This is a genomic window from Streptomyces sp. NPDC058469 (genome assembly GCF_042721125.1).
Lineage (GTDB): Bacteria > Actinomycetota > Actinomycetes > Streptomycetales > Streptomycetaceae > Streptomyces.
This window is the reverse complement of sequence record NZ_JBHXME010000081.1, coordinates 1-45739: the sequence shown is the minus strand read 5'-3', so window position 1 is coordinate 45739 and position 45739 is coordinate 1. Positions and strand designations below refer to the sequence as shown.

Genomic DNA, 45739 nt, shown 5'->3' with positions numbered 1-45739 from the left:
GATCTATCTGAAGATCGGGTCGACGACCAACCTGACCGCCCAGGCCGCCGCCGCCAACTGGACGTTCCGGCTGCCGTTCGCACCGGTCGGCACCGGCAGTTCTGCCGGTGCCCACCACCCTGTCGTGCTACCCCCGTAGACTGCCGGAGCGGTGACCGCCGTCCGCCTTGTTGCCGCGCGCCGTGGACGTGTCCTGGCCCGGCCCGACAAGGATCGAGGTGGCGGTGCGATGAGTACGGCCACCGACGGTGAACTGTTCGCGCATCCCGCGCTGTTCTACCGGGGCGAGGAGCAGTACACGGCCGGTACGGTGCCGTTCGTGAGGGCAGGTCTTGCCGCCGGAGAGGCTGTCGCGGTCGCCGTTCCCGGCCCCCGTCTCGAACTGATCAGGACCGGACTCGGATCGAGCGCCGCCGGTGTGCGGTTCCTGGACATGACCGAGGTCGGCCGCAACCCGGGGCGGATCATCCCGGGCGTGCTGCGGGCCTTCGCCGACGCCCACGCCGACAGTGGTCGGGTGCGGATCGTCGGGGAGCCGATCTGGCCCGGCCGTACCGCCGTCGAGTATCCGGCGTGCGTCCAGCACGAGGCGCTGATCAACTCCGCGTTCGGGGATCGCGAGGTGACGATCCTGTGCCCGTACGACGCGGACCGGCTGGAGCCTCAAGTGCTCGCCGATGCCCACGTCACCCATCCGGTCGTCATCGACGGAATCGACGCAGACGCCCAACTGCCCAGCCCCACCTACGATCCGCAGCGCGCGATCGCCCGCTACAACGAGCCGCTCCCCCACCCGCCGGGCGCCGCGTCCATCTCGTTCGACGCGGGAGAACTTCCCAAGTCCCGCTACTTCGCGGTCCAGGAGGCCGAGCGACTGGGCCTGGCGGGCCTACGACTGCAGGATCTGACGCTGGCCGTCGCGGAGTTGACCACCAACAGCGTGCTGCACGGGGGCGGTTCGGGGACGCTGCGGATCTGGGCCGAGGACGAGCGGATCGTCTGCGAGGTGCGGGACCACGGCCGGTTGACGGATCCGCTGGCCGGCCGACGACCGCCGTCACGCGACCAACCCGGCGGACGCGGCCTCCTGTTGGTGCACTACGTCGCCGATCTCGTCCGCGTCCATACGGCTCCGGACGGCACAACCATCCGTTTCTACCTGGCCCGTTGACGCCTCAGGGGCGGGTGGCCGGAGGTGTCCAGGCCGCTTCGGCGTCCTGTGCGGTGGGGTGGGTCGGGAAGACCTGGTCGAGCCCGACCATGTGGAAGATCCGGCGGATGTGGCCCGGGACCGCTGCCAGGGCGATGCCCGCCCGGGCGGCGAGGGCGTGGTTGCGGGCCGCGAGCAGGGCGGTGATACCGCTGGAGTCGCAGAACGTGAGGCCGGCCAGGTCGACGACGAGCTGCTGGCCGTCCTGGAGCGCCAGCCCGGGCAGGAGTTCACGCACCTGGGAGTAGCTGTCGTAGTCGAGTTCTCCGGTGAGTTCGACGACGGGCCCCGCGGGCGTGGTCCGGGTGCGGATGGCGAGTTGGGTCACGGCTGCTCTTCGCTGGTGGGTCGGGGCACGTTGATGGCGAGGACCGCGGTGTCGTCGTCGACGCCGGTACCGAAGGTGTCGAGCAGGTCGCGGATCGCGGCGACGGCGACGGAGGCGGTGGTGGGCGCCAGGGCGCGGGCGAAGTCGAGGAGGGCCTCGTCCCCGTAGCGGTCGCCGTCCCTGGTGTGGGCCGGGCGGGCTTCGGTGAGACCGTCCGTGTGGAGCAGCAGGGTGTCCCCCGCCGCCAAGTGGACGGTGGCGGTGGCGATATGGGCGTCGGGCAGGACACCGATGAGCTGTCCGCCGGGGGTGTGCAGATGGTCGGCGCTGCCGTCGGCGCGCAGGAGCAGGGCCGGCGGGTGGCCGCCGCTGGCCAGGGTGATGCGGAAGCCGCCGCGGTCGCCCTCGGGGGTGAGCAGGCCGAAGACGACGGTGCAGAACCGCGGGTCGTGGCCGTTGTACTCGTGGTTGAGGACGGTGTTGAGGTTGCTCAGGACGGCGGCCGGATCGGGGTCGTAGACGGCGGCGGCACGCAGCGTGTAGCGGGCCAGCGAGGTGACGGCCGCCGCCGCGGCACCCTTGCCGCACACGTCCCCGAGGAACAGCCCCCAGGTCCCGGCGGAGAGCGGGAAGAGGTCGTAGAAGTCGCCGCCGACCATGTCGGTGGAGGCCACGTGGTAGTGCGCGGCCACGTCAAGTCCCGGCACGTTCACCAGAGTTGGGGGCAGCAGGGTCTGCTGGAGGGTGGCGTTGAGTCGCTTGAGTTCCTCGCGTTCGTGTTCCGCCCGCTGTCGGGCGCGCAGCAGTTCCGTCTCGTAGGCGCGGCGGTCGCGGGCGTCGAGGACGGTGGTGCGGATGAGCAGCGGCTGGCCGTCGCCGCCGGTCTTGACGGTGGAGGTCACCAGCACGGGCAGCCGGCTGCCGTCGGTGGCCTTGAGTTCGAGGGCGATCCCGCTGACCTCGCCCTGCATGCGCAGCAGCGGGCCGAAGTGGGTCTCGTGGTAGAGACGGCCGCCTACGGTCAGCAGGTCGGAGAAGGTCCTACGGCCCACCAGTTCGCCGCGGTCGTAGCCGAGCCAGTCGAGCAGCGTCGTGTTGATCTTCGCGATGGTGCCGTCCAGCAGCGTGGAGAGGTAGCCGCACGGCGCGTGTTCGTACAGGTCCTCGGCGCTGTCCTCCAGCAGTGCGGAGAACGTCGCGTGGTCGTCACCGGGCTGTTGGCCGGGGGGCTTCTCGGGGCGTCTCTCGGACGGCCGATGATCGCCGCTCTCGTTGTCGCCGCTCGCGCACATCAGCGCAGGGCCTCGACGAAGTCGGTGATCGCAGCGGCCGTTTCCTCCGGTGCTGCGAGCTGGGGGCAGTGCCCGGTCGCGTTCAGGGTGACCAGCCGACTGCCCGGAATACGGTCCCGTACGAAGGCTCCGACCTCCGGGGGCGCGATCGCGTCGACGGAACACTGGGCGACCAGCGTGGGCACGGTGACCTCGGCGAGGTCGTCGCGGTGGTCGGAGAGGAACGTGACGCGGGCGAAGACCCGGGCGATGTCGGGATCGGTGCGGCAGAAGCTGTTGGTCAACTCCTCCCCCAGTTCCGGGCGTTCGGGATTCCCCATGATCACCGGTGCCATGGCGCCCGACCAGCCCAGGTAGTTCGCGTCCAGCGACTCCAGCAGCTCGTCGATGTCCTCGGCGCTGAACCCGCCGCGATAGCCGGCGGCCGGATCGTCGATGAAGCACGGCGAGGGGGCGAGAAGCAGCAGACCGGCGAACGCCTCCGGCTCGCGTGCCGTGGCGAGGACGCCCATCATCGCGCTCACGGAGTGCCCCACGAACGTCACCGGGCCGAGGGCCAGCTCACGGCAGATCTCCAGCACGTCCTCGGTGTAGCCGTCCAGCGTGGAGTAGCGCTCCCGGCTCCAGGCCGACAGATCGGAGCGTCCGGCGCCCACATGGTCGAAGAGGACCACGGTGAAGTCGCGTTCCAGGAGCGGTACCACCAGCCGCCACATGTGCTGGTCGCACCCGAAGCCGTGCGCCAGCATCACGACCGGCCCTCCGGCCCGGCCCGAGACCGTCACATGGTTCCTGCTCCGCATATCCATGCGGCACATCCTCACAGACCGCTTCCTTGTCCGCCCGCCGTTCCCACCCCGCACCGGCGCCTCAGGGCTGCTTCGGCTTGCCCAGGGACCAGCCGGACACGTCCGTGAGCCGGCCGCGCCACAGGGGCATGACGGCGGTCTCGCCTCCTCCGGCGACTCCGGTGGCGTCGCGCAGATGGATCCACTGCGGCAGCCGTTGCGGGCCGGGTCCCCCCTGCTTGTCCACGACCGCCTCGTCCACCTGCTGCGGGAACCGCTCCAGCAGGTGGGCGCCGTGGCCGTCCATCCCGTGCAGGCTGCGTGCCCAGTCGGTGGTCCATGCCTCGTGGGAGATCAGGTCGCCGTAGAGGAAGGCGCCTCCGACGGTGAGGGTGATGGGCAGGGCGGCCTCCGCGTCCTGGCCGATCAGCCGTACCAGCATCTGCAGTTGGAGGTCGGGCACTGGCTCCGTCACGATCGGTGCGGAGGGTTGGTGCAGGGGATCGTGGTCAGTGCTCGTGGTGCTCATGCGGGGTGATCCTTTCGGTGCCGCGCGAGGGGAGGCCTGTCGGGCGGAGGGATCACTTGGGCAGGAGGCCGGTGCGTAGCTTGGCGAGGGTGCGGTTGAGCAGGCGGGAGATGTGCATCTGCGAGAGGTTCAGTTCGCGGCCGATCTCCGCCTGGGTCAGCTCCTGGCCGAAGCGCATCTCGATGATGGTCCGCTCCCGCTCGTCGAGCTGTTGCAGCAGGGGCGCGAGCGTGTGGAGGTCCTCGAACAGCTCCAGCGCCGGGTCGGCGTCGCCCATCGTGTCCGCGTACTTCGGCGCGCTGTCGGACTCGTCGTCGCCGCTCGGGGTGTCGATGGAACCGGCGACATAGCCGTTCGCGGCGACCAGGCCCTCGATGATCTCGTCCTCGGACAGCTCCAGATGGGCGGCGAGTTCCTTCACCGTGGGGGTACGGCCCAACTCGGTGCCGAGGGTTTCCTTGCTCTTCGCGAGGTCGACACGGAGTTCCTGCAGGCGTCGCGGGACGTGCACGGCCCAGGTGGTGTCTCGGAAGAACCGCTTGATCTCGCCGAGTATGTAGGGGATCGCGAAGGAGGTGAACTCGACCTCGCGCGACAGGTCGAAGCGGTCGATGGCCTTGATCAGACCGATCGTGCCGACCTGGATGACGTCCTCCATGTCACCGCTGCCCCGGTTGCGGAACCGGCGCGCAGCGAAGGACACCAGCGACAGGTTCATCTCGATCAGCGTGTTCCGCGCGTACTGGTACTCCTGGGTGCCCTCCTCCAACTCCTGCAGCCGGTCGAGGAAGAGCCTGGACAGCACACGTGCGTCCTTGGGAGCGACCTTGGCCCCGTCCTCGATCCACGGAAGGTCGTCCACGACCTCCGGTGCTCCCGCGCGTGCGGGAGCAGTTGCTTCGAGGGCGTTCACGGAGAAAGCCACGATGCCGCCTTAGCTGGGGAACAGGACTCACGTCGCGTGCCCCCTTCCGGCACATGCATGTCTGCCGGACCCCACAATTCCGCAGCCGGCCCGAAAGACTCCCCCTGCCGGGCTCCGCCGACACGGGGATCCCGCACGGTTTCACACCACTTCGCGGGTTCTTCACGCTACTTCGGGCGTTCTACGACGATGCCGTCCACGGGGTCACAGCCGCCGCCCGCCGGATGGCCGGGTGCCGGGGTTGCCGGGGCTCACAGGCGGCGCCAGCGTGCCGAGGCGAAGGAGAAACCGCCGAACAGGACCAGCCCGACGGCGACGGCGACCAGCAGCCACGGCCCCGCCGGAGTGTGCGCGAAGGTGCGCAGGGTGGAGTCCATGCCCTTGGCCTGGTGAGGATCGAAGCGGACGGCGGCCACCAGCGCGAACACACCCACCCCGGCGAACAGGACACCGCGCGCCGCGCCGCCGCCCACGCCCAGGCCGGTGACGACCTGCCGTACCCGGCGGCTCATCTTCCCGGTCTCCAGCTTCCGCAGGAAACGCCGCATCACCGCGCGCACCGCGAGCACCACGCCGACCCCGATCAGGACGCAGCCGGCGAGACCCACCAGCACCTGACCGCCCGGCAGCTTCAACGCCGAGGCGGTCCAGTCCTGCGACTTGGCGTCGCTGCCGGACGATCCACCGCTCCCGGCGGCGAAGGACGCCGTACCCCAGCAGACGAAGCCGTAGAACACCGCCCGGCCTCCGTCCAGCAACCGTGAACCGACCTTGCGCGTCGGCCCCTTGGACAGCAGCGCCTGGGAGCCCCGCCAGATCGCCATGCAGCCGAAACCGACGACGAGCAGCCACAGCATCACCTTCCCGAAGGGCTGAGCCGCGACCTGCTGCAACGCCCCCTGCCGGTCCGCCTCCCGGCCCCCGCCGCCGAACGCGATCTGCAGGGCGAGAGCGCCGACGAGGACGTACACGACGCCTCGTGCGACAAACCCGGCGCGCCCTGTGACGGCCAGCGCCCGCTTCCCCTCGGCCTCTCCCGGTGCACGGCTCCGGGCGTTCGAACTCGCCCTGCGGAGGCCCCACTTGTGCGTGTACGACGAGGTCATGATGCCTTTCCTGGAACCACTGGACGAGCCGAGACGCGGACGCGCGGTACGCGTCCCGTACTGTCGCGTGCCCCGGGCGGAGGCTTCGATGTGCGTCGCGAGGACGGCATCGTCCGATCACCCGGCGGCGGCCCCCTCGGAGCTGTTACTTTCCTTTGCGAGATCCACTGGATCTGCACCCCCACCCACACACCCCGCGGCGAGGCGTCCATGCCCAACTCCCCTTCCGTAGACGGCACAAGCGGACGCCACCGCAAGAGCAGAACGATGAGTCCGACGCTCCGCCGCGCCGCCGTCATAGCGGTGACCGCCCCCGTCGCCGGGACGATCCTGTTCGGCAGCTCCGCCTTCGCCGCCGAGAAGACCCTCTCCAACACCGCCGCCACGCTCGACACCGCCGAGCAGAAGATCGCGGACGACCTCAACACCCGCGTCCAGGACGTCCGTCTGGGCAGCACGTTCAGCGGCGTCGTCATCGACGCCGAGTCCCACAAGGCCGTATGGGGCCACGACGCGACCACCGCGCTGATGCCCGCGTCCCACACCAAACTCGCCACGTCGACGGCCGCGTTGACGATCCTCGGCCCCGATCACCGCTTCACCACGAAGGTCGTCTACGACAACGGCACCCTCACCCTGGTGGGAGGCGGGGACCGCACCCTGACCACCGCCGACCTCACCACGATGGCCACAACTGCCGTAGCGGGCCTGAAGAACGCGGGCCTGACCACGGTGAAGGTGACGGTGGACGACAGCCTCTTCCCCGCGCCCACCCTCGCGACCGGCTGGAACGACGGCTACTACCCCGACTCCATTGCCCCCGTACGGGCGTTGGTGGTCGACGGCCGCCACGTCACGGACACGTCCCTGGACGCCGGACAGATCTTCGCGCGGCTCCTCGCCCAGCAAGGTGTCACCGTCACCGGGAGCGTCACACACGGAACCGCCGGCACCGCGGCCGTCCCCGTGGGACAGCACGAGTCCGGCACGCTGTCGACCATCGTGGAGCACATGCTCAAGGTGAGTGACAACGATATCGCCGAGTCCCTGCTCCGGACGACCGCGCTGGCCGCCGGGCGCCCGGCCACCTTCGAGGACGGCACGGCCGTAGTACGCCAAGTCCTCACCCAGTACGGCATATCGCTGGACAACTTCGAGATCCACGACGGCAGCGGCCTGTCCCGCTCCAACCGCATCCCGGCCCAGACCATCGCCGACATCCTCGACCTGGCCGACGACCCCGCCAACAGCCAGACCCTGAAGTACATCGTCGACGGCCTGCCCATCGCGGGCGAGGCCGGCTCGACGCTGGGCCCCGAGTGGGGCCGCTTCGACACCGCGGACTCCCAGTGCGCCGTCGGAAAGGTCAACGCAAAGACGGGCACGCTCACGGGCGCGATCGCACTGAGCGGGCTGACCAAGGCCGAGGACGGGCGCTGGAAGGTCTTCTCCTTCATCGAGAACAACTCCACGGCCGCCCCGGACGCCACCAAGGATGCCCTTGACGGGCTTGCGGCTACGGTCAACGGGTGCTGGGCGTAGGGAGCGGGACGCGGTGCGCGGCGGATCCCACGCTGGGTGGCTCCGCCGCGCACCGGTGAACTGGCCGCGCTGGAAGAACTCGGCGTCTCCGGAACGGAGTTGACCGGTCTGTTCCTTATGCCGAGTTCAGCGGCACGGCCGTGGCTTGCCAGGTGAGACTGTCACCCGAGGCTCCCGGCCGAGAAGGACGATCTCCACGGTCCGCCTCCCCTTCCGGTCCGGGCCCGTGACGCTCGGATGCGGATTCCTTATGTGGAAGCGGTGGGGGTGACCGCCGAAGATCTCCAGTATCCGGCCAGGGAGCGACCGTCAGAGGCAAACGCGACCGATGCGGTCCCGCTGCCAGAACCATCCGATTGACGTAGCGGTAAATCGATTCGCCGGGTGAATGCCGCGGCATACGACCAACCACGCAGGTCAGTACGGCAATCTCGGTACGGCAATCCTGGAGCGGCTGGCCGACCCGATCGGTGGAGACAAGCAGCCCCTTCCAGGACCGTTCCCTCCACTGACCAAGGAGTTCCTTTGCGTTTTCGTCGTACGGTGATCAGCGCCCTCGGTTCCGCCGCCCTCGTGCTCACCTCTCTCGGCACGGTGGCCGCCGCGAGTCCCGCGGCGGCCAGCCCCTGCGGCTTCTACGAGACCGGGTCCGACGCCTTCTACCGCCACTGCACGACCGACGGTTCGCGGGTCGTGATCAAGGTCGAGGTCGCCCGGGCGCGCGACTACGAGCGGTGCGTCGGACACGGCACGACCTGGCTGGGCTCCGCCCGTAAGATCCAGGGCGCCCACTACGCCGGGCGCACCTGCTGACACCGATCGTCGTACTGCCCGGTGACGTCACCGCGGCGCGTCACAGCGTCGCGGTCGTCCCCTCGCCGGAGCCGCTGCCCGCGAGCCACTGGTCCCAGCCGAGGTTGAAGTCGGCGTAGCCGTTGTCGGCCGGGGCCTTGCCGCGGGGTGAGCCGGTGATGGTGATGGGGTCGCCCTGCTTGACCTGGCCGTAGAACCACTTGGCGTCCGACAGGGACAGGTGGACGCAGCCGTGCGAGCCACGCGCGCTGCCGCTGCCCGGGTTCGGGTCACCGGTCGAGTAGTGCACGTAGGTGCCGGACTGGGTGAGGTGGATGTCCCAGGGCAGTGTCAGGTCGTAGTAGTTGGAGCTGCCCTTGTCGCAGCTGATGCCGACGCTGCAGGAGGTCATGTGGACCTTCTTCTGCTTGTCGATGACGGCCATCGTGCCGTCCCACGTCGGGTACTCGGCGCTGCCCGCGTTGATCGACAGGGTGCGCACCGTCGAGCCGTTCTTGGTCACCTTCATGGTGTGGTTGGTGACGGAGACGTCCGCGCGTACGTCGTCGCCGACCTTGAAGGTGTGCGTGTAACTGTGCACGCCGTAGCGCCCGTTGCCGTTGCTGACGCCCGTCATGTCGGCGTCGATCTTCACCGTCGTACCGGAGGGCCAGTACGTCTTCGGGCGCCAGTCGACGCGCTTGTCGCCCATCCAGTGCCAGGCACCGACGACCGACTGCGAGGCGCTGACCTTCATGTGCTTCTCGACGGTGGCCCGCGCCTTGGACGCCACCGGGTTCGTGAAGATCACCGAGATCGGCATGGCCACGCCGACCGTGGTTCCCGTCTGCGGGGTGATCGTGTCCAGCAGCATCGGCGGGCCCGCGGGCTTCGTCGGCGACGGAGAGGCAGTCGCACTCGCCTTGCCCGACGCCTTCGCGTCGTCCCCGCTCGCCTTGGTGCTGCCGCCCCCACCGCAGGCACTCGCGCCCACCAGCATCGCACCCGTGACGAGTGCGATCCCTATGCTGCCCTTGCGCCGTCCCACGACTTGCCCCACTCTCTAGCTCCTCGACCTCGACCCTGACGGGCCCGACTCATTGTCAGACAGCGACAGAGGGGGCCTCAGTTGCGTGCGTCGCGTAAAACGTGTCTCAAGATTCGGTACGCACCGAGTGATCGATGACGACCGGTGCGAGTGCCCGGCGTCCCCGGCAGCCGCACCCCGCCCGATCGCGATCTCTGCCGCCGCCCTGGCGCCTACCACGAAAAGGCCGAGGTATGCCGAAAGCCGGGAACCCTGCCCTGCTCACTCTTCATTCCTTCTTCAGGAGACGGACTTCTTCAGGAGAGGGGGCACGGACGCGGTGGTCGCCGATCGGCTCAGGGCGCGCACAGACGCACCCGCCCGTTCGCGGCACCGATGGCGCCTGCCCGGGCTGTCACTGAGGGAACCGCTCCGGAGCGAAGTCCGCGAGCAACTCGTCCCTCTCTCCGCCGAGGATCTCGGCAGCAAGCAGCCGGCCGATCACCGGCCCGAGCGTGATGCCGCTGTGGGAAACCGCCTCGTAGTAGCCCGGTACGGACGGCACCGCTCCCACCGAGGGGAATCCGTCGGCCGGGATCGGCCGGTGAGCCACCCGGGCCTGTGCGATACGGGAGTCGGCAAGCTCCGGAACGACCTGCCGCGCCGACTCGTGGAGCAACCGTGCGAGTTCCGCCGCCTCTTCACCGGTGTCGATGGTGTCGATGAGTGCGTCGAGCTCGCGACTGTGGAGAACCATCGAAGCGTCTCCGTCAGGACGCATCTCGATGTGCGGCGCGTGCATGGCCCGGTGGATCGGGACCGGAGCACAGTCGATCCGGGTGACGACGCCGGGTTCCCGGCGCATCGGCAAGTCCCGTGCGACGAGGCCGGCGACGTGAGAGGCGCCCGGGCCCGCCGCGTTCACAACGATGTCTACGTCGAGACGGCTGCCGTCGGACAGAACGACGGTCCGGACGCTCCCGTCGGCACCGGTCCCGATGTCACGGACCTCGGCGCCGGACCGTAACTCTCCGCCTGCCGCGACGACTTGGCCGACCAGGCGGTCGACGAGATGGCGTCCGTGCACCCAGGCCTCGTCGGGATAGAGCACGACGGGAACCTCCTCGGGTATCGCGAGAGCGGGTTCGAGGCGGCGGCGCACCTCGGCCCCCGTGGACATCTCGACCCGGTATCCCCAACTGCCCAGCAGCTCAGCCGTTTCCAGGAACTTCGCCTCCGCCGCCGGATCGTCCGCCCAGCGCAGGTGACCGCTGGGATACCACCACGAGTCCGGCCCGATGGTCCCGGCAAGCTCACGGTGCGCCGCCATGCCCGCGACGTTCAGGTCGAAGTAGGACCTGCGCACGGTCTTGTTGCTGGCGTTGACCCACGAAAAGGTCCAGTTGGTGACGCCTTCACCCGGCCGGCCGGCGTCGATGAAGACCACGTCGGCACCGCGCCGGGCCAGGTTCCAGCCCACGCAGGCTCCGAGGATGCCCACTCCGACGACAGCGACACGGCCGGGCCGCTTCACGGACCCGATGCTCACGAACGCCCCCTTCCCAGATCACGGACGAACTCAACTCCCGTTCCCAGCATGCGAGATGCGGAACGGTGAGCACTATGGGCGGGCCGGAAAAGGCTCCGCAGTCGACGGCCGAAGCGGTGGAAACGGCAGAAGCACAGCCGCGTACATGCCGGTGCGGTGCGAGAACCCGGCCGAGTCTTCACCCTGCACCTCGCGTCCGAACGCCGTTCCCGCACATCCCGAGATCGTCTTCAGTGTCCTGACCTTGTCATCGGAGTGTCGACGGTCGCCGTGGGAGCGGTCCCTGGCGCGCTGTGAGGACCGGCAGGCGGTGTGTGCCCGGGTGAGCGTCAGGAGCTCGACGGCCGTTCGCGCCGGCTGAGATACCTTTCGCCTCGTGGATCCGCTCATATTCGATTACGAGAACCTGCACCTGAGGGTGGACCGAGGGGTGTTCGAACTGTTCCCGCTGGACGGCATCGAGGGCGATGAGCCGTTGTTCCGCGCGTACTTCACCGAAGTGGCCGCACTCACCGACCGGCGGGTGGTCTGACATGGAACCCCTGGTCTTCGAGGACGGCGACGTGCACATGCGGGTCGATCACGGCATCTTCGAGGTGTTCTGGCGCAACCACATCATCGGGTCCTACCGGGTCCCACTGAGCTGGCTCAAGGTCCGCGCCGAGACCCGCAAGGCCGACCTGACCCGGCTGCACTTCGGCAGCGTCAAAGAACTCGACGAACCGCTCTACGCGAGCACGGCAAGCTCCAGACGCATGTGGGCCACCGTCGACATCCCGACCACCGACGAGCCCCGCTACCGCGCCTTCCTCACCAGGCTCGCCGACCTGTCCGACCGCCCGGTCGCTTCCTAGGCCCCCACCCAGCGGCGGCGACGGTGCGCGTGGTGTCTCCTGTGGCGAGTAGGTCCAGCACCGCCGCGCCGGAAACCTGCCCCCTCCCAACCACCGCTCGCTATACAGCCTTCCGCCCCCCGCTGAACCTCAGCAACGACCGCCGAAGTTCGTGCTTCCGTCGCGTGACCGCCGCCGACCGCAGACCATCACCTTCCTCCCCCAACTCCCGTTCCAGGGCGCGCGTTTCGTCCACGCGCCCCAGTGGCAGGAGTACGTCCGCCAGGCGCAGCCGCGTCAGCGCGGCGCCCCGGCGATCATCTGAAGCACGGGCGGCCAGCGCGTACTCGAAAGCGCGCACCGCCTCCCCGGCCTCACACAGCGCCATCAGCGCCTCGCCCCGCTGGAACTCGAAGTCGGCGCGCGCATAGGACTCGAACGGGTGCCGCCCCGCCTCCTCCAGACCTACTCCGCCCTCGGCCTCGGAGAGTGCGCGCACCGCGTCCCCGCGCTCGCCTCGGCTCGCGGCCGTCACGGCCAACTGGGCCTGGGCGAAGGCCCGTACCGCACGAGGGGTGTCCTGCGCGATTCCGACGGCGGCGCGGGCCGTCTCGTCGGCGATCCGCAGATGCCCCAGGCCGTACGCCTGCACGCTCAGGGTCCGCAGGGCGACCACGGTCAACTCACGGTTCCCCGCGGTCACTGCCAACTCCCGTGCCGCCAGGTAGCAGCGCTGCGCCTCACCGTTGCGCAGATCGTCCGCGTACATACGGCCCAGGACGAGAGCGAGTTGTGATGCCTCGGCGTATCGCACCCGCCGTAACTCACCCCGCACGCCCCGCAGTTGACCGGCCAGCGCCTCGGCCAAATAGGTACGCAACGTGCCGCGGGCGAAGCCGCCGCCCTGTGCCTGAAGGATCCGGGTGAAGAACAACGACGCCGAGTTCCTCGCGTACGGCGCCCGCACCGCCTCGACCACCGTGCCCGTGCCCGTGCCCGAGGCCCGGCCCGTCGGCCGAGTTCGCGCGGGCCGGTAGGGAACCGGGCCGCGCGAACTGGTGGAGCAGACCGACAAGGCCATTGGCGTCCGGAGGGGCCAACTGCACGGGGACAACAGGGCCTTGGGCCGCGAAACCACGGCGGCATAGCGTTCGCCGGTGCCGGCGGCGCGAAGCCAGTCACGAGCGACACGGGCGGCGAACAGCCAGCCGGAGCAGGCCGCCGCCACGTCGAAGGCGACCGCCCGGTCCGCGCCCACCAAGGCCTGGACCCGGCACGCGGTCGACGGTCCCAGTTCGTCGGGGGTGGAGGTGGCGAGGACGAGGAGACCGAGCGCGGATGCCGGGAGACCGGCCGCGGTGAGCGCCTTCCGCACGGCTTCGGCGGCGAGATCGGAGGCGGCCTGATCGGGCTCCGCGACGTGTCGACGCAGTACGCCGGTGCGCTGGACGGTCCAGTCGGGGTCGACGCCGGCCGCCTCGGCGACCTCGTCGTTGGTCAGGATGCGCTCGGGTAAGCACGTGCCGGTGGCGAGGACGCCGATGCTCGGCGCTGGGGACACCGTGTACCTCCAAATGGCAGGCGGGGAGAGCGAGTTCGCCGGTATCCGTACACACGGTCGGCTTCCGCCAGATTGCCCGCCCGGCACGAAGTCCAGCAGGGCGCGAAGGGAGACGTCGAAGCACTCACCGAATTCGGTTTACACCCCTCGCGATTCCGAACACTCCAATTCACGCTGATCTACGCCGATTCACCACGGGATGCCGGACAGGACACGGGAATGTTGAACGTGTTGAATCCGGCTTGCGTGAACTCCGGAAACCTCTGGCGTCGATGACGGTGCCGAATTCTCCGCCGCGTGTGGGCTGTTGCCCATCAGCGAGTGTCTGTCACCGGAGTTACCGGGGCGGTGTGCGCGGACTCTCGATCTACGGCCGCGGCATTCAACGAATTCAGGCATGATCCCCGGAATGCGGAAATTCCTCGGACACCCGGCATCTACAACACCCACTGGCCCACGCTGAACAGCTCATGCCGGAGGACGCACCTCGCCCGTCAGGCAGCGGCGGTGGTCCGTCCAGCAGGTGCCGGCTGTGCGCTGCGCGGTTTCTCGCGGGGCGCGGCCAGGGCGACGCTGTTGGCGGAGAGCATGGCCGCGCCCATTGTCTGGACGACGCAGCAGCACACCAGCACGGTCAGATTCGGGGCGAGTCCGCACGCGGCGGCCAACAGTGACCAGTGCAGCCGTGAGGACCAGCAGATACGCCAGCGACATCCACTGCACGGCGGCGAGCGACGCGTCGGACTCCCGCTTCAGGCTGGGGTAGACGATCGTGACGATGCTCGCGTCGAGTTGTCCCATGAACGCGCCGAGGCACACCGTCGCCACCGCCAGTTGCCAGGAGTACGCCGACTCCCGTACTCAGCGCGGCCGTTGGGACTCGGCCAGCAGCCGGCACGCCCGATGGCCCACCCGCTCGTTGGCGGACCTCACTGGGCGTCCGGTTCCTTGACGCGGCCGACGCGCGTCAGCGGTGAGGCGACCTCCTCCAGCGGGGTGCGTTCGGCCTTCACGCCGATGAACGCCTCCATCACCCCGGCCGCGATCATGATGGCGGCGGCGAAGAGGTAGCCGTAGAGCAGGCGGGTGGGGTCGGGGTGGGCCTCGTCGCCGATGAGGGCGGCGAAGACGGTCGGGCCCGCGGCGCCGACGAGTTGGCCGATGGCGAAGAAGAGGGAGATGGCGCGGGCGCGCACCTCGACCGGAAAGATCTCACTCACCGTCAGATAGGCCGAACTCGCCGCCGCCGAGGCGATGAAGAAGACGATGACCCACAGCACGGTCTGAGTGGTGGCGTTCAGCACGCCGGCGTCGAAGAGGAAGCCGCTGACCGCGAGCAGGGCCCCGGAGACGAGATACGTGCCGCTGATCATCTGTTTGCGGCCGATGGTGTCGAAGAAGCGGCCCAGGAGGAGCGGGCCGAGCAGGTTGCCTACGGCGAAGGCGAACAGGTACTTCGGAGTCTGGTGGTCGGGGACGTCGTAGAAGTGGGTGAGGACGAGGGCGTAGGTGAAGAAGATCGCGTTGTAGAGGAAGGACTGGCTGATCATCAGGGTGGCGCCGAGCAGGGAGCGGGAGGGGTAGTCGCGGAAGAGGGTGCGGGCCACGGTGGTCAGGGGTGTTCTGTCCTGCGCCCGGAGTTCGATCGCGCGGGCCGGGTCGACGGGGGTCAACGCCCTTGCTCCGCTCTCCATTTCGACGACCGCCTCCTCCGCTTCCTGTTCCCTGCCGTGCAGCAGCAGCCATCGCGGGGACTCGGGGATACGGCGGCGCAGCGGCCACACGGCGAGGGCGATCAGGGGGCCAATGAGGAAGCCGATGCGCCAGCCCACGTCAGAGGCGAGGAGGTCGGGGTCGAGCAGGACGTAGGTGCCGAGGGTGCCGATGATCGAACCGAGCCAGTACGTGCCGTTGATCGCGAGGTCGGTGCGGCCTCGGTAGGGGGCCGGGATCATCTCGTCGATGGCGGAGTTGATGGCCGCGTACTCGCCGCCGATGCCGCACCCCGCCGCGAACCGCAGCACCAGCAGGATCCAGAAGTCCCAGGCCAGCGCGGTCAGTCCGCTCGCGGCCAGATACAGGCCGAGCGTGACCAGGAACAGCTTGCGCCGCCCCAGCCGGTCGGACAGATCACCGAAGACCAGCGAGCCGACCACCTGCCCGACGAGATAGACGGTTGCGGTGAGGCCCACCTCGTAGGAGTCGAGGTGGAGGGTGTCGGCGCGCTGGAGGACGGGTCCGACCGCGCTCGCGACGGTGATCTCCAGGCCGTCCAGCACCCAGGCGATGCCCAGCGCGATCACCATGCGGGTGTGGAAGGGCGACCAGTACAGCCGGTCGATCCGGGCGGGTACCAGGGTGCGGACGGTCCGTCCGGTGCCGTTCACTTCGTCTCTCCCTTGGTCTCTTTGTTGGTCTCTTCCTTGGTCTCTTCCTTGGTCTCTTCCTTGGTGGTGAGCAGGTGTTCCAGACGGTCGAACCGTTCGTGCAGGGCGTGGGCGGTCTCGTCGTACGCCTCGTGGACGTCGTGTTCCGCGCTCCGGAGGAGGTGGTGGCGGGTCTGTTCCCTGCCGACGAACCAGGTGGCCGCCGCTGCGGTGACCAGGCCGTACGTGGTGATCCCGACGACCATGACGACCGAGCCGACGACCCGGCCCCACAACGTCACCGGGTAGAAGTCGCCGTATCCGACGGTCGTGGCCGTCTCGATGGACCACCACAACGCCCTTGGATACGTCGTCAGGTTGGCGCGCCGCGCTCCGTCCTCGGCGGCCACGACCGCGTACGAACCGACGGGCATCACCACGACGAGGACGGCCGTCGCGGCGCCCGCGGTCTTCAGGTGCAGCGAGCGGCCCTCCCGGGCGAGCAGCAGGTTCATCGCCTTGGTCAGGAATCCGGGCAGCATGTCCGGATCGTGTGCGACGGGCCGCAGGTCGGCCACGTCCGGCACGCTCCGCGAGGACGCCGATCACCCGTACGGAGGCGGTCCGGACCCGGTCACCCGTCCGGGTCGGGCTGATGTCGCGGACCGCCGCCGACCACCACGCTGTACGGCAGGATCGTCACCATCACGGACGGCAGTTCGTCCAGCGCGCGGGCGATCCGCTCGGCGGTGCCGCCGTGCAGCAGTCGGCCGAGCACGGTGGTGTAGGTGCGGCGGGCGATGAGCAGGGTCAGCGAGGTGTGGCCGTCGGCGGTCTCGCGGGCGGCGAGTTCGGTCAGGGCCCGTTCGAGTCGGCGGTCCGGACAGTCGACCATCTCCAACGGGACATCCGTGGTCCCTACGGCCTCCCACCGCGCCACCAGCCGCCGGGCGCGCACCGCGTCGACCGCGATGTGCACGGCCCGCACCTCGTCGGGCCTCAACTCGTGGGCGTAGCGCAGGGCGTGGAAGACGGCCGGGTCGACGGCGTCGACGAGGACGCACACGACGTGCCGGCGCCGGCGGGGCCGGTCGCTCTGGCCTGCGGGCGGCAGTGCCTCCACCTCGGCGGCCTCCGCGCGGTATTCACGGTTGATGCGGATCAGGGCCCACACCCCGAGCGGGAAGACCACCACGACCAGCCACGCGCCCTCGGTGAACTTGGTGACCGCGAAGATCAGCACCACGAGCGCCGAGACGACGGCCGCCGTCGCGTTCACCGCGATCTTCCAGCCACGGCCGGGCTCACGACGGCGTGCGTGGTGGACGGTCAGCCCGGCGCCCGCCATGGTGAACGCGGTGAACACCCCGATGGCGTACAGCGCGACGAGCCGGTCCACGTTGGCGTCCGTCACCAGCAGCAGTGCGAGGGCGACCACGGCTAGCGTGATGATGCCGTTGGAGAAGGACAGTCGGTGCCCGCGCCGGGTCAACTGCCGTGGCAGGAACCGGTCTTCGGCGACGAAACTGGCCAGGTAGGGGAAGCCCGTGAAGGGCGTGTTCGCCCCGGTGTAGAGGATCAGCGCGGTGGCGAGCTGCACGAACACCAGCCCCGCCGTGCCGACCACACCGCTGCCGAAGACGAGTCGGGCCTCCTGAGCGATCACGGTCGGCGTGCCGTCGGTGTACGGGACGGCGTGGGTGAGGTGGGCGAGACCGGACACACCGAGCACGAGAACGCCCAGGACACAGCTCATGGTGATGAGCGTGCGGCGGGCGTTGCGGCCCTGCGGCTCGCGGAAGACGGAGATGCCGTTGGAGATCGCCTCCAGGCCGGTGAGCGAGGAGCCGCCGTTCGCGAACGCGCGCAGCACCATGAACAGCGACGCCCCGTACAGCCACCCGTCCCCCGCCGTGCCGAGCGGCACGACACCTCGCGCGTGGACGTCGGCGTGCGGCAGATCTCCGAAGCCCCACCGGGCCAGGCCCACGGCGAGCATCAGCCCGACCGCGGCCATGAACAGGTACGCGGGCACCGCGAACACCCGCCCCGCCTCCCGCAGGCCGCGCAGATTCCCGTACACCAGAATCAGCACCACCCCTACGCTGACGGGGAGTTGGAGGTGGTCGATGCCGGTCCAGCCGTTGCCGACGAGGTGGGCGAGCGAGATGAGTGCGTTCGTACCCGCCGAGACCTGGACGGCGACCGTCACGACGTAGTCGACGAGCAGCGCGACGGCGGCGACCTGGGCGACGTCGGGGCCGAAGTTCTCCCGGGCGACGACGTAGGAGCCGCCGGCCCGCGTGTAGATCGTGACGACATCGCTGTAACAGAGCGTCAGCAGCACCAGGATCAGCAGGATCGCGCCCGTCACCGGCATGAGCAGCGTGAAGGCGGCGACCCCGACCACTGGTACCAGGACCCGCAGCATCTCCTCACTGCCGTACGCCGACGAACTGACGCAGTCCGAGGCGAGGACCCCGAGCGCCGTCCGGTTGTCCAGCTTCTCCTGCCGAATGCGCCCGGTGACCAGCGGCGGCCCGAGCAGTCGGCGCTTGAGCCGGTAGGAGAGCGGCTCGGGAAGGAAGCCGGGTGACGGCGGCTGCGACACCTGGGATCGGTCGGGCGCGTCCGGTGCGGGTACGGCGGGGTCGGTCATGGGGCCCATCACACCCGGACTCGCGTCAGCCCCCGTCGAGGATCACCCGTCAGGCCCCTGAACTGCACCCGGCCGGGCGGACGGTGGCGCTTCTGACGGGCGGGGACATCCGTGCGGCCGTTCTGGCGGGTGCCGCGAGGGTCAGCGTGACCAGCGGTTCGGCCACGCCCCGGTAGGCGTCGGGCCAGGGCAGGCCCGGGACGCCGTAGAGCGGCTGGGTCTGGGGCTCCGGGAACAGGGCGCGTTCGTACACCCAGACGCTGTCGTATCCGATGCCCTCGGCGGCACGTGCCACGTCGGGCACATCCTTTCCGAGGTCGTACTGCCGATTCTGCGGGAGACCGATTCCGAGCCGGGTGGTCATGCCGGTGCGCTCCTCTGTGGTTGGTTACGCAATCAAGTCGGCGTTGTCTTGGTGGAGTTGGGGCGGGCGAGAGTCGGCCGGATCTGCCTGAACGGATCCATCAGCCTCAGTCGCGGAGCGGGGGCGGCGGCAGCATTCGGCCCGCCAGTCCTACGGCCGTGTCCAGCCCGTTCGGTGAACTCCTCGGCGAGGTCCTCGAACCGGTGCGGCGCCCGCAGTGTCCGCGCCCGCCGAGGTTGCCCACGCGGTCGAACTCGTCCTCCAGGTGTGCCAGTTGACGGTCCGTCAGCGATCGGACAGCATGCGGAGTATGTCGGCGTACTCACCGCGGCCCTCGGCGAATCGCACTGGTTCGACCGCCTTGACGAGGATCTCGTCCGGTTGTTCGCTCGCGCCGAGGATGCTCATGACCTCGTCGAGAAAGGCGTCGAGGGGCATGGCGGTCTCCGAGTCCTCCTGTCCCATCAAGGCGGTGCGCACCGCCGGGGGCACCAGTTCCAGGACGTCGATGCGGGTGTCCGCCAGCTGGACGCGCAGGCTCTCGGTGAAATGCCAGCCCGGAGGACACCGTCATGATCGTCACCCGAGGCCGGGTGGCGAGGTGTTCGGTCAGGGCGCCCACGAGGCGGATGGGGCCGAGGAGGTTGGTCGCCACCGTCGCTTCCGCCGTAGCGAGGAAATCACCGCTGCGAAGGTCCTCCGGCAGCGTGATGCCGGCCATCGCCACCAGGACGTTGAGGTCGGGAAAGCGTTGCAGCAGTTGCGCGGTGACGTCCTGGACGGCGACCGGGTCGGTGACGTCGAGGACGACGGACTCGACGCCGGGGTTCGCCGAGACGATCTGTGTCAGCTTGTCCTCGGGCGCCCGGAAACGATGACCCGGTTGCCTGCCGCGTGCAGCCGCAGCGCGAGGCCGAGGCCGATGCCAGAGGTCGCTCCGGCGACGAAGAAGGTGTCGCCTGTGGCATTCAAGGGGTTCTCCGGCCGTGGTTCGTGATGACGCGACGAGGGACAGCTGATGGGGAGCGGATGACGGTCTTCTGCCTGCCGGGCAGCCGGGCGGCAGGATCACCGTGGGCGAGCGGACGTCGCGCACTCGGACGGGTCGCGCCATGTCAGGCCCGCGCCTCCCCCAGGCAAGCCGTACGGCCCGGTTCGCGTCGGCGGCCGAGCCCCGGTGGGTGACGCGCGGCCGGCAGCGCCCGCGCATCACCCACCTGAGAGCGACTCACTACTTGTTGACGGCCGAGGCCCAGTCGAAGTTCACGCCCATGTCGGAGTACATCTTCGAGTACCCGACGAAGCAGTTGAACGCCGTGACCTTGCCGTTCTCCAGGTACCAGAAGTCGGCGGTCGGCGCGTCGACCTTGTGGCCGTTCCCCTTGACGAAGCCGCCCGTCGGCGCCTGGAGTTGCCCGTCGAACGTGCCCTGGATCGACAGCTCGATGCTGATGGTGTCGCCGTTCACGGTGATGCGCTTGAGGTCACGGTGAACGTCGGAGAAGAGGCCCTTCATGTAGGGCAACACGTTGCCGAGCGCCTTACCCCGGTAGGCCTGGCCGGCGACCATGTCGTTGAAGACGCCGTCCTTGGTGAAGCTGTTGACGAACGTCGGGACGTCGATGTGGCTGCCCTCGGCCACGTAGTAATCGCGCAGGACGACCGCGAGGTTGGCCTTCTCGTGCTTGGTCAGGTGGCGGTCGGTGAGCGGCAGCTTCGCCAGTTGGCGTGCGGTCAGGGTCGGTGCGGCCGTGTTGTTGTGGCCCGCTGCCTTGTGGTGAGCGGCGCTTGCCGCCTGTGACGGCACAGCGGCGATGGAAAGACCACCCAGGATCGCGATCGCGGTCGCGGCGGTGATCGACTTCCGGCTGAGCAGCTTCATGTCGTTTTCCTCCAGGTTCGCCCTCAGGATCCGAGAGCCGTCACAACGGCCTCGGCCCCTCGCGCACTCTTAGTAAATCAAATGCTCGCTTGACTTTATGAACGGCAGCGCAAGCTGTCAAGCCACTGTTTGAATTGTGTGGTTGCGCGGTCATGAAGGCATGCGGCTACCCGGCCGGGCTTGGCGCCGACCCGGCCCCCGGCCCGGCCGGTGCGGTGTTCGGCGACGCGGATCAGAGCCGGGGCGACCGGCAGGCGCAGCAGCGCGCGGGCGGCCACCGCTTTCCCGTGCACCTTGACACCGGCGTCACGCTCGGCAGAGCGCTCACATCGGGACCCGATCCACTCACCTCGAGACCGGATCCACTCGCACGCGGCCTCGATCCGCAAGGCGATTGCTTGACAATGTACTCAAACAACTGCTTGAGTACATGCTATGACCAGGGTGGAAAAGACGGACTTGCGCCGAGAGGCCGGTCAGCGCACGCGGGGCAGTCTGCAGGCAGCCGCCCTGGAGTTGCTCGCGCAACGAGGCCAGGACGGCTTGACGCTCCGCGAGATCACAGAGCGCGCCGGAGCCAACGTCGCTGCGGTGAGTTACCACTTCGGATCACTGAAGGCACTGTGCGAGTCGGCGATCGAGCACGCGTTGGAGCGGTATCTGGACGCGCAGATACAGGCCATTGACTCCCTTGGCTCCGCTCCAACGCTCCAGGAGGTGGCGGCAGCCTTCGCCGGGCCGATGATGCGCGCACTTGCGGCCGGTGGACAGGACCTGGCCGTGATGCGGACCGTGGCGCGCGTCGGCATCGATCCGCCCGAGGGGTGGGAGCGGCTGACGGGCAAGTTCGTCCAGAGTCGCCGGGATGTCCTCCGGGTGCTGACGCCGCACATTCCCGAAGTCGACGAGCAGGAACTGATCTTCCGTACGCGATGCGCGGCCGGCCTGCTGAACTGGCTCGCCCTGGCGCCCATAGGCGCCGAGTTGGCCACCATGTCCGCCGAGCAGATCGAGCGGCAGCTGGTCCCTGTGGTGGCTGGGGCGTTTCGCGGGGACGCGGCCGGCCGCTGACCAGGCCTGAGCTTGCTCCCTCCGGACGTGCTGCGCCCGACCCGGATGGTTCTCATGGGTGAGCGCGACGTCCGTTCGGAGCGGATCCTCCGGTCTGCGAACTCCAGGGCGTGGTCCTCGTCGGCCGTGCCCGCACGGACACCGGCCCGTTGGTGACAACGCCCCTCGGACACCCGCGAAGACGTAGGGGAAGTAGTCGAGCAGCGGCCCCGGTTCGAGCCCCGAGGAGAAGTCCTGGTTCACGATCATCTTGATGATGCGGGAAGGTGGCCCGATACGTGACGTCCTCGACGTGGTCGCCATTCCCGGGGGTGCCTGTCAACTGCCCAACGACGCGCGCGGCACGCTGCATCGGCGCCGCCCCACCGGCCGGGCACGGGGCCCGCACCGCTACGTCATCGTCGTGCACGCCCTTGACGTCGAGCAGATCGGCGTACCCGCCGAGGCCACCCCGGCCTACCTCGGCTTCATCATGGACAACCACATTCTCGGCCGCGCGGTCCTGACCGTCACCACCGAGATCCCCGCCTGACGGTGCCCGCAACGGCGACCATGGAGCGGCGCCGGGATCGTCAGTAAGGCGTACAGCCGAGCGAAGGGGCGCTGCCCGTCCGCGTCCGTCCGACGGGGCGCCCCTTCGTGTGTCGGCTCACCTGGCCGGCTCGGCCTCCTCGACGACGCCCACCATCGGCTCCGTGCCCTGTCGGCCGCGGAGGGTCAGGCCGGGCAGGGCGACGAGGAAGGCGACTGCGGCGAGGGCGGCCGCGCCCAGCAGGCCCGTGCGTGCCGCGGCGGCGAAGTCGCGGTGGGTGGCGAGGAGTTGGCCGAAGTACAGGGAACTCGCCAGTGCCGTGCCCAGCGAGGTGCCGATCTTCATGCCGGTCTGGTACACACCAGCGGCGCTGCTGCCCTCTCCGCGCGGCACCAGTTGGAGCGCGAGGGTCTGGTTGGAGGCGATGACGCAGCCGGCGCCGCAGCCCGCGACCAGCAGCGGCAGAGCCATCACGACGAACATGTTGTCGCCGACGGAGGACCGGCCCACCATCAGGGCGGTGGCCGCCAGTCCCATGGCGGTGAGTGCGGAGCCGACGATGACCAGCGGACGTCCGACGCGGTGGACGACGCGGCCGCTGATGACACCGCAGACGGCCGAGCCGACGGTGAACAGCACCGTGCACAGGGACGCCTTCAGCGGGGAGTAGTGCATGCCCTGCTGCAGGAACTGGGAGAGGACGATGAAGATGCCGGTGAACCCGCCGTAGAGCGCGGCGGCCACCAACGCGCCGACCCAGTAGGTCCGTTCGCGGAACAGGTTCAGGTCGACGAGCGGCTGCCTCTCGCTCCGGGCGACACTCCGTTCCCACAGGACGAACACCGCCAGCAGGACGAGACCGCACCACGCGAGCCACCAGCGGCGGTCCGCCCAGTCGCCGCTCTGCAGCAGGGGCAGCATCACGGCGGTGACGGCGACGCCGAGCACGAGCATGCCGACCAGGTCGAGGCTGCCGGGCCGTTCGGTCCTGCGTCCCTCGGGCAGCAGACGAGCGGCCAGGACCAGGGCGACAAGGTCCAGCGGAATGAACAGGAAGAAGATCCAGCGCCAGCCGTCGGCCGTGCCGAAGCCCTGCAGGATCACACCGCCGAGGAGCGGGCCGACGGCCGTGGAGAGGCTGACCGTGGCGCCGTAGTAGCCGAAGGCGTGGCCTCGTTCACGCGGCGGATACATCTGGTGCAGCAGCCCCACGACCTGGGGCGCGACCAGTCCGGCCGCCACCCCTCGGGCGAGTCGTGAGGCCACCAGCCAGGTCGCGTCGGGCGCCGCTCCGCACAGCACACCTGTCACGGTGAACAGCGCCATCCCGATGACGAAGACCTTCCTGCGGCCGAACTCGTCGCCCAGCCTGCCGCTGGGGATGAGCACCAGTCCGAAGGTCAGGGTGTATCCGGCGATCGACCAGGTCGCCTCGGAGGACGACAGGTTCAGGTGGTGCTCCATGGACGGCAGGGCCGTCGTCACGATGCTCACGTCGAGGAGGGTCAGAAAGGCTGCGGCGATGCAGACGGCGAGGGCCTGGGTGCGGCGCCCGGGCGGGAGTTCGGTGGTGTCGGAGAACCCGGGGCGTCCCTTGCCGCCGGGTGTGTCGCGTGGTGCGGGGAGGTCTTCCGGCGTCTTTGCCATGGTCTACCTCTGTGTCCCATCGGCTGTCTGTACGAGGAGTTCGATGCCGTGGGGGCGCTGCGGCGCCCCGCCGGGGAATGCGGCTCGTGCGGTGGAGCCACATCCGTTTCCGGTACGGGCCGGGACCGTCCTGAGCCTCCGGTCCCGGCCCTGGCGCGGGGGCGGTCAGCCCGCGTCGGCGACGAGCCCTGCCTTCTCCACGCCGAAGACCGCGACGGCCTCGTCGTTGTCGGGCCGGTCGCCGCTGACGCCGACGGCGCCGAGCAGTTCGCCGTCCTCGTCCCGGATCAGAACACCTCCCTTGGAGGAGGCGATACGGCCCTCGGAGATGCTCGCGAGGGCGGCGAAGAACGCGGGGTCCCGCGTGGCGTGCCGGGCTCCGGCGGCGCCGCCCTGGCCGGTACCGAGGCAGCCCCATGCCTTGGCGTGGGCGATCTGGGGGCGCAGGATGCCGGCCTTCTCCTCGCGTTTGACGACCAGCGGGTGGCCGCCGGGGTCGAGGACGGTGACGGTCAGCGGGCGAAGGCCCAGTTCGTGTGCGTGGCTCAGCGCTGCGTCCACGATCTCGGACGCCTGGGTCAGGCTCAGTGCGGTCATGGCTGACTCTCCTGTTCTTCTTTGGGGACGGGTCGGTCGGATGGGGACGGGGGAATCGTGGCGGCCGCCTCCGTGTCGCTGACGCGGGTGGCCGCGTACAGGCCGAGCAGGTTGAGTGCGGCCAGGGCGAGGAAGGCGGCGCGGTAGCCGGACATGCCGGGCGCGGTGTGCGCGCCCGCCGTGCCGGCCGTCACCAGGACGGTGGTGGCCACCGCGACGCCGACGGCTCCGCCGAGCCTGCGGCCGACGTTGAACAGCGTCGAGGCCCGGCCGGAGGACGAGGAGGACACCGTGGCGAAGGACGCGGACTGGGTGCCCACGAAGACCTGGCCGACGGCGAGTCCCAGGCAGAACAGCAGCGGTACGACCAGCCACAGGGCGGTTTCCGGCCGTAGCAGCAGGCCCATCGCGGCGACGGCCGCGCTGGTTCCGCCCGCGCCGAGCACGAGGTGCCGGCGCGGGCGCAGCCGCCGGTACAGGACGCGGCTCGCGAGCTGCGATCCGGTGACCACGCCGAGCGCCTCGGGGAAGGTGGTGAGGCCCGCGGCCATCGGTGTCATGCCCCGCGCGTCCTGCAGATAGAGGGTGAGGGTGAACAGAGTGCCCAGGAAGGTCACCGACTCCACCGTCATCACGGTCGTACCGGACGCGAACAGCCGGTCCTTCAGCAGCCGTACGTCGATCATCGGGGACCGCTTGCGCAGTTCGACGACGACCATCACGGTGGCCAGGACGGCTCCGCACGCCAGGGCGACGGTCACGGAGGGCGTGCCCCAGCCGTGCCCGGGGCCTTCCGAGACGCCGTACATCACCAGTCCGAAGCCGGACGCGGCGAGCAGGAATCCCGTCAGGTCGAAGCGCTCGGTGGGCCGCGCGGGCTGGTTGCGCAGGCACAGTGCGCCGAACGCCACGGCGAAGGCGCCGATCGGCACGTTGACGTAGAAGATCGCCCGCCAGGAGACCTGGGTGACCAGGATGCCGCCGAGCACCGGGCCCAGGGTGGGGGCGAGGCCGTTGGCGATACTGAGGACGGCCGACGCCCGCACCCGTTCGTGCGGGGCGAAGGTGCGCAGCAGCATCGCCATGCCCACCGAGGCGAGCATGCCGCCGCCCGCGCCCTGCACCACACGGAAGGCGACGAGTTGGCCGAGGCTCTGCGCCGTGCCGCACAGCGCCGAACCGAGCGTGAAGACGGCGACGGCGGTGAGCAGGGTGCGCTTGCCGCCGAAACGGTCGCCGAGCCAGCCGGACGCCGGCACGGAGACCGAGAGGCTCACCAGGTAGGCGATCGACACGGTGTCGACGGCCGTGGAGGGGACGTCGAAGGCCTGCCCGATGGTGGGCAGGGCGACATTGACGATGGTCATGTCGAGGGTGCTCAGGAACAGCCCGGCCACATAGACGACACACACGGCCGTCTTCTGACTGACGGCGATGCGCGGGCCGCGCCGCCCGCCCGCCATCTCCTCGGCGGGCGCCGCGGCCGGGTCGGCGCTCATCCGACCGGGGCGGTCGGCCGGCTCGCCGGGCGCACGGCGGTCAGCCGCAGCAGGTCGTCGAGCACGCCGGTGGCGTTCTCGTCGAGACCGGGGGCCGGTTCGAAGCGGCCGTCTGCGGTGAACGACAGCCGGACGAAGGGAATCTGCACGGCGGCGGCCGCCGGCACCATACCCAGGGCGATCACGACCGGAAGCAGGGCCTGTACGGCTCTGGCGCCCGCGGCGACTCCGCCGTACCCGACGAAGGCGACGGGTTTGCCCCGCCACTCCCTGGCCAGGTAGTCGAGGGCGTTCTTGGTGGCCGCGTTGTAGCTGTGGTTGTACTCGGGTACCACGAACACGAAGGCGTCGGCGGCGCTCACGGTCTCGCTCCAGCGCCGGGTGTGCGCGTGTTCGTAGGAGCCACGCTGCGGAGGACGGGGTTCGTCCAGGAGCGGCAGTCCTACGTCGGCGAGGTCGACGAGTCCGGCGTCGAAGCCGGCGTGTTCCAGGGCCAGTTCGTGGAACCAGCCGGCGATGGCCGGGCCGCGGCGGCCGGGGCGGGTGCTGCCCACGACGATGTGCAGACGGGGTTGGGACATGGTGACCTCCGGTCGCTCAGTCGCCCGGGACGACTGTGTTCTCGATGACTCCGAGCCCCTCGATCTCGCTGCGGACGACGTCGCCGGGCCGCACGGGACCGTGCCCTGCCGGGGAGCCGGTGGAGAGCACGTCTCCGGGCGCGAGGGTCAACGCGGCGGTGAGCCACGCCAGTTGCTCGGGAATGGGGTGGAACATCTCGGCGGTGCCGCCGTCCTGGCGTATCTCGCCGTTGACCCACTGCCGGATCCGCAGCGCGTGCGGGTCGGGGATCTCGTCCGCGGTGACGAACCAGGGGCCGCAGATCCCGTAGGTGTCGAAGCCCTTGCCGCGGTCCATGCGGTTGTTGTCCCGCTCCGAGACGTCCCGGGAGCCGACGTCGCAGAAGCTGACGTAACCGGCCACCGCGCGCAGGGCGTTGTCGTGGGTGAGACGGCCCGAGCGGGGACCGATGACGACGGCCAACTCCGTTTCCGGGGCGACCTGTTCGCTGATCGCCGGGTACCGCAGGTCGTCGTGCGGACCGACCAGGGCACCGGGGGCCTTGAGGCAGCCTTGAAGGCCGCGGCGGGCAGGTGGCTCCTGACCGGGGGCGGGCGGACTGCGCGGATAGGTGCGCAGCATGCACCAGACGGTGTGCGGCTTGCCGACGGGCGGCCCTAGCCGCGTGGGCTCGTCGGACCACAGACAGTCCTGGTCCAGTACGCCGGTGTCGACGTTGTCCGCGGTCCACTCGAACAGGCGGTGCAGGGAGGCGAGTTGGGGGTCGGTCTGGAGGAGGGTGGGCAGATCGCCGGGGAGTGTGTGGCGGGCGCGGGCCAGGGCGTCGTCCCGGTGGACGCCGTCGGTCTCCAGCCGTCGCACGAACGCGGCCCGGATGTCGATGAGGTGGTGCGGAACGACCTCGGCGAAACAGAGACGATCGCCGAAGGGAGTCCGCCGCGAGGCGATTTTCACTGGTGAGGGGAGCTTTCCGTGGGGACGGGCGAGTCGGGTACGGCGGCGCCGGGCGGGGCGGCCCGAGTTGCGGACCGGGCCGCCACCCGACGCCGGAGGACTCAGTCGTTGTCGGCGTCCTTGGGGTTCTCGAAGCGGATGCCGCCGTCGGTGACGATGGTGACGAACTTGTCGTCGTCCGGTTCGTCGGAGAGCTGGATCGGCGGCAGGCCGACGGTGAACAGCACGAGTTCGTCGGTCGCGGTGTAGCGGGCCTTCTCCCCGGGGTCGGCCTCGACCGCGCCGAGCTCGCCGATCCCGGTCCCCTCCACCGTGCCGGTGCCGGAGAGCACCACGGTCAACCGCTTGGCGTTCTCGCTCTCCGAGATCCACTCGGCGCCGGCCTCGATCTTGAGGAACTCGATCCAGAACTGCCGCTCGGTGTAGGTGCCGATATGCCGGCGCTTCACACCCGGCCAGCCCGCCACCGCCAGCCAGTTGAAGTGCTCGGGGTTGCTGACGACCACGCCGTTGTAGCGCGGCTTGGGGAACTTCTGCTCCCGCAGGGGGCGGCGCTCGGCCTGGGCCGCCTTGTTGTCCGGGCCTCGGCCGCGGCCGGCGGCCATGCCGAGAGCGGAGGCGCCGGGGAACTGCAGCACGAGCTGGAGCTGCCTGGGGTCGGTGAGCTTGTCGTCCTGCGGGCCGTAGGTCTGCCCCTCGGGGAAGTAGCCGACCTCGCCCTCGCGCAGGATGCCCTGCTCGCCCAGGTTCATGTCGCCCACCAGCGGCAGCCGGATCTGCTCGAAGGTGTGGCAGTGCCGGGGCATCAGGAAGTCGGCCTCCTGACGGCCCAGGATGTAGCGGTAGTTCTCCAGGGGCTTGGCCCGGTCCCCCATGAGCAGGTAGTTGAACGAGACCGTCCCCCTGGGGTGGTCCATCTTGTACGCGTTCTCATCGAACGGCGCGATCTTCATCGCTGTCCTCCGTGATCGGGTGCTTGACGCCCATTCACGAAACCTTCCTAGTAGGTTGATGTCAAGGTAGGCGGCGAGCTTTCATGGAAAATGAAGAGAACAGGCAGGCCCCTGACCCGAGGCAGGCCAGATCTTGAATCAACCTACTAGGTAGGTTACTGTTGCCTTGAATGGACCATCCTGGTCCGGCCCCCGGCCCGGGACACCCTTGGGAGCGACATGTCCGTGCCTCACACCCCGGCGAAGATCTTCCGCGGCCGCGTGGCCGACCAGATCGTCGAGGACCTTCGCGCGCAGATCCTCGGCGGCAGCCTGCCCGACGGCTCACGCCTGCCCTCCGAACGGGAACTGGCCGCCTACTACGACGTCAGCGGCCCCACCGTCCGCGAGGCCGTCCGCGTGCTGACCGCCATGGGTCTGGTCAACACCCGCAACGGCAGCCGGGCGACGGTCACCGCGCAGGGCGACACCCTGCTCGCCGTGTCCATCGCGTCGGTCGTGCAGGTCGAGAAGGTCGGCGCCCGGGAGGTGTTCGGCCTGCTCGGCGTGCTCAACGCCTACGCGGCGGAGCTGGCCGCCGAGCACGCCTCCGACGAGGAGGTCGCCCGGCTGCGCGAGGCCGCCGAAGCCGTTCCCGCCGCCGAGGGTGTCGAGCGATCGGCCGCCGCCCTTGAGCACTTCTTCGGCACCCTCTCCGACCTCTCGCACAACCCGTTGCTCGCCGGGCTGTGCCGGTTCATCACCTCCATGCAGCTCGGGCTCGCAGTGAAACTGTCCGGCGGCGAGAGCGGCGACTGGGGCAAGGTCGCCGGCGCCCTCCACACCGAGCGGATGCGGATCGTGGCCGCGATCGCCTCGCGCGACCCCCGGCACGCGGCCTCCGTGGTCCGCGACTACCACCGCCAGGTGGTCGAACGCATCGCCCTGACCCGCAAGGACGACGGGAACGGCACGTCCACCGCCTCGGACGCCGGCCTCACCGAGGCCCTCACGGCATGGCTGCGGTCGAACGTGACCCTGGGCGGCCAGGCCCCGAACCGGGCCGCCCGGTCGTGACCGCGCCGACGCCCACGCCCCGCACCGTCCGCGACGCCACCTTCGACGTACTGCGGCAGCACAGGCTGACCACGGTCTTCGCCAACCCGGGCTCCACCGAGGTCTCCCTGCTCGCCGACCTGCCCGAGGACCTGCGCTTCGTCCTCGCCCTGCACGAGGGCTCGGTGGTGGGTGCCGCCACCGGCTGGGCGCTCGCCCGCGAGCAGCCCGCCCTGGTCCTGCTGCACACCACCGCGGGACTCGGCAACGCGGTCGGAGCACTGGCCACCGCGCGGGTCAACCGGGCGCCCCTGGTGGTGCTGGTGGGCCAGCAGGACCGGCGCCATCTCGCCCAACAGCCGTTCCTCGCCGGGCGGTTGGAGGGGCTGGCCGGGGACTATCCGGTACGGGTGGAGTCACCGGTGCGCGCCCAGGACGTGCCCGGCGCGATCGGCCGGGCCGTGCACGCCGCCCGTCAGGAGCGCGGCCCGGCGCTGGTCCTCGTGCCCATGGACGACTGGGCCGAGCCGGCCGAGGACCTGCCGCTCGCCGCACCGGCGGCCGTCCGCAGGCCGACGGCCTCCGACCCCCGGGCGGTCGCCGAGGTCGCCCGTCTGCTCGCCCGCTCCACGTCCCCGGTCCTCGTGGTGGGGGCGGGCGCCGACAGCGAGGACACCTGGGCCGCGCTCGGCGGGCTGGCCGAACGGCTCGACTGCCCCGTATGGCAGGAGCCCTTCGGGGCACGTGCCGGATTCCCGCAGGACCACCGGCTGTTCGCCGGTCACCTGCCCGCCGACCGGCCCCGGCTGCGCGCCACGCTCGACGGGCACGACCTGGTGCTGTGTGTGGGCGCCCCGTTCCTGCGCCAATACCCCTACACACCAGGGAAGTTGACCGACGCCCGGGTGATCGTGATCACGGACGACCCGGCCGAGGCCCAGCACTCCGCCGCCGAACTCGCCGTCGTCACACCCCTGCCGGACTTCTGCGGCCGCCTCGCCCGACGCACCCCGGCCAGGACGGAGGCCGCCGCGTCCGAGCCGCTACGCCGGGTCACGCACCCCGAACCCCCCGCCGCGGGCGCGCCGTTGACGCCCGCCCACGTCCTGGCTGCCCTCTCAGTGCGCCTGCCCGCCGACACGGTGCTCGTGGAGGAGACTCCCTCCTCCCGTCCCGACCTGCACGCCCTGCTGCCGGCCCGCGCGCCGCTCGGCTTCCTCAGCGCCGCCATGGGCGGCCTCGGCTTCGCCCTGCCGGCCGCGGTCGGGGTCCGCATGGGGCAGCCGCGCCGTCCCGTGGTCGCCGTCGTCGGCGACGGCTCGTCGCTCTACCAGATCCAGGCCCTGTGGACCGCCGTGCACTACGGCGTGGGCGCCGTCTTCGTCGTCCTCTCCAACGGCCGGTACGCGGTCATGGACAAGCTGGCCGGGCAGCACGGCGGCAAGCCCCCGTGGCCCGCCTTCGGCGAGATCAGCGTGGCCGGCCTCGCGGAGTCCCTCGGCTGCCCCGCCCGCCGGATCACCGAGTACGCCGACCTGTGCGCGACGCTCGACGCCCTCTGCCCCGGCCTGGCCGACCGCACCGAGCCGCTGGTCCTCGACATCTCGGTCACGGCCGACGGCACGTTCCAGCCCTGAAGCGACCGCCCGCCACCCCCTGGTCGTGCTCCTCCCGCACCCCAACCCGCACCTGGAGGCCGTCATGTCCCTGCTCGATCCCGCCCTCTGGTCCGGCAACGCCCACATCGGCGGCTGGACGGCTCCTACGGGCGGCACCGCCCCCGTGACCGAACCCGCCACCGGCGAGGTCCTGGACGTCATCGGCGTCGCCACCCCCGAGGACGTCGTCATCGCGGCCGAACGAGCCGCCCGCGCACAGACCAGCTGGGCCCGCGTCCCCTACACCGAGCGGGCCGCCGTACTGCGCCGCGCGGGAGACCTGTTCACCCGGTATGCCGACGAGATCCAGGAGTGGCTGATCCGCGAGGCCGGCAGCATCCCGGGCAAGGCGGACTTCGAGACCGCCACCGCGGCCCAGGAATGCTACGAGGCCGCCGCACTCGCCTCGCGTCCCCTCGGCGAGGTGCTGCCCACGGCTGAGCCCCGGCTCAGCCTGGCCCGCCGGGTGCCCGCGGGCGTGGTGGGCGTCATCGCCCCGTTCAACGTGCCCCTCGTCCTCGGTATCCGCTCCGTCGCCCCGGCTCTGGCACTCGGCAACGCGGTACTGCTCAAGCCCGACCTGCGGACCGCCGTGTCCGGCGGGGTGGCGATCATGCGGGTGTTCGAGGAGGCCGGGCTGCCCGCCGACCTGCTCCACCTCCTGCCGGGCGGCGCCGATACGGGAGCCGCGCTGGTGGTGGCTCCGCAGGTGCGCGTGATCTCCTTCACCGGTTCCACCGCGGCGGGCCGCAGGGTCGGCGCGGCGGCGGCCGAGCACCTCAAGCGCGCCCACCTCGAACTCGGCGGGAACTCCGCCCTGATCGTGCTCCCGGACGCGGACCTCGACCGCGCCGCGTCCACCGCCGCCTGGGGCTCCTTCTTCCACCAGGGGCAGGTCTGCATGACGACGGGACGGCACCTGGTGCACGCCTCGATCGCCGACGAGTACGTCGCACGGCTCGCGGACAAGGCCGAGCACCTCCCGGTCGGCGACCCGGCGAAGGAGGACGTGGCGCTCGGCCCGGTCATCGACCACGGCCAACGGGACAAGATCCACGGTCTGGTCACCGCGAGTGTCGACGGCGGTGCCCGGCTGGTGGCCGGCGGCACGTACGAGGGGCTCTTCTATCGGCCCACCGTCCTCACCGAGGTGACCGACGCGTCTCCGGCCTACGCGGAAGAGGTCTTCGGCCCGGTCGCACCGGTGCGCACCTTCACCGACCTCGACCACGCGGTGTCCCTGGCCACCGCCACGCCGTACGGGCTGTCCCTGGGCATCCTCACCTCGGACGTGATGCGCGGCCTCGACCTCGCCGAGCGCATCCCCACCGGCCTGGTCCACATCAACGACCAGACCGTCAACGACGAGGCCGTGGCCCCCTTCGGCGGCGTCGCCGCCTCCGGCACCGGGGCCCGCTTCGGCGGCGCGGCGAACATCGAGGCGTTCACCGAGACCCGCTGGATCACGGCTCGGGCGAGCCAGGCACCGTATCCCTTCTGAAGGATGCGGGCGTGAGGGACGTCAGGCCTGCTCGACGAGATGGACCGTCGGACCCGACCTGGTCCGACGGTCCACGTGATCTGCGAGGCGGCTCGCTCGGTCCGGTCAGCCGAGCAGGGTGTCGCCCTTTACCGTGTGCGTCGAGCCGTCGGCCAGGTGCAGGGTGACGGTGCCGGTGATCGCGCCGTCGGGGTCGCCGTCGGGCCACCAGGCGGTGAAGCGGCCGTCCTCGATCGTGGCCTCGGTCGTGTGCCCGTGGTCCCGGACGGTGATGCCCTTGACGTCCGAACCCGCCCAGCCGACCACGTAGTTGAGCTCCTCGTCGCCGCTGCCCCGGGAACCCAGCGTGTCCACCTTGATGTGTCCGTCGGGCTGTTGGCGCACCGGGGAGATGCCCATCGACGTGCCTCCGTCCGAACCGGCCAGGCAGTAGGCCGACACGTCGCCGCGCGTGACGACCATCGAGGCGACCTTCCCGCGCAGGTCCGCGTTGCTGATCACCGGCTCGGCGCCGGTGCCGTTCACGTCCAGGCACCACTTTCCGGCGGCAGAACCGCGCGCGGCGGCGACGTCCACGCTCTTGGCGGTACCGGTCCAGCTGGCCAGTTCCGAGGAGGACAGCGGGCCCGAACCGCCCAGACCGGGCAGACCGCCGTTCACCGCGACCAGCGCGAGGCCGGCCGCGAGCGCCCCGGCCGCCGTGAACGACAGTCGCCGTACCAGTGGGCGGCGGAACGTGGCGCCGACCGAGCGGCCGGGGCGCTCGCTGTCGTCGAGGATGGTCCGCAGCAGCGTCTCCTCACGGTCCGTCTCCTGTGCGGACGGCGTACGGCGCGGCGCGGCGTCGAGGTCGGCGAGGCGGGCGAGCAGGTCGTTGGTCATGAGAACTCCTGGCTTTCTGTTCAGTGCGTGGGCAGTACGTGAGGAGCGCGTGGGTCAGCGTGTGGAGAGGGAGAGCGCGGACGCCTCGGTGGCGGCGGCATGGCCCAGTTGGCCGGCCAGGCGTCGTTTCGCGCGGGTGAGGCGCATGGAGTACGAGGCCCGGGTGCAGCCCAGTACCCGCGCCGCCTCCTTGGCGGTGAGGTCCTCCCAGACGTGCAGCGCGAGGACTTCCTGGTCGGCTGCGGCGAGCGCCTGCCAGGCCTCGACCAACTCCAGCCGGCTGTCCACGCCGTCCGTCGGGTCGTGGGCGTCGACGGTGGCGATTCGACCGATGTGCACGACGAGCGCGGACTGCCGGCGCATGCCCCGGTTCGCGTTCAGCATCAGATTGCGGGCGGTGCCGAACAGCCAGGGCCGTGTGTCCTCGGGCAGTTCGCGCCGTCGGCGCCACGCCGCGAGGAACGTCTCACCGACGACGTCATCGACGTTCATCGGATGCGCGCGACGACGGACGAACCGCAGCACGTCCTCGTAGTGCGCCCGGTACACCTCGGTGAACTGGGCTTCGGTGGCAATGGGCATGTACTTCCTTCCTGGCGTCTGCCCCTACGTGTCCGGCGCGCGTACGGGTGCAACAGGTGTTCAGGGAAACCGTGTTGGGGCTCGGCCGTTCAGGTCCGGGGATCGCGGGCGTACGTCAGCTCGCCCAAGGCCTGAGCAGCGCCCAACTGGCCACGGAATTCCGCGAGGGCGAGGTGCGGAGCCGCGTGAAGGTGGTCGAGGAGACGGGTGAGCGCTCCGCCCCGTTGGTGACAAGGGCGGAGCGCTCGGCCGGGGTCACGCGTCCGGGGCGTCTCCGGGCTCCGGCCGGAAGGGGCACTCGCCGACGTGGGTCGTGTGGTCGAGGGCCCTCGGGGAACCGTGGGCAGGCATGACACGCGTGTCGCTTGCCTCGTCCGACGGCGGGGTGAAGGCGACGTCCAGGCGGGTGAGGCCGCGGAAGTTGAGGCTGCGCTGCCACTTCGGGGGCTCGGTGCCGTCGAGACGAAGGTCGGGGAGGCGGGTGAGGAGGGCCTCCAGGACGATCGTGCCCTCCAGCCGGGCCAGCGCAGCGCCGAGGCAGAAGTGCGGACCGTGTCCGAACGCCATGTGCCGTCCGCCGGGCCGCTCGAAGTCCAGCACGTGGGGATCGGGGAACACCGCCGGATCCCGGTTGGCGGCGCCGCACACCAGGAGCACCGTCTGCCCTTCGGCGATGGTGCGGCCCGCCAGGTCCAGGTCGTGCCGCGCCCGGCGCAGCATGAGCTGCACCGGGGCGTCGTAGCGCAGGAGTTCCTCGACCGCGGCGGGCAACAGGTCCGGCCGCTTGCGGAGTTGTTCGGCCGCGTGCGGGTGGTGGAGGAGGGCGAGGGTGGCGTTGCCGATGAAGTGGGTGGTGGTCTCGTGGCCGGCGATCAGCAACAGGGCGCAGTTGGCGAGGAGTTCGTCGGCGTCCTGGTCGGTGTTCTCGGCCTGTGCGGTCACCAGTGCGCGCAGGCTGTCCGGGGCCGGCGGGGTTTCCGGACTGGTGAGGAGTTCGCGGAAGTAGGCAAGCATGTCCGCCATGCTCTGCGAGGCCTCGCGGTTGCGGTCGGCGTCGAGCCGGGAGTTGCCTATGGCCTCGGCGACCGGCTCCGACCAGGCCGTGAGGGCGGGACGGTCCTCCTGCGGTACGTCGAGGAGGTCGCAGATGATGGTCAGCGGCAGCGGGCGCGCGAGGTCCGCGACGATGTCCATCCGCCCGGTCGGCGCCGCCTCGTCGATGATCCGGTCGACGGCTTCGAAGATCCGGGCGCGGAGGGTCTCAACTGCCCGCGGAGAGAAGGCTTTACTGATCAGGCCCCTCAGCCGGGAGTGGTCCGGGGCGTCGTTGTAGAGCATCTGCCGGCTCAAGACCCGGGCCAGCGGCCGCAGTTCCTCGGACACGGCCTCGATGTCGGGATAACGCACCGACGACAGCCCCGGGTTGCCCGCGGCGCTGCTGACCACTCCGTGCCCGGTCGCGATCCAGGCGCTCAGGTGACGGTCCCAGAAGAGCTCGTCGGTGTTCCGCAACTCCTCGTAGAAGTCGTAGAGGCGCTCTTGGACCTGGGGCCGAAAGGCCGGGAGCAGCGAAGTAACGGTGCGCATCGCGCCAGGCTAGATCATGTACGGACATGGAGGAGTTGTCGTTCCGGAAACAGGCTGTGTCGGTTCATGTCGGCGTCTAACGGGAGCTGGGGCGTGTTTCGGCTCGTTGCTCAAGAGTGCACAGAAGGCACGGTCACCGTCACGGGCGCTCCTCGTCGACTCTCCCGAAGCGCGTCTCGACAGTCGCGGCGACGACAGCCGCAGAAACCGCCAAGAGGCCGACGACGAGCGGCAGTTCGACGGTCACGCCCGTCAGGGAGCCGGCCAACGCCGTTCCGGCGGAGCCGGACGTGATCTTCAGGGCCGCGACCCAGATGAAGACCTGGCCGCGCGCTCCGCTCGGCGCGTACTCCGTGCGGGCCGCGAGGGTGGAGGCGAAGAAGAAGGCGTTGAGGATGCCGGTGAGGGCGTAGGCCGAGGCGGTCACCGTGAAGGCGGGGCTCGCGGTGACGGTGAGGAGACCGGCGACGACGCCCAGGGCGAGGCGGCGCATCAGCCGCTCCGGGTCGCCCGTGAGCGGGAAGACCATGACGGCTATGGACCCGGTGAGGTTGCCGAGGCCGTAGGCGGCGGTCAGTACTGCCGCGGTGGCCGGTTCGATGCCGAGGATCTTCGTCATGTGGACCGCGGTGATCGGCAGGGCGGCGACACTCAGGGCGACGATCATCGTCAGGTAGACGGTGCGCCGAAGCGGACCCGTGCGAGCTATCAGCGCGAGAGTCGCTCCCGGCTTGCGGATCGCCGTCCTGTCGCCACCGTGGGACGGCGCGGTGAAGGGCAGCAGCAGGACGCCGCCCGCAGCCGCGGCCGCCCCCACCGCGAGGGCCAGAGCCGCCGCGGTGGGCGAGACCCAACCCGACAGGGTGGCCACCAGGGACGGGCCGACGGTGCCGCCGATGCCGTAGGTGGCCACGTCCCAGCCCTGGGCCCGCCGCTGCGCGCGCAGTGGCGGTCGCGGTCCGACGATGGCGGGCAGTCGGCTGCTGATACCGCCGGTCAGCAGCGGCCCGCAGGTGCCGGCCGCGGCCAGCAGCAGCCCGGTCAGTGCGGCAGGCGCGTGGCCGTACGTCAGCACTCCCCCGGTCAGCGCGACGGCGTACAGCAGGCAGGCCGCCGCGATGACCTTCCGGCCGTCGCGGGCGAGGTCCAGCGGCCGGGCGACGAAGGGGCCGAGCAGGTGCGGGGCGGTGATGCACGCACCGAGCACCCCGGCGAGCGTCCCGGAGCCACCGGACGAGGTGACGAGCAGAACGACGGCGACCACCGCTCCGCCGTCCGCCGTACGGGCGAGGGCCGCGGCGACGACGTAACGCGCCAGGCCGTTGCCACCCTTGCCGCCCCTGCCGCCCTTGCCGGGCGAAGGCGGAGCTGCCCACACCCGCCGCGTGCTTGCTATGTGCTGCTCCCCCATGGCGGTTCGCGCTCAGGAGGTGAGGCCGAGGGCGTCCAGCGCGGCGACGACCTCCGCGCGGGCGGTCTCGTCCAGTCCTCGCAGGGGACGCGGCAGGTTCGGTTCGCCCGTCAGGCCGAGGTGGGAGGCGGCAGCCGACATGACGCGCAGGCTGCCGTGCCGGCGGAACAGGGCCCACAGCGGTTCGAGTCCTTCGGACACTTCCACCGCCTGGTCCGCGTGGCCGGCCTGCGCGGCGCGGGTGAGGGCGAGGGCGGTCCGCGGGAAGGTGCCGCCGATGACCGAATACCAGGCGTCGCACCCGGAGTTCAGGCCACGGGCCGCCGTCCAGTCGCCGCTCACCCCGATGGTGACGGTTTCCGGGATCAGCGCGCGCAACGCGTCGACGCGGAGCCCGGCCTCGCGCGGATCCTCGGGCACACCGGGGATCTTGATCGAGCCGACGTTCGGCAACTGCGCGATACGGCCGTGCAGTTCGTCGGTGAAGTGGACGTGCGTGGTGCCCGGGTTGTCGTAGACGCACAGCGGCACGGAAAGTTCGCGCGTGACGTCCTCGTACAGGCCGAACACCTCGTCCTCGGTGAGCAGTTGATACGTCATCGGGGCGAGCAGTACTCCGGAGGCGCCCGCCTTCTGGGCGTCCTCGGCCAGCTCCAGCACGTGCGAGGTACGCAGCGCACCGATCCCGACGATGACGGGAGTCCCGTCGGCGGCCTCCACCGCAATCTTCGCGGCGCGGGCGCGCTGCTCCCGGGTGAGGTAGGCATACCCGCCGGTGGAACCGAGCGCGCCGATCGAGTCCACGCCGGCGGCGGCAAGGCCGGCGACGAGCGCCGCGTACGCCGCTTCGTCGATGCCCTGCTCGCTGGTGGGTGTGAGGGGGAAGGCGCTCAGGCCGCGGAACATGATGGCTCCTTGAGTGGGTGGGACAAGTGGATGGGAAAGGCGGCGAACAGTGGGGGGGTGGGGTGTTCGTGATGGTCAGCTGGCCGTCGAGCGCAACTCCGCCACGACCGCGGCGAGTTCGGCGGCGAAGGCCTCGGCCTGCGGCTCGGTGACGGTGGAGGCGGTGACCCGGATCGCGCCCTGGTGGGCGGCCGGATCCGGCGCGAAGAGGTGGCCTGGCCGCACCGCCCAACCCCGCTGCGCCAGGGCGGCAACCACGGCCCGTCCGTCGACGTCGAGTTCGACCCATACGTTCAACCCGTCGGGCCGGTACGGGACTTCGATGCCCTGGGCGCGCAGCCGCTCGACGAGCAGGCCACTGCGCCGGGCGTAGAACTCACGGGCCCGTTCATGGAGTTCGTGGACCCGGGGATCCAACAGGAGTTCACGGGCGATGTGTTGCAGCAAGCGGCTGACCCAGGTGGTGCCGGCGCTCAACCGCGCCTCCAGGCGCGCGGTGGTCTCGGCATCGGCGGCGACGAGGGCAAGGCGCAGATCCGGTCCGAGGAACTTGGACACGGACCGCACCAACGCCCAACGCGTACTGCCTGGTGGTGTGACCCGGTGGTACGGCCGCGCGGAGACCGCCGAGAAATGATCGTCCTCGATCACGAGTACCTGGGGGTGCTTCGCGAGGATCGCACGCAGGTCGGCCGCCCGTTCCTCGGTGAGGCTCGCACCGGTGGGGTTGTGGGCGCGGGGCGTGCAGACGACCGCGCGGGCGCCGGCCTCCAGGGCGGCCCGCAGCGCGCCGGGGCGCATACCGGCGCCGTCGACCGCGACGGGCGCGGAGCGGTAACCGCTCAGCCGCAACGTCCCGATGCTCGCCAGGAAACAGGGGTCCTCGATCGCCACCAGATCCCCGCGGGTGAGGTGAGCGTTCAGCAGCCGCTCGGTGGCATCCACCGCTCCGTGCGTCACCAGCGTGCGGAACGGCTGATCGATGTCCTCGGCGAAGTCGGCACGGGCCCATGCGTCCAGCCCCGGGTCGATGGCGGGCGCGCCGTACAGCGGCGGGCTGTACTCCCCGCGCCGGGCGGCGCCCAGGATGTCGGGCAACAACATCGGGTCGGGATTACCACTGGCCAGGTCGACGCAGTCGCCCGCGACACCAGCCGCGACGCCTTCACGCGCGAACTGCGGCACCGCCGCGACCACCGTCCCGCCGCGCCCCCGCGTCTCGGCCACCCCCGCCTCGACAAGCCGCCGGTACGCGAGGGCAACCGTATTCCGGTTGACCCCCAACTCGGCCGCGAGCACGCGCACCGGGGGCAGACTCGCCCGCGGCGCCAACTCGCCCGAAGCGACCTGGTCCCGCACACTCCCCGCGATCTCGGCCGCGGTGGTGCCCTTGATGCTCACGTTTTCAGCTCCGCTCGAACAGAGGAATTCGCCCTATGCCAAAGTTTGTCCTATGCCAAAGATACGTCATGGGTGGGCTCGGTTTTCATGGGTCGCGGGTTCGGGGTGAGTGGGTGAGTGGGTGAGTGCGAATGGTGTCGGTCACTGTCCGCGCCCGCAGGGAGCCCGGTCCCGGCGGCGGGCTGTCGTCGCGGGACTCGCGGCTACGACCCGGCTACGACTCCGCGTCTGCGCCCGCGCCCGCGCCCGAAGCGGCGATCGGCGCCGTCAACCGAACGCCCGCGGGGGCCGAACACCCTTGGAGCACAGGGCACTTCAGCCCCGAATAGGAAACCCGCACCGAGCCGGAGTACCGGAGGGCGGTCGGCTTACGCGATGTGGCGGTTGATGAACCCGTGCCACACGGCAGAGGCGTGCTCCGGAGTGTGACGGTGACCTCCCGCGAAACCGTGGAGTTCTTTGCCGGAGCTCGCGAAGGCGTCAAACAGCTGGAGTTGCCCCTGCCGCGGGAAGATCTCGTCGTCCCACTGCACGTGGAAGAGGACTGGTGCGGTGATGGCGGAGGCGTCGCTCAAGACGCGGTGCGGGGCGTGAAGTCCGGCATTGATGCCGGGAGTTGACTGCGTGCCAAACTTTCCGAACACCGCGCACTTCAGCCCCGGCCCGAGGGCGAGCGCGGCAGCGAGGCCGAAGCGAGTACCCATGGACAACCCGAAGTACGCCTGGCGTGTCGGGGCGGCTGTCCCGACCTCCACCAGGAGGTCACGCGCGGCGACCCAGTCGTCGGCCATGTGGTCCAGCACCCGACCGATACCCTCGGCGGCCATCCGGCTCTGGTACTCCACCGGCGTGAGAGGCGACGCCACCCGCTCACCGTGGAACGGGCCGTCAATCGCTACGGCCGCGCAGCCGGACGATGTGATCCGGTCGGCCATCGACAAGATTCGGTCGCTGTGTCGATGGCCACCGCCACCGTGCCCCAGCAACACCAGAGGGACTGCCCCTGACCGACCGCTCGGCGTCCACACGGTGCCAGGAACCGTCGAGAGCGGCCGGTTGATCACGAACGAGCGCTGGGTGGAGTGATCAGATCCCGGGCGGCAGTCGGACCAGACCACATGCTGACTCACATCGCCATCAAAGCACGAGGAAATCCAAGCTCGCCACGATTGTTCGCGGCTTCGACTGTTCATGACTTCGACACTGGAGAGGGCCGTCCCCATGTCAGATCTCACTGCCGAGCTCACGGCGTTCATGACGCGGTATGAGCAGGCCACCAACACTCACGACATCAATCGTGTGGCGCCGTTGATCGATTCGGATGCCGTCTACTGGTTCTCCGACGGTTCCCATCGGGGCCTGGGCGAGATCACGGGAGCAATCGAGCAGACCTTCGCGGCCATCCAGGACGAGGTGTACGAAATCCAGGATCTTGAGTGGGTTGTCCTGTCTGCCGACCACGCCGTGTGCCGGTATCGCTTCTTCTGGACGGGGGTGGTCGACGGCCGTCCTCGGTCCGGACAGGGACGGGGCACGAACGTGCTCGCGAAACGGGATGGTGGATGGAAGATGCAGCACGAGCATTTGAGCCCCTGATCTGCGGGTCCGCTCCCAGCACGTCAAGCGAGCCACTCGTCGATATCAAGCGACCCGACGATCGACCGCAGGCTCGCGACAAGGTCCGCGAGGGCATCGGTGGGGGCATCAGCGCGGGTGATCGCGCAGATCCGGACGCCGTCGGAAGCGTCGGCGATCCGCCGAAACACCACCGTGGGCAGGGAGTTGGTGAACGCGATCGGCCCGGGGTGGATACCCACGTGGCCGCTGGTAGCAACGTGCACGGCCAGCTCGTCGTAGCGACCCACCTCCTCGATGTGGGTGCGAGGGACGCCGGCCCGGACGATGTCCGTCGCCCTTGCGGAACCGGCCGGAGACCGCGAGATCAGTCGGGCCGATGAAGACCGCGTCGACGCCGGCGACCTCGCCGAGGGCGTCGAGGGCGTCGAGGGCTCCGACACTCTCGGCCTGGACCACGAGACGCACCTCCTCATTGCCGGAGCGCAGATACTCACCGAGGGCATCGAGTCCCCACCGCCCGGCCTGTCCGGAGTTGCCGGCCCCGCGCCGCCCGAGCGGGGGAAACCGTGTCGCCCGTACGGCGTCCCGCGCGCGGGCGGCGTCATCGACCTGCGGGACGAACAGGCCGGCCGCACCCGCGTCCAGCGGGACCTGGGAGTCACGTGGCGCGGTGCCGGCGACCCGGACGAAGGGCGCGATCCCGCAGCCCCGGGCCGGCCCGATCATGGTCGACATCGTGCGGGTGCCGATCGCGCCGTGCTCGGCGTCGATCACGACGAAGTCGAACCCTCAACCAGCAGAACAGTCCGGGCAGCCGGGCATGCCCATACACGCTCCATCCCGTGACCTTCACTCCCGCAAAGTTGATGCTTTCCACGGGGCACTCTCACCGCCCCTCGCGCCCGACCTACCCAGAGACCTGACGACCCGTCGTCGAAGTCAGCATTGAGTCAGTGGGAGGTACCGATGGGGATGCTGATCAACATCTCGCGGTTGGTGCAGCCGCAGGTTCGGTGGGGTGGACAGCTTCTTCAAGAGCCGCGGCTGCAGCCGCCAGAACCGATGCCTGCCACCCGTACGCCATTCGCTATCGCGACGCAACAAGTCGCCAGTGCGAAGAGACGGGGTACGCGGCACGCACAGCCGCACTCGACCGGCTGAACGAGGCGTACGACGAAGAACACAACACCCCGTGCCAGGCAGCTGACGCGGTCCTCGGCCGGCCGCCCCAGGACCGCTGCCAACCAGTCGTTCCGTGCGCCTGCCCACGGCATCGTCACAACTACAGATCTCCACGGGGGGCGCCGAAGTCTCCGACTCGACATAGGCGCACACGGGGGAGTCGACGTTTCCCGGCGCGCCGGTCGGTCACCCGGAGAGCGCACGGCCCCTACCCGTGAGGAGAGCGTCATGACGGAGTTCGGATACTTCCTCTCCTGTGAGGAACACGGTCCCGCCGAGTTGGTGGAGCAGGCCAGGATGGCGGAACAGGCCGGGTTCACGTCTTTGTGGATCTCGGACCACTACCATCCCTGGAACGACAACCAGGGGCAGAGCCCCTTCGTCTGGTCGGTGATCGGCGCGCTCTCGCAAGCCGTCTCGCTGCCTGTGCAGACGGCCGTGACCTGCCCCCTCATCCGTACGCACCCGGCCGTCGTCGCCCAGGCGGCGGCCACCAGCGCCGTACAACTGGACGGCCGCTTCCGGCTCGGCATCGGCAGCGGGGAAGCTCTCAACGAGCACATCCTCGGCGACGCGTGGCCCGAGGCCGACGTACGCCTGGAGATGCTGGAAGAAGCGGTGCACGTGATGCGCGAGCTGTTCACCGGGAAGCAGATCAGCCACCGGGGCAAGCACTACACCGTGGAGAACGCCCGCCTCTACACCGTCCCCGACGAGCCGGTCCCCATCGACGTCTCCGCCTTCGGCCCGCACGCCGCCGAGGTCGCCGGCCGCATCGGAGACGGATTCATCACCATGGCACCGGACGCCCCCGCCATCGAACGGTTCCGACGCGGCGGTGGCGGAACCAAGCCCGTCTCCGCAGGACTCAAAGTGTGCTGGGGAACCGACAAGGACGAAGCCGTCCGTACGGCGCACCGCCTCTGGGCCAACGAACAGCTCCCCGGCGAACTCGCCCAACTCCTGCCCACCCCACGCCACTTCGAGCAGGCCTCCGAGCTCGTCGGCCCCGATCGCGTCGAGGCGAACGTCACCTGCGGCGACGATCCGGACACCCACGTGGAGGCAGTCAAGGAGTATGTCGACGCCGGCTTCGACACCGTCTACGTCAACCAGATCGGGCCGGACCAACAAGGCTTCTTCGACTTCTACCGCACCAAAGTGCTGCCCCGAATCGGGAACTGACGAGCCCCGTGCGAGCGCGACACGCGACCCGTGGAGCGGGAACCCGCGGATCGGTTCGGAGAGGCGCACCACGCAACGTCCACGGCCCCTCCTCCATGAACAAGCGGCAGTTACAAAGGGTGGGCCCTCGGCCGGGCCCTCGGCCGCTGATCACGACACCCTGCCTCCCCTTCGACGGACTCCCGCGACCGTCCCCGACAACCGCCGTCGCGAGGAGCGCAAGCGATGGGTGAGTCCCTTGCCTTGGTATCCGCGCTGTGCTTCGGAGTCACCCACTTCGTCAACGGTCTGCTGTCCCGGCGGGTCGACGGAATGACCGTCGCACTCCATGCCCAGCTGGGCGGGACCGCCCTCGCGCTCGTCCTGGCGCCGAGTCTGCCCGGCGGCTCCGCCTCGCTCGCGGACTACGGCTGGGGAGCACTGTCGGGGGTCGGAACGGGGGTGGGCGTCGCGTTCCTCTACCGGGCGATGTCGCAGGGAGCGATGAGCGTCGTCGTCCCCGTGAGCGACGTCGGCGCCGTGGCGCTGCCGGTGCTGGTGGGCGTGGTGCTGCTCGGGGAACGCCCCGCCGCGCTCGTGTGGGTGGGCATGGCTGCCGTGCTGCCGGCGCTGTGGCTGGTCTCGCAGGACACACCGGGCACGGCCGGGGAGAGCAACGGGACGATCTCCGAGGGGGTGCCGAGCGCCCTGGTGGCCGGCGTCGGGTTCGGTCTGCAGTTCCTGGCCATGGCCCAGGTGGACGGCGACAGCGGTCTGTGGCCGGTGGTGCTGAGCCGGGTGGTGTCCGTCGTCGTCATCGCCGGCGTATTGCCCTCGTACGGCGGCCGTTGGACCATGCCGACCGAAGCGTGGGCGGCAGCGGTGGCCGCGGGCATGGTCGGGACGGCCGCCATCGTGCTGTATCTGGAGGCGACCACGCGGCAGCTCATGGCCGTGGCCACGGTGCTCTCGTCGCTGTATCCCGCCATTCCCGTCGTCCTCGCCCTGCTGTTCCTGGGGGAACGCCTCAACCGTCGCCAGGGCTTCGGTCTGGTGTGCGCGGCACTGGCCATCGGCCTGATCGCCCTGCGCTGAGTCGTGTGTCGTGGGCGAGGACACGAGTTGGTCTCACCGTCGGCGCCTGCGGCGCAGCACCGCTCCCAACCCCGTCGCCACCGCTCCCGTCGCGGCGGCCAGCACGAGCCCGGGGTGTCGCGCGAGCGCCGCCTCGGCCGAGCGGGGGTGGGACGTCTCGTCGAAGGTGCCGTGTGCTCCGTAGTCGCGTCCCGGGGCTTCGTCCGCGGGGCACCAGAGGTTGGTCCTGCGGGCCCCGGGTCCGCTCTCGTCGGTCTCGTCGGTCTGCTGCGACGCGTAGCCCGTGCGGGCGAGATAGCGGTCCAGCAGGCTCGGCGCCACCTTGTTGGCGAGGATGGTCGCGGCGGTGGAGGCGCCTACGTAGTACTGCTTGCGGTGTGGATGGTCCGCCGCGTTCACGACGGCTCGGGCGGCCACCTCGGGCTGATAGATGGGCGGTACGGGCTGAGGGGACTTCGGCAGCCGCGACAACACCCAAGAGAACTGTGGGGTGTTAACCGCCGGCATCTGCACCACGGTCACGTGTACGTGGCTGCCTTGGTGCATGAGTTCCGTGCGGACGCTCGAAGTGAAGCCGTTGACGGCGTGCTTGGCGCCGCAGTAGGCGGACTGTAGCGGAATGGCCCGGTCACCGAGGGCCGATCCGACCTGCACGATCACGCCGGCGTCCCGCGGGATCATGCGTTGGAGCGCGGCCCGGGTGCCGTTGACGAAGCCCAGATAGCTCACCTCGGTGACGCGTTTGTACTCGTCGGGCTCGATCTCCATGAACGGCGCGAACACCGACGTGAAGGCGTTGTTGACCCAGATGTCGATCGGTCCGAAGGCCTCCTCGGCGGCCACGGCCGCGGCCTCGACCTGTGCGGGGTCGGCCATGTCGGTGGGCACGCCGAGGGCGCGGCCGCCCCTGTCTTCGAGATCGGCGGTCGCGGCGTCCAGGCCCGCCTTGCCCCTCGCGAGGAGAACGACGTTGGCGCCTCGCTCGGCGAAGAGCCGTGCGGTAGCCCGGCCGATGCCGGCGCTGGCTCCGGTGATGACAACGGTCTGCTGCTTCATGCTCGTCCTTTTCGTCCGGGCGTATTCGTCGTGGCTCCGTTCCTCTCCTGTCCCCGCGTCCCCCTTGTCCTCCCCGTCCCCCGGTCCCCCCGTCCCCCCGTCCCGGACTATCC

41 protein-coding genes and 5 pseudogenes are annotated in these 45739 nt (G+C 70.2%); 13 read left to right on the top strand and 33 right to left on the bottom strand.

Features of this window, described 5'->3' with window-relative positions:
* Positions 1–229: 229 nt before the first annotated feature.
* A complete protein-coding gene (locus ACFWP5_RS29835; protein WP_384163130.1) occupies positions 230–1171 on the top strand; it encodes an anti-sigma factor RsbA family regulatory protein in 942 nt (313 codons plus the stop codon).
* 4 nt (positions 1172–1175) lie between these two features.
* Here the strand turns inward: ACFWP5_RS29835 and ACFWP5_RS29830 are convergent, their stop codons facing one another.
* The 6 genes from ACFWP5_RS29830 to ACFWP5_RS29805 form a co-directional block, all read right to left on the bottom strand.
* Positions 1176–1538: an STAS domain-containing protein gene (locus ACFWP5_RS29830; RefSeq protein WP_384163127.1), complete on the bottom strand. Its 363-nt coding sequence runs from the start codon at positions 1536–1538 to the stop codon at positions 1176–1178.
* Positions 1535–2830 (bottom strand): PP2C family protein-serine/threonine phosphatase, encoded by a 1296-nt coding sequence (locus tag ACFWP5_RS29825; protein WP_384163124.1) that lies wholly within the window; start codon positions 2828–2830, stop codon positions 1535–1537. Before ACFWP5_RS29825 ends, ACFWP5_RS29830 begins: the two co-directional genes overlap by 4 nt.
* On the bottom strand, positions 2830–3639 hold the full coding sequence (locus tag ACFWP5_RS29820) for an alpha/beta fold hydrolase (protein ID WP_384163121.1): 810 nt from the start codon (positions 3637–3639) through the stop codon (positions 2830–2832). Before ACFWP5_RS29820 ends, ACFWP5_RS29825 begins: the two co-directional genes overlap by 1 nt.
* Before the next feature lie 61 nt (positions 3640–3700).
* Entirely contained in the window at positions 3701–4147 is a 447-nt protein-coding gene (locus ACFWP5_RS29815; RefSeq protein ID WP_384163119.1) for a hypothetical protein, read from the bottom strand.
* A 52-nt stretch (positions 4148–4199) separates the two neighbouring features.
* Positions 4200–5075, bottom strand: coding sequence for an RNA polymerase sigma factor SigF (locus tag ACFWP5_RS29810; protein ID WP_384163142.1), 876 nt, complete (start codon positions 5073–5075; stop codon positions 4200–4202).
* Positions 5076–5323: 248 nt separating this feature from the next.
* Positions 5324–6178, bottom strand: coding sequence for a DUF1206 domain-containing protein (locus ACFWP5_RS29805; protein WP_384163116.1), 855 nt, complete (start codon positions 6176–6178; stop codon positions 5324–5326).
* A gap of 267 nt (positions 6179–6445) precedes the next feature.
* Between ACFWP5_RS29805 and dacB the strand changes: the two genes are divergently transcribed.
* Together dacB and ACFWP5_RS29795 are read left to right on the top strand one after the other, a co-directional pair.
* A complete protein-coding gene (gene dacB / locus ACFWP5_RS29800) occupies positions 6446–7720 on the top strand; it encodes a D-alanyl-D-alanine carboxypeptidase/D-alanyl-D-alanine-endopeptidase (RefSeq protein WP_384163113.1) in 1275 nt (424 codons plus the stop codon).
* A gap of 525 nt (positions 7721–8245) precedes the next feature.
* Complete coding sequence (locus tag ACFWP5_RS29795; RefSeq protein ID WP_384163110.1) at positions 8246–8533, top strand: DUF6355 family natural product biosynthesis protein; 288 nt, start codon at positions 8246–8248, stop codon at positions 8531–8533.
* A gap of 40 nt (positions 8534–8573) precedes the next feature.
* Here ACFWP5_RS29795 and ACFWP5_RS29790 read toward each other — a convergent pair whose 3' ends face one another.
* Both ACFWP5_RS29790 and ACFWP5_RS29785 read right to left on the bottom strand, forming a co-directional pair.
* Entirely contained in the window at positions 8574–9512 is a 939-nt protein-coding gene (locus ACFWP5_RS29790; RefSeq protein ID WP_384163139.1) for an Ig-like domain-containing protein, read from the bottom strand.
* A gap of 442 nt (positions 9513–9954) precedes the next feature.
* Complete coding sequence (locus tag ACFWP5_RS29785) at positions 9955–11088, bottom strand: NAD(P)/FAD-dependent oxidoreductase (RefSeq protein WP_384163107.1); 1134 nt, start codon at positions 11086–11088, stop codon at positions 9955–9957.
* Between the two features lie 376 nt (positions 11089–11464).
* Between ACFWP5_RS29785 and ACFWP5_RS29780 the strand changes: the two genes are divergently transcribed.
* Together ACFWP5_RS29780 and ACFWP5_RS29775 are read left to right on the top strand one after the other, a co-directional pair.
* Positions 11465–11620, top strand: a complete 156-nt coding sequence (locus ACFWP5_RS29780) for a hypothetical protein (RefSeq protein ID WP_384163105.1) — start codon at positions 11465–11467, stop codon at positions 11618–11620.
* Between the two features lies 1 nt (position 11621).
* The gene (locus ACFWP5_RS29775; RefSeq protein WP_384163102.1) at positions 11622–11942 is read left to right on the top strand and encodes a hypothetical protein; all 321 of its coding nucleotides are present in this window, start codon (positions 11622–11624) and stop codon (positions 11940–11942) included.
* 1111 nt (positions 11943–13053) lie between these two features.
* On the opposite strand, the pseudogene ACFWP5_RS29770 reads toward ACFWP5_RS29775, so the two are convergent.
* The 9 genes and pseudogenes from ACFWP5_RS29770 to ACFWP5_RS29730 all read right to left on the bottom strand — a co-directional run.
* A pseudogene (locus ACFWP5_RS29770) lies at positions 13054–13482 on the bottom strand (3-oxoacyl-ACP synthase III family protein); the annotation flags it as partial.
* Between the two features lie 468 nt (positions 13483–13950).
* Positions 13951–14283 carry a hypothetical protein gene (locus ACFWP5_RS29765; protein WP_384163099.1) on the bottom strand — a complete coding sequence of 111 codons (333 nt, stop codon included), beginning with the start codon at positions 14281–14283 and terminating at the stop codon, positions 13951–13953.
* A 128-nt stretch (positions 14284–14411) separates the two neighbouring features.
* Positions 14412–15869 (bottom strand): MFS transporter, encoded by a 1458-nt coding sequence (locus tag ACFWP5_RS29760; protein WP_384163096.1) that lies wholly within the window; start codon positions 15867–15869, stop codon positions 14412–14414.
* Positions 15866–16390, bottom strand: a complete 525-nt coding sequence (locus tag ACFWP5_RS29755; RefSeq protein ID WP_384163136.1) for an ion channel — start codon at positions 16388–16390, stop codon at positions 15866–15868. Before ACFWP5_RS29755 ends, ACFWP5_RS29760 begins: the two co-directional genes overlap by 4 nt.
* Positions 16391–16482: 92 nt before the next feature.
* Positions 16483–18507 carry an APC family permease gene (locus tag ACFWP5_RS29750; RefSeq protein WP_384163093.1) on the bottom strand — a complete coding sequence of 675 codons (2025 nt, stop codon included), beginning with the start codon at positions 18505–18507 and terminating at the stop codon, positions 16483–16485.
* A 94-nt stretch (positions 18508–18601) separates the two neighbouring features.
* A pseudogene (locus tag ACFWP5_RS29745) lies at positions 18602–18871 on the bottom strand (LLM class F420-dependent oxidoreductase); the annotation flags it as partial.
* Positions 18872–19156: 285 nt separating this feature from the next.
* Positions 19157–19309 (bottom strand): hypothetical protein, encoded by a 153-nt coding sequence (locus ACFWP5_RS29740; RefSeq protein WP_384163148.1) that lies wholly within the window; start codon positions 19307–19309, stop codon positions 19157–19159.
* A gap of 154 nt (positions 19310–19463) precedes the next feature.
* Positions 19464–19985 (bottom strand): annotated as a pseudogene (locus tag ACFWP5_RS29735) (SDR family NAD(P)-dependent oxidoreductase); the annotation flags it as partial.
* Between the two features lie 117 nt (positions 19986–20102).
* Positions 20103–20753 carry a nuclear transport factor 2 family protein gene (locus ACFWP5_RS29730; protein WP_384163090.1) on the bottom strand — a complete coding sequence of 217 codons (651 nt, stop codon included), beginning with the start codon at positions 20751–20753 and terminating at the stop codon, positions 20103–20105.
* Positions 20754–21188: 435 nt separating this feature from the next.
* On the opposite strand from ACFWP5_RS29730, the gene ACFWP5_RS29725 reads away from it, so the two are divergent.
* Both ACFWP5_RS29725 and ACFWP5_RS29720 read left to right on the top strand, forming a co-directional pair.
* Positions 21189–21824 carry a TetR family transcriptional regulator gene (locus ACFWP5_RS29725; protein WP_384163087.1) on the top strand — a complete coding sequence of 212 codons (636 nt, stop codon included), beginning with the start codon at positions 21189–21191 and terminating at the stop codon, positions 21822–21824.
* 301 nt (positions 21825–22125) lie between these two features.
* Positions 22126–22356, top strand: a pseudogene (locus ACFWP5_RS29720) (YbhB/YbcL family Raf kinase inhibitor-like protein); the annotation flags it as partial.
* 117 nt (positions 22357–22473) lie between these two features.
* Here the strand turns inward: ACFWP5_RS29720 and ACFWP5_RS29715 are convergent.
* The 6 genes from ACFWP5_RS29715 to ACFWP5_RS29690 form a co-directional block, all read right to left on the bottom strand.
* Positions 22474–24003: an MFS transporter gene (locus tag ACFWP5_RS29715; protein ID WP_384163084.1), complete on the bottom strand. Its 1530-nt coding sequence runs from the start codon at positions 24001–24003 to the stop codon at positions 22474–22476.
* Between the two features lie 165 nt (positions 24004–24168).
* Positions 24169–24600 carry a heme-binding protein gene (locus ACFWP5_RS29710; protein ID WP_384163081.1) on the bottom strand — a complete coding sequence of 144 codons (432 nt, stop codon included), beginning with the start codon at positions 24598–24600 and terminating at the stop codon, positions 24169–24171.
* Positions 24597–26099, bottom strand: a complete 1503-nt coding sequence (locus ACFWP5_RS29705) for a DHA2 family efflux MFS transporter permease subunit (RefSeq protein ID WP_384163078.1) — start codon at positions 26097–26099, stop codon at positions 24597–24599. Before ACFWP5_RS29705 ends, ACFWP5_RS29710 begins: the two co-directional genes overlap by 4 nt.
* On the bottom strand, positions 26096–26680 hold the full coding sequence (locus ACFWP5_RS29700) for an NADPH-dependent FMN reductase (RefSeq protein ID WP_384163075.1): 585 nt from the start codon (positions 26678–26680) through the stop codon (positions 26096–26098). The genes ACFWP5_RS29705 and ACFWP5_RS29700 overlap by 4 nt, the downstream gene beginning before the upstream one ends.
* Before the next feature lie 16 nt (positions 26681–26696).
* Positions 26697–27635, bottom strand: a complete 939-nt coding sequence (locus ACFWP5_RS29695; protein WP_384163072.1) for a fumarylacetoacetate hydrolase family protein — start codon at positions 27633–27635, stop codon at positions 26697–26699.
* A gap of 101 nt (positions 27636–27736) precedes the next feature.
* A complete protein-coding gene (locus tag ACFWP5_RS29690; RefSeq protein ID WP_384163069.1) occupies positions 27737–28588 on the bottom strand; it encodes a hypothetical protein in 852 nt (283 codons plus the stop codon).
* A gap of 219 nt (positions 28589–28807) precedes the next feature.
* On the opposite strand from ACFWP5_RS29690, the gene ACFWP5_RS29685 reads away from it, so the two are divergent.
* The 3 genes from ACFWP5_RS29685 (at position 28808) to ACFWP5_RS29675 (ending at position 32782) form a co-directional block, all read left to right on the top strand.
* Complete coding sequence (locus ACFWP5_RS29685; protein WP_384163066.1) at positions 28808–29644, top strand: FadR/GntR family transcriptional regulator; 837 nt, start codon at positions 28808–28810, stop codon at positions 29642–29644.
* The gene (locus ACFWP5_RS29680; RefSeq protein ID WP_384163063.1) at positions 29641–31260 is read left to right on the top strand and encodes a thiamine pyrophosphate-dependent enzyme; all 1620 of its coding nucleotides are present in this window, start codon (positions 29641–29643) and stop codon (positions 31258–31260) included. Before ACFWP5_RS29685 ends, ACFWP5_RS29680 begins: the two co-directional genes overlap by 4 nt.
* A gap of 64 nt (positions 31261–31324) precedes the next feature.
* A complete protein-coding gene (locus ACFWP5_RS29675; protein ID WP_384163133.1) occupies positions 31325–32782 on the top strand; it encodes a benzaldehyde dehydrogenase in 1458 nt (485 codons plus the stop codon).
* 105 nt (positions 32783–32887) lie between these two features.
* Here the strand turns inward: ACFWP5_RS29675 and ACFWP5_RS29670 are convergent, their stop codons facing one another.
* The 7 genes from ACFWP5_RS29670 to ACFWP5_RS29640 all read right to left on the bottom strand — a co-directional run bounded on the left by ACFWP5_RS29670 (position 32888) and on the right by ACFWP5_RS29640 (position 40774).
* On the bottom strand, positions 32888–33664 hold the full coding sequence (locus ACFWP5_RS29670; protein ID WP_384163060.1) for a hypothetical protein: 777 nt from the start codon (positions 33662–33664) through the stop codon (positions 32888–32890).
* A 54-nt stretch (positions 33665–33718) separates the two neighbouring features.
* A complete protein-coding gene (locus tag ACFWP5_RS29665) occupies positions 33719–34246 on the bottom strand; it encodes an RNA polymerase sigma factor (protein WP_384163057.1) in 528 nt (175 codons plus the stop codon).
* 255 nt (positions 34247–34501) lie between these two features.
* Positions 34502–35833, bottom strand: coding sequence for a cytochrome P450 (locus ACFWP5_RS29660; protein WP_384163054.1), 1332 nt, complete (start codon positions 35831–35833; stop codon positions 34502–34504).
* Between the two features lie 139 nt (positions 35834–35972).
* The gene (locus ACFWP5_RS29655) at positions 35973–37244 is read right to left on the bottom strand and encodes an MFS transporter (protein ID WP_384163051.1); all 1272 of its coding nucleotides are present in this window, start codon (positions 37242–37244) and stop codon (positions 35973–35975) included.
* Positions 37245–37256: 12 nt separating this feature from the next.
* Entirely contained in the window at positions 37257–38150 is an 894-nt protein-coding gene (locus ACFWP5_RS29650; protein ID WP_384163048.1) for a dihydrodipicolinate synthase family protein, read from the bottom strand.
* A 75-nt stretch (positions 38151–38225) separates the two neighbouring features.
* A complete protein-coding gene (locus ACFWP5_RS29645) occupies positions 38226–39551 on the bottom strand; it encodes an aminotransferase class I/II-fold pyridoxal phosphate-dependent enzyme (RefSeq protein WP_384163045.1) in 1326 nt (441 codons plus the stop codon).
* Positions 39552–39919: 368 nt separating this feature from the next.
* Positions 39920–40774: a dienelactone hydrolase family protein gene (locus ACFWP5_RS29640; RefSeq protein WP_384163042.1), complete on the bottom strand. Its 855-nt coding sequence runs from the start codon at positions 40772–40774 to the stop codon at positions 39920–39922.
* On the opposite strand from ACFWP5_RS29640, the gene ACFWP5_RS29635 reads away from it, so the two are divergent.
* A complete protein-coding gene (locus ACFWP5_RS29635) occupies positions 40773–41147 on the top strand; it encodes a YybH family protein (RefSeq protein ID WP_384163039.1) in 375 nt (124 codons plus the stop codon). The two genes, ACFWP5_RS29640 and ACFWP5_RS29635, sit on opposite strands and share 2 nt — an antisense overlap.
* Positions 41148–41170: 23 nt before the next feature.
* Here the strand turns inward: ACFWP5_RS29635 and ACFWP5_RS29630 are convergent, their stop codons facing one another.
* The gene (locus ACFWP5_RS29630) at positions 41171–41416 is read right to left on the bottom strand and encodes a hypothetical protein (RefSeq protein WP_384163145.1); all 246 of its coding nucleotides are present in this window, start codon (positions 41414–41416) and stop codon (positions 41171–41173) included.
* A gap of 112 nt (positions 41417–41528) precedes the next feature.
* A pseudogene (locus ACFWP5_RS29625) lies at positions 41529–41864 on the bottom strand (aldolase/citrate lyase family protein); the annotation flags it as partial.
* 675 nt (positions 41865–42539) lie between these two features.
* Between ACFWP5_RS29625 and ACFWP5_RS29620 the strand changes: the two are divergent.
* Together ACFWP5_RS29620 and ACFWP5_RS29615 are read left to right on the top strand one after the other, a co-directional pair.
* Complete coding sequence (locus ACFWP5_RS29620; RefSeq protein WP_384163036.1) at positions 42540–43496, top strand: LLM class F420-dependent oxidoreductase; 957 nt, start codon at positions 42540–42542, stop codon at positions 43494–43496.
* Between the two features lie 225 nt (positions 43497–43721).
* A complete protein-coding gene (locus tag ACFWP5_RS29615; protein WP_384163033.1) occupies positions 43722–44570 on the top strand; it encodes an EamA family transporter in 849 nt (282 codons plus the stop codon).
* Positions 44571–44603: 33 nt separating this feature from the next.
* Here ACFWP5_RS29615 and ACFWP5_RS29610 read toward each other — a convergent pair whose 3' ends face one another.
* A complete protein-coding gene (locus ACFWP5_RS29610) occupies positions 44604–45626 on the bottom strand; it encodes an SDR family oxidoreductase (protein ID WP_384163030.1) in 1023 nt (340 codons plus the stop codon).
* Positions 45627–45739 lie beyond the last annotated feature (113 nt).

Excerpts from the sequence above, each read along its gene's own strand:
- ACFWP5_RS29750 (WP_384163093.1), bottom strand. The coding sequence starts at position 18,507 with ATGACCGACCCCGCCGTACCCGCACCGGACGCGCCCGACCGATCCCAG.
- ACFWP5_RS29775 (WP_384163102.1), top strand. The coding sequence starts at position 11,622 with ATGGAACCCCTGGTCTTCGAGGACGGCGACGTGCACATGCGGGTCGAT.
- ACFWP5_RS29835 (WP_384163130.1), top strand. The coding sequence starts at position 230 with ATGAGTACGGCCACCGACGGTGAACTGTTCGCGCATCCCGCGCTGTTC.
- ACFWP5_RS29675 (WP_384163133.1), top strand. The coding sequence starts at position 31,325 with ATGTCCCTGCTCGATCCCGCCCTCTGGTCCGGCAACGCCCACATCGGC.
- ACFWP5_RS29665 (WP_384163057.1), bottom strand. The coding sequence starts at position 34,246 with ATGCCCATTGCCACCGAAGCCCAGTTCACCGAGGTGTACCGGGCGCAC.
- ACFWP5_RS29710 (WP_384163081.1), bottom strand. The coding sequence starts at position 24,600 with ATGACCGCACTGAGCCTGACCCAGGCGTCCGAGATCGTGGACGCAGCG.
- dacB (WP_384163113.1), top strand. The coding sequence starts at position 6,446 with ATGAGTCCGACGCTCCGCCGCGCCGCCGTCATAGCGGTGACCGCCCCC.
- ACFWP5_RS29740 (WP_384163148.1), bottom strand. The coding sequence starts at position 19,309 with ATGCCCCTCGACGCCTTTCTCGACGAGGTCATGAGCATCCTCGGCGCG.
- ACFWP5_RS29815 (WP_384163119.1), bottom strand. The coding sequence starts at position 4,147 with ATGAGCACCACGAGCACTGACCACGATCCCCTGCACCAACCCTCCGCA.
- ACFWP5_RS29820 (WP_384163121.1), bottom strand. The coding sequence starts at position 3,639 with ATGGATATGCGGAGCAGGAACCATGTGACGGTCTCGGGCCGGGCCGGA.
- ACFWP5_RS29650 (WP_384163048.1), bottom strand. The coding sequence starts at position 38,150 with ATGTTCCGCGGCCTGAGCGCCTTCCCCCTCACACCCACCAGCGAGCAG.
- ACFWP5_RS29805 (WP_384163116.1), bottom strand. The coding sequence starts at position 6,178 with ATGACCTCGTCGTACACGCACAAGTGGGGCCTCCGCAGGGCGAGTTCG.
- ACFWP5_RS29705 (WP_384163078.1), bottom strand. The coding sequence starts at position 26,099 with ATGAGCGCCGACCCGGCCGCGGCGCCCGCCGAGGAGATGGCGGGCGGG.
- ACFWP5_RS29730 (WP_384163090.1), bottom strand. The coding sequence starts at position 20,753 with ATGAAGCTGCTCAGCCGGAAGTCGATCACCGCCGCGACCGCGATCGCG.
- ACFWP5_RS29670 (WP_384163060.1), bottom strand. The coding sequence starts at position 33,664 with ATGACCAACGACCTGCTCGCCCGCCTCGCCGACCTCGACGCCGCGCCG.
- ACFWP5_RS29755 (WP_384163136.1), bottom strand. The coding sequence starts at position 16,390 with ATGCTGCCCGGATTCCTGACCAAGGCGATGAACCTGCTGCTCGCCCGG.
- ACFWP5_RS29825 (WP_384163124.1), bottom strand. The coding sequence starts at position 2,830 with ATGTGCGCGAGCGGCGACAACGAGAGCGGCGATCATCGGCCGTCCGAG.
- ACFWP5_RS29635 (WP_384163039.1), top strand. The coding sequence starts at position 40,773 with ATGTCAGATCTCACTGCCGAGCTCACGGCGTTCATGACGCGGTATGAG.
- ACFWP5_RS29725 (WP_384163087.1), top strand. The coding sequence starts at position 21,189 with ATGACCAGGGTGGAAAAGACGGACTTGCGCCGAGAGGCCGGTCAGCGC.
- ACFWP5_RS29685 (WP_384163066.1), top strand. The coding sequence starts at position 28,808 with ATGTCCGTGCCTCACACCCCGGCGAAGATCTTCCGCGGCCGCGTGGCC.
- ACFWP5_RS29615 (WP_384163033.1), top strand. The coding sequence starts at position 43,722 with ATGGGTGAGTCCCTTGCCTTGGTATCCGCGCTGTGCTTCGGAGTCACC.
- ACFWP5_RS29620 (WP_384163036.1), top strand. The coding sequence starts at position 42,540 with ATGACGGAGTTCGGATACTTCCTCTCCTGTGAGGAACACGGTCCCGCC.
- ACFWP5_RS29640 (WP_384163042.1), bottom strand. The coding sequence starts at position 40,774 with ATGGGGACGGCCCTCTCCAGTGTCGAAGTCATGAACAGTCGAAGCCGC.
- ACFWP5_RS29610 (WP_384163030.1), bottom strand. The coding sequence starts at position 45,626 with ATGAAGCAGCAGACCGTTGTCATCACCGGAGCCAGCGCCGGCATCGGC.
- ACFWP5_RS29790 (WP_384163139.1), bottom strand. The coding sequence starts at position 9,512 with ATGCTGGTGGGCGCGAGTGCCTGCGGTGGGGGCGGCAGCACCAAGGCG.
- ACFWP5_RS29655 (WP_384163051.1), bottom strand. The coding sequence starts at position 37,244 with ATGGGGGAGCAGCACATAGCAAGCACGCGGCGGGTGTGGGCAGCTCCG.
- ACFWP5_RS29700 (WP_384163075.1), bottom strand. The coding sequence starts at position 26,680 with ATGTCCCAACCCCGTCTGCACATCGTCGTGGGCAGCACCCGCCCCGGC.
- ACFWP5_RS29765 (WP_384163099.1), bottom strand. The coding sequence starts at position 14,283 with ATGGGACAACTCGACGCGAGCATCGTCACGATCGTCTACCCCAGCCTG.
- ACFWP5_RS29715 (WP_384163084.1), bottom strand. The coding sequence starts at position 24,003 with ATGGCAAAGACGCCGGAAGACCTCCCCGCACCACGCGACACACCCGGC.
- ACFWP5_RS29660 (WP_384163054.1), bottom strand. The coding sequence starts at position 35,833 with ATGCGCACCGTTACTTCGCTGCTCCCGGCCTTTCGGCCCCAGGTCCAA.
- ACFWP5_RS29690 (WP_384163069.1), bottom strand. The coding sequence starts at position 28,588 with ATGAAGATCGCGCCGTTCGATGAGAACGCGTACAAGATGGACCACCCC.